49 protein-coding genes and 1 pseudogene (1 of these 50 running past the window's edge) are annotated in these 53,288 nt (G+C 44.8%); 20 read left to right on the forward strand and 30 right to left on the reverse strand.

Annotated elements, in window-relative coordinates; genetic code table 11:
* Positions 1–662 carry the 3' portion of a photosystem II biogenesis protein Psp29 gene (gene psb29, locus QUB08_RS06540; RefSeq protein WP_333223998.1) on the forward strand. 52 nt of this gene lie to the left of the window's left edge, so 662 of the gene's 714 nt are visible here — the last part of the coding sequence; the start codon falls outside the window, past its left edge; its stop codon occupies positions 660–662.
* 4 nt (positions 663–666) lie between these two features.
* Positions 667–822, forward strand: coding sequence for a hypothetical protein (locus QUB08_RS06545; RefSeq protein ID WP_333223999.1), 156 nt, complete (start codon positions 667–669; stop codon positions 820–822).
* Positions 823–970: 148 nt separating this feature from the next.
* Here QUB08_RS06545 and QUB08_RS06550 read toward each other — a convergent pair whose 3' ends face one another.
* From QUB08_RS06550 to QUB08_RS06570, 5 genes are all read right to left on the reverse strand, one after another.
* Positions 971–1,507: a late competence development ComFB family protein gene (locus QUB08_RS06550; protein ID WP_006631395.1), complete on the reverse strand. Its 537-nt coding sequence runs from the start codon at positions 1,505–1,507 to the stop codon at positions 971–973.
* Between the two features lie 207 nt (positions 1,508–1,714).
* The gene (locus tag QUB08_RS06555; protein WP_445300897.1) at positions 1,715–2,656 is read right to left on the reverse strand and encodes a M23 family metallopeptidase; all 942 of its coding nucleotides are present in this window, start codon (positions 2,654–2,656) and stop codon (positions 1,715–1,717) included.
* 735 nt (positions 2,657–3,391) lie between these two features.
* On the reverse strand, positions 3,392–3,619 hold the full coding sequence (locus QUB08_RS06560; RefSeq protein ID WP_333224001.1) for a hypothetical protein: 228 nt from the start codon (positions 3,617–3,619) through the stop codon (positions 3,392–3,394).
* A 52-nt stretch (positions 3,620–3,671) separates the two neighbouring features.
* Positions 3,672–5,198: a phosphomannomutase/phosphoglucomutase gene (locus QUB08_RS06565; RefSeq protein WP_333224002.1), complete on the reverse strand. Its 1,527-nt coding sequence runs from the start codon at positions 5,196–5,198 to the stop codon at positions 3,672–3,674.
* A gap of 450 nt (positions 5,199–5,648) precedes the next feature.
* Positions 5,649–6,554 (reverse strand): D-hexose-6-phosphate mutarotase, encoded by a 906-nt coding sequence (locus QUB08_RS06570; RefSeq protein WP_333224003.1) that lies wholly within the window; start codon positions 6,552–6,554, stop codon positions 5,649–5,651.
* Here QUB08_RS06570 and QUB08_RS06575 point away from each other — a divergent pair.
* Entirely contained in the window at positions 6,553–6,750 is a 198-nt protein-coding gene (locus QUB08_RS06575) for a hypothetical protein (RefSeq protein WP_333224004.1), read from the forward strand. The two genes, QUB08_RS06570 and QUB08_RS06575, sit on opposite strands and share 2 nt — an antisense overlap.
* On the opposite strand, the gene QUB08_RS06580 is transcribed toward QUB08_RS06575, so the two are convergent.
* From QUB08_RS06580 to QUB08_RS32120, 3 genes are read right to left on the reverse strand one after another with little or no spacing between them, the layout of a single operon-like run.
* Entirely contained in the window at positions 6,722–7,459 is a 738-nt protein-coding gene (locus tag QUB08_RS06580; RefSeq protein WP_333224005.1) for an SDR family oxidoreductase, read from the reverse strand. The genes QUB08_RS06575 and QUB08_RS06580 overlap by 29 nt on opposite strands.
* Positions 7,460–7,518: 59 nt before the next feature.
* Positions 7,519–8,580 (reverse strand): NADH:flavin oxidoreductase/NADH oxidase, encoded by a 1,062-nt coding sequence (locus QUB08_RS06585; RefSeq protein ID WP_333224006.1) that lies wholly within the window; start codon positions 8,578–8,580, stop codon positions 7,519–7,521.
* Between the two features lie 35 nt (positions 8,581–8,615).
* On the reverse strand, positions 8,616–8,780 hold the full coding sequence (locus QUB08_RS32120; RefSeq protein WP_445300895.1) for a glutathione S-transferase family protein: 165 nt from the start codon (positions 8,778–8,780) through the stop codon (positions 8,616–8,618).
* A 612-nt stretch (positions 8,781–9,392) separates the two neighbouring features.
* On the opposite strand from QUB08_RS32120, the gene QUB08_RS06590 reads away from it, so the two are divergent.
* Positions 9,393–11,708, forward strand: a complete 2,316-nt coding sequence (locus tag QUB08_RS06590; protein WP_333224007.1) for a cation:proton antiporter domain-containing protein — start codon at positions 9,393–9,395, stop codon at positions 11,706–11,708.
* 265 nt (positions 11,709–11,973) lie between these two features.
* Here the strand turns inward: QUB08_RS06590 and QUB08_RS06595 are convergent, their stop codons facing one another.
* A complete protein-coding gene (locus QUB08_RS06595; protein ID WP_333057289.1) occupies positions 11,974–12,186 on the reverse strand; it encodes an Hfq-related RNA-binding protein in 213 nt (70 codons plus the stop codon).
* Between the two features lie 312 nt (positions 12,187–12,498).
* Here QUB08_RS06595 and dapF point away from each other — a divergent pair, with 312 nt between their 5' ends.
* Positions 12,499–13,356: a diaminopimelate epimerase gene (gene dapF, locus QUB08_RS06600; protein ID WP_333224008.1), complete on the forward strand. Its 858-nt coding sequence runs from the start codon at positions 12,499–12,501 to the stop codon at positions 13,354–13,356.
* 344 nt (positions 13,357–13,700) lie between these two features.
* The gene (locus QUB08_RS06605) at positions 13,701–14,843 is read left to right on the forward strand and encodes a hypothetical protein (protein ID WP_333224009.1); all 1,143 of its coding nucleotides are present in this window, start codon (positions 13,701–13,703) and stop codon (positions 14,841–14,843) included.
* A 119-nt stretch (positions 14,844–14,962) separates the two neighbouring features.
* Here the strand turns inward: QUB08_RS06605 and QUB08_RS06610 are convergent, their stop codons facing one another.
* Positions 14,963–16,147 carry an aspartate aminotransferase gene (locus QUB08_RS06610; RefSeq protein ID WP_190739684.1) on the reverse strand — a complete coding sequence of 395 codons (1,185 nt, stop codon included), beginning with the start codon at positions 16,145–16,147 and terminating at the stop codon, positions 14,963–14,965.
* Between the two features lie 99 nt (positions 16,148–16,246).
* Complete coding sequence (locus tag QUB08_RS06615) at positions 16,247–17,392, reverse strand: iron-containing alcohol dehydrogenase family protein (RefSeq protein WP_333224010.1); 1,146 nt, start codon at positions 17,390–17,392, stop codon at positions 16,247–16,249.
* 201 nt (positions 17,393–17,593) lie between these two features.
* Between QUB08_RS06615 and QUB08_RS06620 the strand changes: the two genes are divergently transcribed.
* Complete coding sequence (locus QUB08_RS06620) at positions 17,594–18,052, forward strand: DUF29 domain-containing protein (protein ID WP_333057277.1); 459 nt, start codon at positions 17,594–17,596, stop codon at positions 18,050–18,052.
* A 97-nt stretch (positions 18,053–18,149) separates the two neighbouring features.
* Positions 18,150–18,593: a DUF29 domain-containing protein gene (locus tag QUB08_RS06625; protein WP_333224011.1), complete on the forward strand. Its 444-nt coding sequence runs from the start codon at positions 18,150–18,152 to the stop codon at positions 18,591–18,593.
* Here QUB08_RS06625 and QUB08_RS06630 read toward each other — a convergent pair.
* Positions 18,530–18,928, reverse strand: a complete 399-nt coding sequence (locus QUB08_RS06630; protein WP_333224012.1) for a DUF2281 domain-containing protein — start codon at positions 18,926–18,928, stop codon at positions 18,530–18,532. The two genes, QUB08_RS06625 and QUB08_RS06630, sit on opposite strands and share 64 nt — an antisense overlap.
* Positions 18,929–19,033: 105 nt before the next feature.
* Entirely contained in the window at positions 19,034–21,157 is a 2,124-nt protein-coding gene (locus QUB08_RS06635; protein ID WP_333224013.1) for a WD40 domain-containing protein, read from the reverse strand.
* Positions 21,158–21,472: 315 nt separating this feature from the next.
* On the opposite strand from QUB08_RS06635, the gene QUB08_RS06640 reads away from it, so the two are divergent.
* The 3 genes from QUB08_RS06640 to QUB08_RS06650 all read left to right on the forward strand — a co-directional run bounded on the left by QUB08_RS06640 (position 21,473) and on the right by QUB08_RS06650 (position 22,942).
* Complete coding sequence (locus QUB08_RS06640) at positions 21,473–21,892, forward strand: GIY-YIG nuclease family protein (RefSeq protein ID WP_333104206.1); 420 nt, start codon at positions 21,473–21,475, stop codon at positions 21,890–21,892.
* 5 nt (positions 21,893–21,897) lie between these two features.
* Positions 21,898–22,104: a hypothetical protein gene (locus tag QUB08_RS06645; protein ID WP_006631417.1), complete on the forward strand. Its 207-nt coding sequence runs from the start codon at positions 21,898–21,900 to the stop codon at positions 22,102–22,104.
* A gap of 190 nt (positions 22,105–22,294) precedes the next feature.
* Positions 22,295–22,942, forward strand: a complete 648-nt coding sequence (locus tag QUB08_RS06650; protein ID WP_333224014.1) for a peptidase M15 — start codon at positions 22,295–22,297, stop codon at positions 22,940–22,942.
* On the opposite strand, the gene QUB08_RS06655 is transcribed toward QUB08_RS06650, so the two are convergent.
* Positions 22,943–24,628, reverse strand: a complete 1,686-nt coding sequence (locus QUB08_RS06655) for a DNA repair helicase XPB (RefSeq protein WP_333224015.1) — start codon at positions 24,626–24,628, stop codon at positions 22,943–22,945.
* Between the two features lie 288 nt (positions 24,629–24,916).
* Positions 24,917–26,782 (reverse strand): hypothetical protein, encoded by a 1,866-nt coding sequence (locus tag QUB08_RS06660; protein ID WP_333224016.1) that lies wholly within the window; start codon positions 26,780–26,782, stop codon positions 24,917–24,919.
* A 375-nt stretch (positions 26,783–27,157) separates the two neighbouring features.
* Here QUB08_RS06660 and QUB08_RS06665 point away from each other — a divergent pair, with 375 nt between their 5' ends.
* The 3 genes from QUB08_RS06665 to QUB08_RS06675 all read left to right on the forward strand — a co-directional run bounded on the left by QUB08_RS06665 (position 27,158) and on the right by QUB08_RS06675 (position 30,167).
* Positions 27,158–28,582 carry an aspartate ammonia-lyase gene (locus QUB08_RS06665; protein ID WP_333224017.1) on the forward strand — a complete coding sequence of 475 codons (1,425 nt, stop codon included), beginning with the start codon at positions 27,158–27,160 and terminating at the stop codon, positions 28,580–28,582.
* A 173-nt stretch (positions 28,583–28,755) separates the two neighbouring features.
* Positions 28,756–29,082 carry a hypothetical protein gene (locus QUB08_RS06670; protein WP_333224018.1) on the forward strand — a complete coding sequence of 109 codons (327 nt, stop codon included), beginning with the start codon at positions 28,756–28,758 and terminating at the stop codon, positions 29,080–29,082.
* 125 nt (positions 29,083–29,207) lie between these two features.
* The gene (locus QUB08_RS06675) at positions 29,208–30,167 is read left to right on the forward strand and encodes a DUF362 domain-containing protein (protein WP_333224019.1); all 960 of its coding nucleotides are present in this window, start codon (positions 29,208–29,210) and stop codon (positions 30,165–30,167) included.
* A 1,323-nt stretch (positions 30,168–31,490) separates the two neighbouring features.
* Here QUB08_RS06675 and QUB08_RS06680 read toward each other — a convergent pair.
* The 6 genes from QUB08_RS06680 to QUB08_RS06705 form a co-directional block, all read right to left on the reverse strand.
* Complete coding sequence (locus QUB08_RS06680; protein WP_333224020.1) at positions 31,491–32,573, reverse strand: glycosyltransferase; 1,083 nt, start codon at positions 32,571–32,573, stop codon at positions 31,491–31,493.
* Between the two features lie 530 nt (positions 32,574–33,103).
* Positions 33,104–33,949: a WecB/TagA/CpsF family glycosyltransferase gene (locus QUB08_RS06685; protein WP_333224021.1), complete on the reverse strand. Its 846-nt coding sequence runs from the start codon at positions 33,947–33,949 to the stop codon at positions 33,104–33,106.
* A 78-nt stretch (positions 33,950–34,027) separates the two neighbouring features.
* The gene (locus tag QUB08_RS06690) at positions 34,028–35,110 is read right to left on the reverse strand and encodes an NAD-dependent epimerase/dehydratase family protein (protein WP_333224022.1); all 1,083 of its coding nucleotides are present in this window, start codon (positions 35,108–35,110) and stop codon (positions 34,028–34,030) included.
* Between the two features lie 59 nt (positions 35,111–35,169).
* A complete protein-coding gene (locus QUB08_RS06695; RefSeq protein ID WP_333224023.1) occupies positions 35,170–36,399 on the reverse strand; it encodes a glycosyltransferase in 1,230 nt (409 codons plus the stop codon).
* The gene (locus tag QUB08_RS06700) at positions 36,399–37,559 is read right to left on the reverse strand and encodes a glycosyltransferase family 4 protein (protein ID WP_333224024.1); all 1,161 of its coding nucleotides are present in this window, start codon (positions 37,557–37,559) and stop codon (positions 36,399–36,401) included. The genes QUB08_RS06695 and QUB08_RS06700 overlap by 1 nt, the downstream gene beginning before the upstream one ends.
* Position 37,560: 1 nt before the next feature.
* Positions 37,561–38,469 (reverse strand): glycosyltransferase family 2 protein, encoded by a 909-nt coding sequence (locus QUB08_RS06705; protein ID WP_333224025.1) that lies wholly within the window; start codon positions 38,467–38,469, stop codon positions 37,561–37,563.
* A gap of 441 nt (positions 38,470–38,910) precedes the next feature.
* Between QUB08_RS06705 and QUB08_RS06710 the strand changes: the two genes are divergently transcribed.
* Positions 38,911–39,804, forward strand: a complete 894-nt coding sequence (locus QUB08_RS06710; RefSeq protein WP_333224026.1) for a glycosyltransferase family 2 protein — start codon at positions 38,911–38,913, stop codon at positions 39,802–39,804.
* Positions 39,805–39,817: 13 nt separating this feature from the next.
* Entirely contained in the window at positions 39,818–40,519 is a 702-nt protein-coding gene (locus QUB08_RS06715; protein WP_333150207.1) for a CatB-related O-acetyltransferase, read from the forward strand.
* A gap of 39 nt (positions 40,520–40,558) precedes the next feature.
* On the opposite strand, the gene QUB08_RS06720 is transcribed toward QUB08_RS06715, so the two are convergent.
* The 6 genes from QUB08_RS06720 to QUB08_RS06745 all read right to left on the reverse strand — a co-directional run bounded on the left by QUB08_RS06720 (position 40,559) and on the right by QUB08_RS06745 (position 45,979).
* Positions 40,559–41,755, reverse strand: a complete 1,197-nt coding sequence (locus tag QUB08_RS06720) for a hypothetical protein (protein ID WP_333224027.1) — start codon at positions 41,753–41,755, stop codon at positions 40,559–40,561.
* Positions 41,752–43,089 (reverse strand): flippase, encoded by a 1,338-nt coding sequence (locus QUB08_RS06725; protein WP_333224028.1) that lies wholly within the window; start codon positions 43,087–43,089, stop codon positions 41,752–41,754. The genes QUB08_RS06720 and QUB08_RS06725 overlap by 4 nt, the downstream gene beginning before the upstream one ends.
* 130 nt (positions 43,090–43,219) lie before the next feature.
* Positions 43,220–44,140, reverse strand: coding sequence for an O-antigen ligase family protein (locus tag QUB08_RS06730; RefSeq protein ID WP_333224029.1), 921 nt, complete (start codon positions 44,138–44,140; stop codon positions 43,220–43,222).
* Entirely contained in the window at positions 44,077–44,640 is a 564-nt protein-coding gene (locus QUB08_RS06735; RefSeq protein ID WP_333224030.1) for a hypothetical protein, read from the reverse strand. Before QUB08_RS06735 ends, QUB08_RS06730 begins: the two co-directional genes overlap by 64 nt.
* Positions 44,641–44,838: 198 nt before the next feature.
* Entirely contained in the window at positions 44,839–45,261 is a 423-nt protein-coding gene (locus QUB08_RS06740; RefSeq protein WP_333224031.1) for a transposase, read from the reverse strand.
* A gap of 256 nt (positions 45,262–45,517) precedes the next feature.
* Positions 45,518–45,979 (reverse strand): hypothetical protein, encoded by a 462-nt coding sequence (locus QUB08_RS06745; RefSeq protein WP_333224032.1) that lies wholly within the window; start codon positions 45,977–45,979, stop codon positions 45,518–45,520.
* 323 nt (positions 45,980–46,302) lie between these two features.
* Here QUB08_RS06745 and QUB08_RS06750 point away from each other — a divergent pair, with 323 nt between their 5' ends.
* The 4 genes from QUB08_RS06750 to QUB08_RS06765 all read left to right on the forward strand — a co-directional run bounded on the left by QUB08_RS06750 (position 46,303) and on the right by QUB08_RS06765 (position 50,934).
* A complete protein-coding gene (locus tag QUB08_RS06750; RefSeq protein ID WP_333224033.1) occupies positions 46,303–47,775 on the forward strand; it encodes a polysaccharide biosynthesis/export family protein in 1,473 nt (490 codons plus the stop codon).
* Between the two features lie 135 nt (positions 47,776–47,910).
* Positions 47,911–48,717 carry a hypothetical protein gene (locus QUB08_RS06755; protein ID WP_333224034.1) on the forward strand — a complete coding sequence of 269 codons (807 nt, stop codon included), beginning with the start codon at positions 47,911–47,913 and terminating at the stop codon, positions 48,715–48,717.
* A gap of 23 nt (positions 48,718–48,740) precedes the next feature.
* Positions 48,741–50,246, forward strand: coding sequence for a polysaccharide biosynthesis tyrosine autokinase (locus QUB08_RS06760; protein WP_333224035.1), 1,506 nt, complete (start codon positions 48,741–48,743; stop codon positions 50,244–50,246).
* A gap of 322 nt (positions 50,247–50,568) precedes the next feature.
* Complete coding sequence (locus QUB08_RS06765) at positions 50,569–50,934, forward strand: response regulator transcription factor (RefSeq protein ID WP_039886668.1); 366 nt, start codon at positions 50,569–50,571, stop codon at positions 50,932–50,934.
* Between the two features lie 66 nt (positions 50,935–51,000).
* On the opposite strand, the gene QUB08_RS06770 is transcribed toward QUB08_RS06765, so the two are convergent.
* The 3 genes and pseudogenes from QUB08_RS06770 to QUB08_RS06780 all read right to left on the reverse strand — a co-directional run.
* Positions 51,001–51,498: a hypothetical protein gene (locus QUB08_RS06770; protein ID WP_333150221.1), complete on the reverse strand. Its 498-nt coding sequence runs from the start codon at positions 51,496–51,498 to the stop codon at positions 51,001–51,003.
* A 427-nt stretch (positions 51,499–51,925) separates the two neighbouring features.
* Positions 51,926–52,732 carry a response regulator gene (locus QUB08_RS06775; RefSeq protein ID WP_333224036.1) on the reverse strand — a complete coding sequence of 269 codons (807 nt, stop codon included), beginning with the start codon at positions 52,730–52,732 and terminating at the stop codon, positions 51,926–51,928.
* A 63-nt stretch (positions 52,733–52,795) separates the two neighbouring features.
* A pseudogene (locus tag QUB08_RS06780) lies at positions 52,796–53,073 on the reverse strand (hypothetical protein); the annotation flags it as partial.
* Positions 53,074–53,288 lie beyond the last annotated feature (215 nt).

Raw genomic sequence — 53,288 nt, forward strand, 5'->3', positions numbered from 1 at the left:
ACACTCGACCGATCAACTCAATTTACCGTCGAGTGGTGGAAGAGTTGATGGTAGAAATGCACTTGCTTTCGGCGAATGCCGATTTTCAATACGACCCGATTTATGCTTTGGGTGTAGTGACCGCTTTTGATCGATTCATGCTTGGGTACGCCCCAGAAGCAGACAGACTTTCGATTTTTAACGCTTTATGCAAGTCCCTAGAAGACGATCCAGAGCGCTACAAGCAAGACGCTCAGCGATTGGAAAGCTTGGCAGATAGACTTTCCGGGCAAGAGTTGCTCTCGTGGCTCGATCGCTCGACTAGCTTTGAAGATACAGCGGATTTGCAAGCGTCTTTAGGGGCGATCGCCAGCAACCCTCAATTTAAGTACAGCCGCTTGTTCGCGATCGGTTTGTTCTCGTTGTTAGAAAAAGCTGACCCTAACTTAGTAAAAGACCAAGAAACGCGAAACAACGCGATCGCCAAAGTCAGTGCGGCCTTGCACCTGCCTGAAGACAAAGTTAGCAAAGATTTAGATTTGTACCGCAGCAATTTGGAAAAAATGGCCCAAGCGCGAATAGTGCTTCAAGATGTCATCCAAGCGGAACGGAAAAAACGCGAAAAACGAGAGACAAAAGTTACCGCTGGCCCTTCGGCTGAGTCTTCTGACAGCAACAATTAATCGTTTGAAAGAAGAAGGAAGTTCGGCAACGGATTCTCTAACGGATGTAACGGATGTAACGGATGTAACGGATGTAACGGATGTAACGGATGTAACGGATGTAACGGATGTAATGGATGTCAGGAACAAGGAAGAAGAAGGAGCCGTTTATTTTTTATAAAAAATAAAAAACTCTTAAATTTTAAATTTTTTTCTTGAATTCTGGCATTGGCCTTGTGACTTCAGAGGTTGGTTGCTCAGAAACTAAAAATCCCGCTTTCTGAATTGAGCGGGATCGACTTAATCAAAATAGAGCTGTTGGGGTGGTGCTAAGGCTGCGGCTCAAAATTAGTGGCGTTAGCTTGCAGCCAAGTGCTTAGCTGTGAAAGAACTTCGTTTCCAGAAGACTTGCCCAAAGCTGTGGGGTTTGGGGTGTCGGGCCTGTCCAAGTTGCGGGCGATCGCTGCATTGACTTCTTTGGAAATCAAATCGTGAAGTTGCTCTTTAGCCCTAGCCCTTTGAAAGTGAGCTCCCTCTTCCGTCGTAGCGTACAGAGGTGGCAGCCTATTTAAAGCATAAGCTGCAATATCTCCCACATCCAGACTCAGGTCGCTCGTCGCCTCAATTTCGGCCACCCTAGCGATCGCATCGCTGAGCACCAACTCTTCCATCACGTTGATGAACTGTTTGCGTGGCAGAACCACCACTTCCCCAGTCAACAAAGAGCCCATCAGACGATCGAGAGCCATGTACTCTTCGATCGACAATTCAGAAGCCGTATTGCAGATCCGTCCCACCTCAGCTTCCATAGACGGCGTTAAATAGCCATCTTGCAAAGCCTGTTCAACAATTTTTTCAATACTCATATATGCGTCCCCGCTCAACGGCATCATCAATAAAGTTTTGTGAAGACGCGATTGTTAGCGTCTTGAGATTCGAGTTTTGAGAGTAGAGTTGAGAATTTTTATACAAATCCTAACTCAATACTGATAACCCATAAAGTTATCTGCACACCCCAGCCACAAACTTACCCCATAATTGACTGATAAATCCGTCAAAACCTGTAAAAACTCCTACTCAACTCCCTGAAGCCGCCAAGGTACAGGATCGACGGCCTGCCCATGCACGTAAAGTCCCCAATGCAGGTGAGGGCCTGTGGAAGCCCCCGTTGACCCCAGAGTACCAATTACTTGACCTGGTTTCACGACATCGCCTTCCTTGACATCAATCCGGGCCAGGTGCATCAAAATACTTGCTACCCCCTGACCGTGGTCAATACCAACGACATTGCCGTGGATTTTGAACCCTTGGGATTCGCGTCCCACTAGAGACACCCGACCTGCTGCTGGTGCGACTACAGGGGAACCGTAAGCACCCGCATAATCAACGCCGCGGTGGTAGTAGTCTTGAGCAAATACCCCATTATAATAACGTCGCACCCCGTAAATAGTGCTAATTTCGCCGGAGTTGGGGCGCAACAATTTGCCGTCCCAAAATTTTTCGGGTGTCACGAGTGCTTTAAATGCGTCTACGCGATCGAATTCAGCATCTGTACCTTCGCTGTCTTTCCCAGGCGGTAGCCAGATGGATTGAGTAGGAAAATTTCGATCGCGCACTTGCACGCTCAACTTCTGCACTTGTCCGTCACCTGCGACTTGAAGAAGGCGGGCACCGGGTTTCTCTAGCGGCGTCGTCGGTAGCAGGGCCCGAAAGCGACCGTTGCCGATCGGAAAAGCGGGGTAGTTTTTTTGCTGTAGAGAAACTTGTGGAGTTTCCCCGCCGTTACCGTCAACCTGAATCATTACTGACAGCGTATCTCCCAGTTGGGGATTTGTCGGCGTCACAACTACCTGCAAAGCTTGCACCGGCAGGGCAAAACTTAGAATACCAGCAACAATTCCCCCGATCGAACTAGCGGTTAGCTGGTTTGCTTTCAACTGCCCCCACCGCAAAATCCGACCTGTAATTATTTCCGTACTTAGCTCGAAGTTGTCTCGATTCAAAGTCATTACCATCACTAGCTGTCCTTAACCTTTGTCTCGCTGATATATTTTTAACTATCTAGACTAACTATAGCAATCCGTAATAAGTCGAGAGAAACACCCGTAGGTAAAAAGCTTGGTCAATCGACTTTAGATTTTAGATTTTAGATTTTAGATTAAAGAATTGAAGCATTGACTTGCGCGAGATAAATACGTTCGGCAAGTTTCATCGGATACAGGTTTTTTATTTCTGGGTCCTGAGTCTGCTTTCGGAATGAATCACGTGGCGGGTATCCTGGATGCTTTCGGTCAAAGATTTGGAGAGGAGAGACTAACTTAAATAAATACTTAACTTGAGGTGATAAGAATAATAAAAATTTCTCTATCTAGTGCGGGGAGGAAAGCCCGCTTGAGCCAGACGCTAACACTACCGTTTCCACTACAAATCTAGGAGAACCCAAGTTTCAACAGAAACACTCTTAATCTCTCAGCGGATGGGATTATATTTTATCAGCCCTCGCTACTGTTGCATAACTTTTAACAATTGGTATTAGTTATAGTTCACGGCGCTACAACAGAATTATTTTTAACTCCTCTGCTGTTAAATCAATTCTTTCTTGGCAGTTTATTTGCCGAGAACGTTCCTCAAACTCTCTAGTTATTGTAGCCTGATTTTTGAGTAAATAGTATTAATTCCCAATTTTTCAATCTCACATCGAAAATGGTATGAGATAAAAATTGAGAATGGGTATAATCTATCACCTAGAATTATAGAGATTCAAAGGCCGCGGTGAAACCATCTAAGGTCAAGCATTCTTCCATAAATTCCTCTACATCGTTGACATTCTCAAGCTGATATTCCATGATGCGTTGACCGTCGCCTTTCATCTTTTTGGAAGAGGAAGGCGTGGCCGGATATTTGGCAGCAATGGCTTTGAAAGCTTTGGAATGGTTCTCCCAGCTTGCTGCAGAACAGTTAATGGTTAAAAGCCACATGATTAAATTCCTCCTTGGATTGGGTTTACTAATAGTCTGACGAGAGTGAAACTTAGCTCGATAGTGCCGAAAAATCAAGGGATTCTGTGGTTTGGAAAAACGCTAAAAGCCGAGCCACTATGTGAGCAACACCACCCTTAACATTAGACTCAACATTCAAAGGCATCACCGGATCATGGAGTGATAAGCGTAACAGAAACCAGCCGGATTCGCTAGCAGACGTGCAGGAAATTCGCAGACCTTCGTAGTTATTGGGAACTATTTTCCAGTCTGCTTGCGTTGAGACAAATTGTTGCAGTTGTTCAATAACCCGATCGCCGTGAGCCTTGAAATCCTCCACACCAATTTTAATCCGAAATTCTGCACTTTCTTCGGGTTCTTTTAAATTCGCAATTAAATCCGGCAAAGATTGATTTGCTAGCTTTGATTTAGCCAATTCAATCAATAATTTGCTGACCAAATAAGCGCCATCATCCAGAAAGTAATTTTCTTTCAAAGCTCCATGTCCAGAGGTTTCAATCGCCAGCCATGATTCCTGTCCGGCTTCATTGAGGCGAATCGACTCGTCAATCACATTTTTGTAGCCGCGTTTAAAGCGATGGTGAATCCCTTTTAAATCTTGTTCGATGAATTGTGTCAAGCCATCGGAGGTGATAGAATCGGTGACAATAGTAGAGCCTGGGTGCTCTTTTAATACGATCGCAGAAATCAAGGCAATTAAGCGATTGCGATTGAGTTCCTTGCCAACTTGATCGACGGCCGCGCTGCGATCGACATCGGTATCAAAAATAATCCCAAAATCAGCTTTGTGTTCAATTACCGCTTGACAAATTGACTGCATTGCCTGTTTATCTTCGGGATTTGGCACATGATTGGGGAAAGTACCATCGGGTTCTAAAAACTGACTGCCCGTAGTGTCAGCACCTAAAGGTTTTAAGACTTTATCAACATAAAAACCGCCAGCACCATTACCCGCATCCACAACAATTTTTAATCCTGTTAGTGGTTGCTCAAAGTTATCGGGGTGATTGACGGCTTCCCTGATTTTTGTGACAAATTGGTTAGCATAAACAGAGATAAAATCATGCTTTACAATTTTACCGGGCGATGGGGCGGGCTGAAAATTATTACTTTGGGCTAGTGCTAAAATATCTGTAATATCTTGTTTTTGTAACCCACCTTTGGCGGTGAAAAACTTTAAGCCATTTCGATTAAAGGGCAAATGGCTAGCAGTGAGCATAATTGCGCCGTCGCAATCAAAACCAGGGGTGATTGTACTCATAAACATGGCGGGGGTTGAGGCCATTTCAAAGTCGTACACGGTTGCACCAACTGAGGCGATTCCCTCCATGACTGCTTGCATTAAGGTTGGCCCAGATAGGCGACTGTCACGCCCGATCGCGATCGTTAATTCTGCGGCAGGTTTGTTGACTTTTTGCACCAGCCAACTGACAAAGGATTTACCTAAGATTGTGGCAATATCGGGGGTGAGGTTGACTTTTTCATTGGGGACGCCTTCGAGGGCGATACCGCGAATGTCTGAGCCATTTTGAAGTTTTGTCCAGTTGAAGTTTTGCATAATAATTGATGGTAAGTAAAAAGCTCGGATTCGGCGGCTGAAACCGATCATACAAAGTTTTGTCTGTGGCTAGACGGTTCGACTCAGCTTAGCCGAACGTCTTTCGCGGACTAAAAAATAAACAGGGGAGAAATTTTGGATTTGGTATTATATCATCTCCGGTCGATTACCCCTAATAAGGGAGGAATTCCCCTCACGAAAAATATCTGCCAATAATTGACAATCTTAAAAACCCGCCCTTTTAATCGCTCGATCGGACATGATATTATTAGTCATTAGGGTGACAGAGTTTTTCAATTCAATCAGCTAATCAGCATTTAAGTTGTATTTAAAGAAACAATCCCAGTCTTGTGGGTGGGATTTGAGCAACGCCCAAAATATCCAATTGAAATGTTGAACAGCTTACTGAGAATTTTGGCCCCATCACCGCTAAGATTAAGTTCTAATTCCTTAGTCGCGTTCAACGCTGTAAATTGCCTGCAAGCGGAACTCACCATGAGGGGGAACTTCCACAATATCTGTAGCTGCATTGGTCGTTTCTACGCAGAGTAAGCGCTGATAATCTGCATCATCAAGGTCGGCCATACTTGCAGAAATTGTCACCCAAGGATTCCACACTACGACGGATTTACTACCCGATGATTTAATGTGAATACGGCGATTGAGGGCGCTATCGTCAATGACTAATTCATTGGTGACATCCAGATAAATACGATCGACTTCACCTGTTACTACCACTGCACCCACTTGAGTTTTTTCGACACCAGCATCAACTTTATCAAGATACTGGCTATTTTCTAAACCTAAAACCTGCACGCGGTTGATATCGCCGACTTGGAAATAGGTATGCAAAGCTTGGGTGAGGGGAAATGCTTTGTCGCCTAGATTGCGGGTGATTAATTCTACAGTGAGGGTGGTGCCGATCGTAATTACGATCGCCAGTTCAAAAGCTTGAGGCCAAAGTGCTCTAGTTTCATCGGTATCCTTGAGTCCTAGAGTGACTTTGGTTGCACCGTCTGGGGTTGTGGCGGTTTCTAGCACATTCCAGAGGCGATTCCGCACCAACCCATGACTCGGACGCCCCAAGGCTTCGGGATCTGGGCCAAACCAGGGCCAACAGATGGGTATACCGCCTTTGATGGCTTTCCCTTCGGCATAGTAGGCTTTTTCGCTGAGGAACATCAAGTCTGTGGCTTCGGTGGCTGGTTGAAAGGAGAGAACTTGACCGGAATACACAGAAATTAAGGCTTTGGCTTGGCCGTTGTCGATGTGAATCATCGGGAAACCACCGTTTCCGGTGGCGAAGGTGAGGTGGCCGGCAATGCCGTAGTCTGTGTTTAAGTGGTCAATACTCATGCTGTTAGCTTGGTTAATTGCTTTACAATTATCCGATATTATGGTGGCTAGATTGATTAGATTGTTGGGTTGGACGGGGAAAGGTGCGATCGACACAACGATGCAGAACGATGCAGTCAGAGAATCCGTATTCAATGGAGAGTCGATCGACTCTCATGCGCCCTACTTCACAACTCCTGACGAGTCGGACGGATGATCATTTCGTTGACATCCACATCACCGGGCTGCTCAATGGCATAGGCAATCGCCCGGGCGATCGCATCCGCATCAATGGCGACTGAATACAACTGATTTACCCCTGATGCCGTATCACCATGAGTGATGGTACTGGTTAACTCAGTCGCAACCGCACCGGGGGAAATGTTGGTAGAACGAATTTCACCGTTTGACTCCAGCCGCAGCCCTTCGGAAATTGCTCGCACGGCATACTTGGTAGCACAATAAACTGCCGCCGCCGGAAATACTTTATGTCCTGCAACAGACGACAAATTGATCACATGGCCAGACTTCTGTTGGCGCATAGTCGGGAGCACCGCAGCGATGCCGTAAAGCACGCCTTTAATGTTGACATCAATCATTTGATCCCACTCATCGACCTTAATCTGGTCAAGGGGAGACAGTGGCATTAAACCCGCATTGTTGACCAGAACATCAATGCGTCCATAGGTTTCCAGCGTTGCGTCTGCCAATGCTTGCATCTGGGCGCGATCGGCAACATCGGTGACTCGATAGGCAACTGTGCCACCTGTTTTTTCGATTGCAGTCACCAAGTCCTTGAGTCTATCTTCGCGGCGCGCAGCAAGCATCAGTTTGGCTCCGCTGGCGGCTAAACGATGAGCGGTGGCTTCACCTAAACCGCTACTTGCTCCTGTAATGATGACAACCTTGTTTTGAATTTCAGACATATTCACTCCTGTTAATTGATTAAATCGGCTGACCTAAACTCGATCGCAAATTCGCTTAATTACCAAGCCCGATCGTATTGAATAGGAGCAGGCACGGATTGACGTAGTTGCTTCGCAGCCCGCATCGGCCAATAAGGATCGCGCAGCATTTCTCTGGCAAGTAATACCATATCTGCTTGACCGGTACGAATGATCTGGTCAGCCTGCGCGGGTGCAGTAATCATACCAACTGCTCCGGTGGCGATGTTGGCTTCGCGTCGAATGCGATCGGCAAAAATAGTTTGATAACCTGCACCCGTCGGAATCTTTTCACCCGGTACAATTGCGCCTGATGAACAATCGATTAAATCAACGCCCAGTGACTTTAATTTATCGCTGAGTGCAATACTTTGTTCAATGTCCCAACCATTTGGAACCCAATCGGTTGCAGAGATGCGAACCCAAAGCGGTGTTTGATCGGGCAAAACATTTCGCACCGCTTGCACGACTTCACATAAAAACCGGATGCGATGCTCAAAACTGCCGCCATAGGAATCAGTCCGTTGATTGCTCAAGGGAGACAGAAATTCATGCAGTAGGTAGCCGTGAGCCGCATGAATCTCTATTACGTCAAATCCGGCTGCGAGAGCGCGTTGGGCTGCGCTGACAAAGAGTGTCGTCTGCTTCTGAATCTCTTCGATACTCAGAGCGATCGGGGCGGGGCTACCGGGTTCAAATGGAATGGCGCTAGGGGCGATCGAAGTCCATCCTCCTTGAGATTCCGAAAGCACGTCGCCGCCTTCCCACGGAGGCGCTGTACTGGCTTTTCGACCTGCATGAGCAAGTTGAATTCCAGCAACTGCACCGTTGCGGTGAATTAACTCGACAATTCGCGCCAACATTTCAATGTGTTTGTCTTGCCAGATTCCTAAATCTTGCGGCGTAATTCGTCCTTCAGGCTCGACTGCCGCTGCTTCAGTCATCACCAGCCCTGCCCCTCCTACGGCTCGACTGACGAGATGAACCAAATGCCAATCATTCGCGAAGCCATCAACGCTTGAATATTGACACATGGGAGAAACTGCAATGCGATTTCGGAAGCTAACGCCACGTTGATCGAATGGCTCAAATAAATGCGGCATGGTTGTAAACCCCTGAGTTATAAAATGCACAGATGTTAAGCACAGACTTTCTTTACACTGGGAAGTTGACTGACCTCATTCCACCAAGTCTGCAGCCTTGAACTTTGCGCGATCGTTGCTTCGTAATCTGGGGTCTGCGATAGGTAAGTGAAGACCCGAATTACGTAGAAATCGCCAATGCTCAGTTCGTCACCGAGCAAATATGGGTGTCAGTTAGGGACTCGATCGCCTCTAGTGCAGTTTTTACAGGTGCGACGGCAGCTTTGTCCCACCTACATCCCGAATGGACTTGTCATTTTGAGGTATCAAGAGCAACGACAAAATTACTGGTCTAAAACCTAAATCTTTATTGTTAGCAAAACCGGGAATTACTATAAAAAAACACAAAAGTGTCTCAGTAATTATCCAGTATATCGGGTAAATCCGCAAGCAGGGCTTGCATAAATAAAAACAATTTTAACTAATCCTTTTTAGCGATCGCCGATCGGTGAACATACACCATGATAAAACCGCTCAATACAAAAAAGTAATCACCACCGCTCCACCCTGCCTGAAATAAATTAAAAAACGTAACTTGATTTTATCTCTCGGCGCTCATCTCGTTCAGGTGAAACATTACCACTAATACAGTCGCAATCCCTCGATAAACTTGCAAGAGGTTAAGCTTTTTGTGAGGAGTTGAACTCTGTGCCATGAGAAAATACCTGGGTCAAGTGTGGCCGTTGTCCTTGCTCCCCAACTACAGTTAACCTACTAAACATAGTCAACACATTAGACACTATAATATAACTTTATACTTTTTTCATAAACTTGTGCAAGAAGACTTCCGACTGATCGTTGACTTAGTTCTAGTTCTCGCTGCTGCCGCAGCAGGAGGACTCTTTGCATCGCTGTTGCGACAGCCGGTAATTCTCGGCTACCTCCTGGGAGGGATCGTAGTTGGGCCGGCAGGTTTGGGGCTGATTAAAGAATTAATTCAGGTAGACACCCTGGCTGAATTCGGGGTTGCCTTTCTGTTATTTGCCTTGGGAGTGGAATTTTCGTTCGCCGAACTCCAGAAAGTAAAAGCCATTAGTTTGGGCGGGGGGGGCTTGCAAATTGTGCTGACGATCGCCATTACTACTGCAATTTCCTTGGCGGTAGGGTGGGTAGAATCGCCCGCTCAAGGCGTGTTTTTAGGAGCGATTCTGTCACTTTCCTCGACAGCAGTCGTACTCAAGTGCTTGATGGAGCGCAATGAAGGCGGTACTTCCCACGGTCAAGTCATGCTGGGAATATTAGTAGTTCAAGATTTGGCCTTGGGGCTAATGCTAGCAGTTTTGCCCGCACTCAACCAGCCAGCAGAAGAGATCGGCATGACGGTAGCGTGGGCCCTGCTGCGGATCGGGTTATTTGCTGCCGGTGCTGTAGTCGCGGGCATTTGGATCGTACCGCAGTTGTTGCGCTACCTCGCGCAAACAGAAAGCAGGGAACTGTTTTTGCTGGGAGTTGTGGTTTTGGCTTTAGGGATTGCGCTACTGACAGAATATTTGGGTTTTTCGATCGAGATGGGCGCCTTTGTGGCGGGTTTAATGATTTCCGAGGTGGAATATGCCGACCAAACTCTAACTTATGTCGAGCCTTTGCGAGATATTTTTGCATCCTTATTTTTTGTCACCATCGGAATGTTAATCGATCCGGTGTTTCTGTGGAACCATCTAGAAGTAATTCTGGGACTGGTATTTATAGTATTTGTCGGCAAATTCTTGATTATAACGCCGATCGTCCGACTATTTGGCTATCCGCTAAAAACAGCATTAATCGCAGGTTTGGGCTTAGCTCAAATAGGAGAATTCTCCTTTGTACTCGCTAGTGCCGGCCAAGCTATGGGGCTGGTTTCGCGGAACGTTTACCTGTTAATTTTAGGAACGACAGCCGTCACCCTCGTGCTGACTCCGTTTGTATTGAGAAGCGTGCCACAGTTATTGAAATGGGCGGAAAATTTCGGGCCTTTGCAGCGCTATTTTGACGAAACATCTCAACCTGTGGCAATAGCTGAAACTTTGCCGGAACAAAATTATGTTGTGGTTTGTGGCTACGGGCGAGTGGGCAGAATTTTAGTCAAAATGCTGCAAAGCCGCAACTGTTCTGTTGTGGTAATCGATGAGTCTGAAAGTAGAATTCAAGAGTGCAGAATGCAAGGAATTCCTTACATTTACGGGAATGCTGCCAGCTTGCACGTATTGGAAGCAGCGCGGGTGGAACGGGCAAAAGCAATGGCGATCGCCCTTCCCGATCCCATGAGCACTCGTTTGTGTCTGAAGCGGGCTTTAGAATTAGTCCCGGATTTGGATATTGTGGTGCGCGCTAACCAAGATAAAGACATCGAACTGCTTTACCAACTGGGGGCCTGGGAAGTTGTGCAGCCGGAGTTTGAGGCCAGTTTAGAACTGTCTTCCCACTTGCTGGCTAGTATGGGCATCTCGGCAATGGCGATCGGGCGCGAAGTGCAGCAAATTCGCAGCAGCCGCTATCTGGAATTGCGGCCACCGCGCGAACCTTTGGCGGTTTCGCGGGATTTGAAAGTGGCGGTTCGAGATATGAACAGCGAGTGGTACAGCTTGCCGTCGGGTTCTCCCATCGCCAGCATGACTCTGGAAGAAACTAACCTGCGACAGTTGACAGGGGTCAGCGTGATGGCGATCGTCCGCGAGAATGGCGAGGAAATTGATTATCCTAACGGCAAGACAGCTTTGCACTCGGGCGATCGACTTTTTGTAGTGGGAGAACCGGAAGAACTCATTAGTTTTGAGTTGCTGGCGAAGGGGGAAGTTGCAGTCCCGCAGGGCGACAGTTCTTGCCAGTGGCTGAGGCTGCCAGCAAAAAGTCCTTGGGCCGGCAAAAAACTGTCAGAGGTAGATGTGCTCGGCCAGTACGGGGTGCAGGTGCGGGCGATCCGCCGGGAAGGGAAATTTACTCGCTGGCCCGACGGAACTAGCAATTTGCAAGAAGGCGATCGTTTGCTGCTGTGCGGCGGCTTCTACGAGCTCGGCTTGATGCAGCGGACGGCCTCACCGCCTGTGCCACAACCTGCTTTAAAGCTGCCTTTGGTCAAGATCCAAGTCAGCGAAAAGCTGTTTAGCGATTAGGGAAGGAAGAGGGAAGAAGGAAGAAGGAAGAGGGAAGAAGGAAGAAGGAAGAGGGAAGAAGGAAGAGGGAAGAAGGAAGAAGGAAGAAGGAAGAGGGAAGAAGGAAGATTTTTTCTACTGTCTCCCTCTCCCAATCTCCCAATCTCCCCATCTCCCTCTCTCCCTCTCCCCCCCTCTCCCTCTCTCCCTCTCCCCCTCTCTCCCTCTCCCTCTCCCCCCCTCTCCCTCTCCCCCCCTCTCCCTCTCTCCCACTTTCCCCCTCTCCTCAGCCGTTGGGTTTGAGATAAGCAATTGCTGGCCGCGAGATCAGAATTTGTGTTTCTGAGGGATCGAGGAGGCAAATGCAGCTATTATCCTGCCAAAAAATTCTGCCCGCTACTAAGTCGCCGGTCAGGAGTTTGATTTCCACCTGTTGTTTGTCTTTGATGTAGCTTTGTATTAAGCGAACGCTGGGCAATCCGGTTTCAAATTCAGACATAGTTCAGAAAAATATAGTCAAATATTACCTTAAACCATATTCTTCTGTTTATACCGTTTAACCCTTACTGCCGCAATTACAACTGCCTGTACCCGATGAGAGAGAAACCCCTTGGCGGTTACTTTTCGACCGATATTCATTCAGCCATTGACATCAGCATTAATTAGATATCCCTGTAGAGTTATAAAAATTATATTTGTTGATATTTTAGTAGAAAGGACTATAAATTGCATAAAGTTTTATAATACGGGGAAATGGGTAATTTGGTCATCAAATTATCTAATCAGTTTTAACCAAAAGAGGTTTGTTTTTATGCCGATCGAGTTTGCGAAGTATCACGGACTGGGAAATGATTTTATTCTGATTGACAACCGCCACTCGTCAGAACCGGTGATCACGCCAGAACAAGCTGTGGATTTGTGCGATCGACATTTCGGGATTGGCGCAGACGGTGTGATATTTGCTCTTCCGGGTCAAAACGACACTGACTATACGATGCGGATTTTTAACTCCGATGGTTCTGAACCGGAAATGTGCGGCAATGGGATTCGCTGTTTGGCTAAGTTTATCGCCGATTTGGAAGGGTCAGAGGCAAAAACTCAGTACCGCATCCACACTCTGGCTGGTGTGATTAGCCCCGAATTGCGATCGGACGGTCAGGTTAAGGTGGATATGGGAGTTCCCCGGCTGCTGGCTGCGGAAATTCCGACAACTTTGGCCGCATCGGATGCCAAAGCTATAGATGTGTCGATCGAAGTTGCTGATAAATCTTGGTCTGTTACCTGCGTCAGCATGGGCAATCCTCACTGCATTACTTTTGTAGAGGATGTTTCGGCTGTTGCTTTAGAAACTGTCGGGCCTCAATTCGAGCACAACAAAGCATTCCCGCAGCGTACCAATACGGAATTTATTGAAGTGATACGTTCAGACTATGTAAAAATGCGGGTGTGGGAAAGAGGCGCGGGTGTTACTCTAGCTTGTGGGACTGGTGCTTGTGCTGCTGTGGTAGCTGGGGTGTTGGTAGGGAAGTGCGATCGGGCAACTGCGGTTGAACTCCCAGGCGGCGTTTTGGAAATCGAATGGGCAGAAGTTTCTGGGCGGATTTACATGACCGGGCCGGCACAGCGAGTATTTACTGGTTGTATTAGTCAGTTGACAGTTGACAGTTGACAGTTGACAGTTGACAGTTGACAGTAGTCATTAGTCCTGCCGTCATTGGTCATCCGTCATCAGTAATCAGTCTTCAGCCAATGAGTTCACAAGGCGCAAGGTATTAGTCCTTGAGCATTCTTCATAATTAAAGAAAAATTTTGAATTCAAGAATTTTTCTTGTTTGTCAATTCCACAAAAAACTCCTTCTGACCGATGACTAATGACTGATGACCCATGACGGCGGGACGGCAGGACTGATGACCAATCACTCATGACGGCAGGACTAATGACTAAGCCTGAAATCTAAAATCTAAAATCTAAAATCTAAAATCTAAAATCTAAAATTAAGTAGGTGGGCTGGCATGGCTGGAGGTATTTATCTGATTCAGGACGACGACAGGCTGGTAGAAATGATGGAACAGCCCTACGACTCGGAAGACCAGTTACAAGAATTGCTAGTAACTTATCCCAATTTGATCGCGGGAGACGAAATCGATCGGGCGACGGCGCGGAGGTGGCTGTTAATTTCGCGGGAAGCTGCACCCAGCGATGAGGAAACAGCGGTGCAGTGGTCGCTGGATCATTTGTTTCTCGACCAAAATGCCGTTCCTACTTTGGTGGATGTCCGCCGAACTCCTAATGCCGAACTGCGGCAAAAAGTTTTGGGTCAGTCGATCGACTATGCTGCTAATGCCTTGGTTTACTGGCCGGTCGATTCAATTATTGCTCTGTTTGAAGCTAATTGTCGCGATCGGGGTCGCGATCCTGAACAGATTTTTGAAGAGTTTCTCGGCGCAAATGCTAATGAAGAAAGATTTTGGCAGAAGGTTAAAACTAATTTGCAAGCGGGTAAAGTTCGCTTAGTGTTTGTAGCTGACGAGATTTCCGCTGAAATGCGCCGAGTTGTCGAATTTCTCAACGAACAAATGGACCCGGTTGAAGTTTTGGCCCTGGAAATTAAGCAGTATGTAAGTGAAGATGGTTTGAAAACGCTGGTTCCCAGAGTGATCGGTCAGACAGCGGAAGCACAGCAGAAAAAATCCAGCGCAACGCGCGAAAGAAGGCGCTGGGATGAATCTTCATTTTTTGCGGAAATCAAAGCTAGACGAGGCGCGGACGAGGCGCAAATGGCAAAAGCAATTTACCTTTGGGCAAAAAGTCAAGAACCCGAAGTTCAAATCCACTGGGGAACGGGGGACGCCTACGGCGGTTTCTCCGCTCAATTGCCTCAAAAGGGAAGAAAACCCTATCAGTTATTCACTGTAGATATTGCTGGCAGAATGGAGATTTCTGCTGACAATTACGGTTCCGGGCCGCCGTTTAATGCGGAAGAAAATTGGCTGGAATTGAGAAGTAAGCTGAGTTCGATCGGTCTGTCGCTGCCTATAGAACCGGGTGAGAGAAGGTCGCCGAGTCTGGCTTTGTTTACTTTGCAAGATGAATCTGCCCTCAAGCAAGTTATGGAAACTTTTGACTGGGTGATTGAGCAAATTAAAACGTTATAGTCAGTTGTCAGTTGTCAGTTGATAATTGGTTATTATCACCAACAAATAAGCAATAACAACTAACAACTAACAACCCACAAATAACCAATAACTACTGACTAATAACCAATAACCAATGACTATTGATAGCGAATGTTTGCTTGTTTTAAGCGCCGCAATGCTTCTCCCAGTCGATCGCAATCTGCAATTAAACTAATTCTCACATATCCTTCGCCGCCCGGCCCAAAAGCATTGCCAGGAGTCACCACAACACCCGTTTGCTGCAAAACATTCAGGGCAAAATCAGTCGAACTCATGCCCGGAGTGCAGGGAACCCAAAGATACATTGCAGCCAGAGGTTTAGGAATATTCCACCCTAATTCTGCCAATCCTTCCACCATGAAATCCCGGCGAGTCCTGTAACGATTCTGCACTTCGTGCAAGTAACTGTCGGGCAATTGCAGTGCTGTTTCTGCTGCTGTTTGCAATGCGGAAAATATACCGTAATCTAGGTTAGTTTTTAATGTCCGCAAACCTTGGATAATTTTGCTGTTTCCTACTACAAAACCGACGCGCCAGCCGGCCATATTGTAAGTTTTGGACATCGTGTGAAATTCGACACCGATTTCTTTACCGCCGGGAATTTCTAATAAACTTGTCGGTTGATAGCCGTCAAAGGCTAATTCCGCATAACACAAGTCGTGAACCAGCAAGATTTGATGCTTGTGTGCGAAAGCCACAATATCTTTGTAAAATTCGCGGGGTGCAGTTGCTCCAGTCGGATTACTGGGATAATTGAAATAGAGTATTTTGGCTTGTTCGGCTACGCTGTCGGGAATGTCGGCTAAGTCAATTACCCAGTCATTTTCTGGTTTGAGGATGATGTTGTGAACTTTTGCACCGGCGATAATCGGGCCGCGAAATAATACGGGATAAGCGGGACTGGGTACTAATATTAAGTCCCCTGGATTGATATAGGCGATCGCAAAATGTGCTAAACCTTCTTTAGAACCCAACAAAGGCAATGCTTCGCTTTCTGGATCGAGTTCAACGTTGTAGCGGCGGCTGTACCATTTAGTAATAGTACGGCGGAAACTGGCAGTTCCTTCAAAGGGTGGATAGCCGTGATTGGCAGAATTTTGGATGGCTGCGACGGCGGCTTCTACTACTGGTTGAGGAGTGGCACCGTCGGGGTTTCCCATTCCTAAGTCTATTAAATCGAGTCCTTGTTCGCGGGCGCGGGCTTTGAGTTCGTCGAGACGGGCAAATACGTAGGGCGGTAGTTTTTGCAACCTGTCAGCAGGGGTAATCCAATCCAAGGTCATTTATTTTTTGTCAGTTGTCAGTTTTCCTGGTTTGTAGTAAGGACTTTCGTCCTTGCTAGCACAGCCTTTTCAGGACTTTAGTCCTTACTACAAACTGTTTTAATTCTTAATCTTTAATTCTCCCACAGGTGCGGTGGTAGAAACCATCGCTGCCATTAATTGTTGGGGAACAACTTTAAAAGGCAGTCGGTGGATGTCGGAATTGGGATTGCAGGCGATATCGGCGGCGCGCTGCAATTCTGCTATGGTAATGTCTCCGAGTCCGAGGTTGTCTAAAGTTTGGGGTAATCCAATCTCGGCGTAGAATTTTAACAGTTGCTGTCTGGCGCTAGCGGCGAGTTGATTGTTTTGCAGCATTTCTTCTAGTCGCAGTTGTACTAAAATGCCGTAGGCGACTTTTTCCCCGTGCAATGTGCCGTGACTTGCTAATAGATGAGTTAGACCATTGTGGACGGCGTGGGCAGCGACGGTGCGACATTGGGCACCGCCAATTCCGCCGATTACTCCTGCTAGCAATACGGCTGCATCTGTGACTTCTTGCCAGGTTTCGCTACCGGGTTCTTTGAGGGCGGCGGCTGATTTTTGGAATAAAATATCGCGCAGTATTCTAGCTTGTTGAACGGCGGAAATTATCAGGGTTTGTTCGGAGTGTCCGCTGCTGACTGATGCTTCGTACCATTTGGCGATCGCATCTCCAATTCCTGCTACTAATGTCCGCTGTGGTGCGGTTTGAATTAAGCCGTAGTCGAGTATTAATAAGTCTGGACATCTGGCTAAGGTGACATCGTATTGGAATGCACCTTGTTCTGAATAAATGTTAGAAAGGGCTGTCCAAGCGGCACAGGTGGCTGCTGATGTGGGTATTGTGACGATCGGGATTTTGCACTGATGGGCGACGAGTTTGGCTGCGTCTAAGGCTTTGCCACCGCCGACACCGATGATGAAGTCGGCTTGATGGGTTTGGGCTGCTGCGCGGAGAGTTTCGAGGCTGGTTTCGCTGCAATCCTTGCCGTAGGCTGTTTCGGCGGATTTTAACTGCTGCTGTTCGAGGATTGGTTGCAGGTACGGTTGGGCGGCGGCGAGGGAGTTGCTGCCGCCGACGATTAACGGCCGCTTTCCGAAACTGGCGATCGCATCTCCGGCTTGTGCGATCGCCGATCGACCCCGCAATACACAGGCTGGAGCAATTGTCAAGGAATAAATTGCAGTTGCGGTGGCGGTTTTGGTGCTTTGGGTTTGAGTCATCGAACCACTGGATAAGTGACGAGAAGGTTGACGCTTTGCAGGATTGCTGGATTTTCTAGGATAACTCTAATCTATGCGGAAATGGTAAGTTTTATAAAGTTTTTATTAAGTATTGTTGGGCTGTTGGGGGATGGGAGGACCCAGTTGAGGGGCGATCGGTATGATAAATTTAGGAATATAAGCAATTTCAAGGATAGGGCAATGCTGACTAAACAAGATTGGGACTGGTTAGCAGTGTGTTCTCATTATCAAACGGCTGTCACAGTCCAGACACTTCTCAAAGAAGGAAAATCTATGGAAGCAACGGCAGGTTTAGAATCTTTAATAGAAGCAATGGGAAGAACCGAAAAACGAGCATTAAAAAGCCAGTTAATTCGTTTAATGCTTCATATTATTAAATGGAAATCTCAACCTCAAAAACAAACTACTAGCTGGGCTATTAGCATTCTATCCGCACGCCGAGAAATAGAAGATATTCAGGAAGAAGTTCCTAGTTTAAATCGTGAATTTATTGCATCTATTTGGGATAAATGTTTTCAAGCAGCAGTGAAAGAGGCTAACACCGAAATGAGGAAAGTTGAATGTCAATTGACTTCCCTTTCTTGGTCTGAAGTTTTTGAGGAAGAATATACTTTATCTGATAACGATGAAGAAAATTAAAGTTTAGATCGATACGAAATCTGGATTTAACCGCCGATTGCCATAACTATTGATTTATGATAAATTTAGCAATATAGGCAATTCCAAGGAAATAAGAATGCTGACTAAACAAGATTGGGACTGGTTAGCAGTGTGTTCTCATTATCAAACGGCTGTCACAGTCCAGACACTTCTCAAAGAAGGAAAATCTATGGAAGCAACGGCAGGTTTAGAATCTTTAATTGAAGCAATGGGGAGAACCGAAAAACGAGCATTAAAAAGCCAGTTAATTCGTTTAATGCTTCATATTATTAAATGGAAAAATCAACCTGAAAAACGAACGGCTAGCTGGGCTATTAGTATTCGTTCGGCGCGGCGAGAGATTGAAGAAAGTCAAGAAGAAATGCCTAGTTTAAATCGTGATTTTATTGAGTCTATCTGGGAGAAATGTTTTCAAGTTGCGGTGAAAGATGCCCAGGATGAAATGGGTAAAAAATGTCAATTAACCTCACTTGCTTGGTCTGAAGTTTTTGAGGATGAATATAGTTTTGAGACTTTTTGAATTCTGTCATCCTCCCAGTCTTCGCCATCGAGTACCGAAAACTCGCTTAATTCAGGATATGTCAAAAAATCTTCGGCTGTAGCAGGTATAAATGGTGCTAGTATTTTATGGCGTTCTGCTAGTGGCAGGCTAGCAATTTCTCTAAGTGATAGCTTGAGAGTAGGTGCGGTTGTTGACGAACTGTTAGACTCAGAACTTTCGCTGGGTAACTGCTTTTTCTGTTCCGCTTTTTGCACCAAGAATTGTACAAAGTCGAGCACTTCTTGTTGTTTATCCGTTGGTAACTGTCGCAGATTCTCTAACACGGCTTGCTCAAAATTAATTGTTTCTGACATTTAAATTACTTTCCTTAAGTGTTTCTCGGTTTATTTCTCACGCAGTCAAGTTTTGTAGTTCCATATTGGCAAATCGCGCCCTAATTTTCATCTTTCCCTGTTAGTTCACCCATCACACCGCCAAATTTTGATACTCCCATCAGAACTGCCACTAACCAGAGTGTTTCCATCCGGGCTAAAACAGACCGAATTAACCTTGGCTGAATGTCCTGTGAGAGTAAAAATTGTGTCTCCATTTTGTAGATTCCACAGTTTGATTGTACTGTCTCCACTACCACTAACAAGAATTTGTCCATCCGGGCTAATTGCCACAGAATTAACATAGTCTGAATGCCCTCTGAGAGTGCGAATTTCCTGACCAGTTTTCAGATTCCAAAGCTTTACAGTATAGTCATAACTGCCACTAGCAAGAGTTGGTCCATTCGAGCTGATTGTAACAGAAGAAACCGACTCTGAATGCCCTCTAAGAGTGCAAAGTGTGTGTCCATTTTTTAGATTCCACAGTTTAATAGTTTTGTCATGACCGCCACTAGCAAGAGTTTGTCCATCCGGGCTGATAGCGACAGAATAAACCGAGGATGAATGCCTAGGGAGAGTGCAAATTTCCTGCCAGTTTTTCGGATACCATAGTTTGATACTATTGTCTTGACTGCCACTAGCAAGAGTTCGTCCGTCTGGACTAAAAACAAGAGATCTAATTAAACTTGAGTGACCCTTCAGAGTGCTAATTTCTTGTCCATTTTCTAGATTCCACAGCTTAATTGTTCTGTCATAACTTCCACTAGCTAAGATTTTTCCATTAGGGTTAATAGCAACGCAATTAACCGCACCTGAATGCCCATAAAAAGTACGAATCAGCTCTCCTGTATGGAGATTCCAAAGTTTGCTGCAATTTCCACTGCTGTTACTAGCCAACGTCTTGCCATCTGGACTAATAACTACGCAATCAACAGAGGGCATAGCTACGCCATTAAGAGTTTTTACACATTTGAAGGAGTGAGCTTTTCTAATGATTTTTTCTTCTATTTGTTGTTGGCGTTGTGCTTCAGCTTTGGCAGACGCTTCTTGTATTTGTTGTTGGCGTTGTGCTTCAGCTTTGGCAGATGCTTGAGATTGACCTTCAGCCTCTATTTGCTGAATCAGCTTTTTCAACTCCTGTTCATACTGTTCTCGCTGTCGCCGCTGAATATCCTGAAGAATATCAAAATAAGGTTTCACCCACTCTTCTGCTAATCCATCTTCAGCCAATTCATCCTTTAAATTAAACAACTGAGGTTCATAGCCGGGGTCAATATTGAGATAATACAAATCTGCTAAAAATCCCGCCAGCAATTTGTGAATGGCTACAATCAACTGCCGAATCATGCGGAGGGCTTTTTTCTCACTTACCCCAGAGGCTAGAAGTGCATCTTTTGCCTCTTCCCAGTCAAAAACTTTGGTAGAAAACAGGGAGACTTCCTGATTATTCAGGAATCCCCAAAAGCCGACGCGAAAAGTTACCGCATAGTCGCTGATATCGCTATATAAAATTGTAGTAGGAACCGGAGATAAAATTCGCTGCAAGCGTTCCACATCAATATCACCAATCGACTCAGTGAAATAGTCGCTATAAAACTTAACTGGGCGTAAGACATCCTGTTGAGGATAATGCTGTCTGAGAAAATCTCCCACACTTCTCATTTCAATGGGCAAATCTTCACAGAAGGTTTCCGGGCATCGCTTGCTAATTTTGGGCGGTGATAGTAAGATTAAGAGGCGATGTTGCTGCTGGAGTAAAATCTGCTTAGTTTCCTCTCGATTCAACTTAGAAAACCAAGTATCTTTATCCCAAATTGTTTGAATTTCAGCCAGCTTGACCTGAATATCCTTTGCTTGCAATTCCCGCATCAAATCCCGCTGCAAGGCTGCCAGCTTCAGTCTGTCTTCCTTTTCCTGTGCCTGCAACTCAAGGCGGCGTGCTGTTTGTGCTAATGTCAGGTTTAACAATTCGTTATCTCTGGCATCTTTCGCTTTGGCGTATTCGAGCAGTTCTTGGGAATAACTCTGTTTTGCTTGCTCTATCTCAGTCGAATCTGAGAATATCTGATTGGGATCGGGAATCAGAAATTCGAGCCACTGTTGAGATTTATTGCCGAGGGTTTCTCCTAGTTTGTGACCGATATTTCTGGCGATGGGTGACAGCACTTCCGAGATTAAGGGACCGAGAGCGAGGATTGCTTTTGCGAACATAAATGTGGGTGAGGATGCGGTTATTAATAGTGTAGCAGGATGTTAGTAGGTATAATTCGGATGGTTGCCAGATATTCTGCACTTGTTGCTTTTTAGATTTAATTTCATCATGAATACTCCTGGACGCAGAAACCGGGTTTTTTACGGAAATAACGTTACATTTTTTACCGGCAGGTAAAACCCGATCGCTCGCCCCTTTCCCATATCCTAGAAAAACACAGGCACGGCAAAGGCTCAAATCAGCTCGGAATCGATCGCCTTATCTGTGCGATCGCGCAGGAAACCATCCCTAGTTGATGATGGTTGTAACAGAATTTGTGGGATTATGATTTCTGTGCAATTAGCCTTCTTGCCTTCATGCCAACGAATGATTCTGACCTACAAATCCAAGCGCGAAGAATTCTAGACGCGATTGCTTTCATTCCTTTTGAGCAATGTCAACCCTTGACCCGTGGGTTTGAGAGCATTCCTGCGCGTCCTGGCATTTATGCAATCAGGCACAGAACTGATGGATTGCTCTACATCGGTAAAACCAAGAGCTTACGAGGTCGCTTCAGTGGTGGGCACAAAGCTTTTTTGTGGGCATGGCTCGATAAATATAGCGATGAAGACATACGCATTGCAGTACAGACAATTTCTCACTGGCAGAACCCTGCGTTACTATTGGAGCTAGAAGCCATCATTCTAAGAGCTACTGAACCCCCTTACAACGTCCAAATTCCAACTGAGATGTAAATGCCATGCAAGCCAAACTTCAAGAGCAACTTTCCCTCGCTGATGCCGAAGTTATTTTAGGACGTTTTCCTGAGCGAATTCGTGCTGCCCTAATTGCTCGTGCTGCTGAAATTGAATATCCAATCGAAGCAGTCATTGAGATGGCGATCGCTAGTTTCCTTGACACAGAGGCATTAGGTTTTGCAGATTGCAAACCGGGACGCGGACAATAACAGCGTCAACTGGCGATCGCCGCGGCCTAACAACCCGGTTGGAGCGGACTACCGAAAGATATTGGTGGTGATGCAAAAGTTATTTCTAGCCACTCAACCGGAACGTTGCTTTTGGCTGCAACAATGCTTCTAAATTATCTGCCAGTGTTTAACATTAAGCTATTCACCTCTAATTGCTGTAGTTCATTTTATGAGAAAGCCACAAACTGTTAAAGCTTTGGAAGATCTAGGACGGGTTCAACTCTCTAAGAGTTTTTTCATGCGTGAGTTTCTTTATTCAGAAATCTCTCAAATTGAAGGTATCCCTAACCTTCCTAGCGATCCTGACTTGGCGATCGCAGCAGGAAAGAATTTGTGTGAGAGGGTGCTTGAACCAATTCAAGATGCGCTTGGTCGGATTAGTATCCGCTCAGCCTATCGTTCTTGTGCGGTGAACGCCAAAGGAGCAGAGAATAAAAATCAGTACGGCTGTGCCAGTAATGAGTCCAACTATGCAGAACATATCTGGGACGTAAAAGATTCAAAGGGGTATATGGGAGCAACAGTATGTATTGTTGTTACATCATTCATCCCTTACTATGAACGCACTCAAGATTGGACAGCATTGGCATGGTGGATACATGACCACATTGATGCTTATGCAGGAATGACCTTTTTCCCAAACTATGCAGCGTTCAACATTAGGTGGAGCGAGAATCCTAATGTTTCAAAAGAAATTTATAGCTACGTAAAAAATCCGCACACTGGTAAGAAGAGCGGGTATCTGACAAAGAAGAGGATGGATAATTTCTTAGGTTTGCATGAGCAGTTTTACCAAGAATTTATCGACGATCGCTGACTAACCATCGCCTTTAACCTCAATGCTATAATTGTAGCCCTGTTCAGTCAGAAACAGTTGGCGGTGTCGCGCAAAATCCTCTTCGCAAGTTTGTAGCGAGACTAATGTATAAAAACTCGCAGTATGTCCGTCAGATTTCGGGCGGAGAATTCGTCCCAGGCGCTGCGCTTCTTCTTGGCGAGAACCATACTTTCCCGATACCTGAATCAACACATCGGCATCGGGTAAATCGACGGCAAAATTGCCCACGCGAGATAGAATTAATCCGGGAATCTCTTTGTGACGGAATGCTTCGTATAACCGATCGCGCTCAACCTGTTTTGTCTTCCCCGTAATCAGTGGTAATGCGGTAATGCGGGCGATCGCATCCAACTGTTCCAGAAACTCACCAATAATTAAAATACGGTGTCCGGCTTCCTTTTGCAACAAACTTTGCACCACATCCAACTTACCCGGATTTTCAGCAGCAATCCGAAACTGATTGCGGCGGGGCGCTAGGGCATATTCCATTTTTTCCGCCTCATTTTGGGCGACGCGGATTTCGGTACAATTAGCAGTAGCAATAAATCCCTGTCCTTCCAATTCCCGCCAAGGTACGTCATAGCGCTTGGGGCCAATTAGCGTGAAAACATCGCCTTCCTTCCCGTCTTCGCGAATCAATGTCGCAGTTAAACCTAACCTGCGTCGTGCTTGTAATTCAGCAGTAATCCGAAATATCGGTGCAGGTAATAGATGGACTTCATCATAAATAATCAGTCCCCATGATTGGGCGTTAAACAACTCGAAATGCGGGAATTCATCATCTTTATTTGATCGATAACTGAGCATTTGGTAAGTCGATAGGGTGACAGCAGCCGTCTGTTTACTGACACTGCTGTACTCGGCGATCGCATCCTCAGTTAAACTTGTTTTGTCTAATATTTCCCTGCGCCACTGGTGCACTGAAGTCAAACTGCTGGTGAGGATGAGTGTCTTTTGCTTTACCAAACTCATGGCTAACATCCCTACTATGGTTTTACCAGCCCCGCAGGGTAGGACGATCGTACCACTGCCACCTCTTACCTCTCCGCCTTGATAGAATGCCTCTACAGCTTCTTTTTGATAGGTACGCAAATTAAAGGGTAAGTCGCCCAAAGTTCGATCGCGCAAAGAAATCCCTAATTCCGCACCCTCGACATATCCAGCCAAATCTTCCGCCGGATAACCCACTGCTAGCAAAGCTTGCTTGAGTACGCCGCGATTCCCCGCATCGACTTGAAAACAAAGATCCGAAATCCGCTTACCTAACAGCGGTTTTACGCGCTCGTCCCGCACTAACAACTCCGTCAGCGGGCGATCGGTAATCCGCAGTTGTAAATCGGGATTTTCCGCATCAATCCTTTCAATTACCGTCAATCCGTAGCGCGTACCAAGCAGTTCGATTTCCTGCGCTACCGACTCAGGAATGTCATATTTAGCATACTTTCGCAAAGCGGAGATCGCCTCTTCAACTGGCATTCCCGCCGCCCGCGCATTCCACACGCTGAGGGGCGTGATGCGATAGGTGTGGATGTGTTCGGGACTTTTGATTAATTCGGCAAAGGGGGCGATCGCTTCTCGCGCCTGTTGTGCTGTAGGGGCGTGAACTTCTAGTAAGATCGATCGATCGCTTTGCACGATCAAAGCATTTTCGGGAACATAATTCATAAGAAGAAGGAAGAAGGAAGAGGGAAGAAGGAAGAAGGAAGAAGGAAGAGGGAAGAGGGAATAAGTTTGTTAGAACAGAAAAGTTTGGTTGATTTGCTCCTGTCCATGTTATAAGGTGCGTCGCCATTGAGATTGTCGATCTTTTTTTAGGATTTCTCGCCAGCGACGCACCCTACAAATACTCAAAGTCCCCCTTTTTAAGGGGGATTTAGGGGGATCTGGACTCAGCTATAAACGAAAGATAAAAAGGTTTTCGGCTGATTTTTGACACTAATAGTATCAGGTGTACTATTTATCCCGCTGGGGTAAGACGTAGCCGATCTGCCGCAGGGCGTTGCGAAACTTAGCTTCCTGGAATAATGGAACTGCTAAACTGCGATCGCCCGCTAGCTGACAGAATTTTTTGGTACGGGAATCATTGGCAATCAACACTGCTAAATGGGCGTTTTTACATTCGATTAACTTGACAGTTCCTGCATCTTGCAAACTATTCGATCGTTCTGTAACATCCGTCAGAAATTGCTGTACGGTTTCGGGTAGCGGTTCGATACTTCTTGTCTCTAAAACTTCTTGAAAATCTGCTAGCGGGTATCCGGCTTCAATGGCGGTAAATAACTTTTGTCGATCGAGTTGCCAGACGACATCTGAAACTTTTTTAGCATAGAGATCGAGGACGATCGCATCTGATGCCGCGATGCCTTCTCCTGCTACAACAATATCTAAATTCGGCAGTACGCGGAGTGTTTGACGGAACTCAATTGCTGGCGGGGTGTAATTTTGAGTCAATCCCAAACAGTAAGCCCCCAAAGCTGTCAGGCGAAAAGATATTAAGCCGTCGTAGCGACTGAGAAATCTCAAATCGTCCGTACCCCAAAGATCGTCAAAATCGCTGGGTACGAGGGACGGATCGGCATAGGCAACATCAATTATTCCCAGGGTAGCAACATATTCAAACAACAAGCAGCGCATATATCTTTCCTGTAGGATATGCCAATCATGACTGCCGGAATATCCTAAGTTACCATACCCAAATTCAGAAATATAGAGATTGTCTGGATCGCGCGTTACTTCAAACCGATTGCCCGTTGCCAACATATACTTGCTAAATTCGCTAAACAGAATCCATTTACCGACAGAACATTCTGTTAGCATGGAGGCGATCGCCTCTCTCCGCCCCGCCACCGCTGTCATGCCGCGCGCGCCCTTGCCTGTTTGTCCTTTAATCGCATCAATGCGGCGAAATTCATCAAAAGAGTTTGTTTTTAACCAGCGCTTCCATGCTGTCTGTAATCCTTTGGCAGGTGATTCTTGTAAGGCTTTCTGTCCCGCTTTGGTCAAAACTAGCTTTTTGCCAGATTGTTCGGCGAATTTGCTCGCTTGGGCGATCGCGGCCCAAGCAAAGGATTTGATGTTACCAACCTCGTAGAATATATCGCCCTTTTCCAAGGTAGCTTGGCGCTGTTCGTCGTTATAAAAATCACCCCCTTGCAATACGGCGGCGATCGCTTTCAGAGTTGCGGCACCAGGTAATGCAGTTTTGTCACTAACGGCAACTTTGCCCGACTGAATCAGACGCAAAACTGCTTCCAAATCCTTTGGGGCTACCCGTTCCATTTCAAAAATTGTCAAGGGAAGTTCGTACTCGGATACCTCTATTTGAGATGTACGAAAGTTACGTTTTTCTACACGAAAAATAAAATTATCTGGCAGTACATCGCCAACCAGATTTAAGGAAGTTGCTTGAGGTTTTGGCACAAACTTCAGCAATTTTTCTTCAAGATCGTAGGGTATCGCAGTGCCGTAGAAGAACAAGCATAGTAGGGAGGGTTCTCGGTTGTATCCATAGCGATCGCTCTTTCCCCAGTTTGGTTGTTGTCCGTATTTCGCCACAAATACATCGGCATCATAGCCACCACCTGACCCATGTATAACTTCCGCTACGGCGGCTTTTTGCAAATCGTCTAATTGCGCCCAAACTTGCTTAAGTTTTTGTCCCTGCATTTGCTCTTTAATCCCAGCAACCAGGTCAGCTTTGCGGGTTAATTTGCGATCGGCCGACAACAGTGCATTCAACTTTTTTAAATCTTCAACAATTATTCCTTCGAGTGCCTCTTGGAGGTTAGGAACATTATCTAGGGTTTGGTAACGCGGCATAATTTTTGGCAATTCGCCTGCTGCAAAATTGTTTATGCTATCAACTATAACAACTTTCCCCAATTGGTAATTTGAATTTTTGTTACAAAAATCAGAAGCATGGTTTAATATTTATTTTTAAAGTGGTCTATCTTATCTAATAAAGTACAAAATTATGCCATCTAAAAAACTCGTAATTACACAACTACTTTTTTTCACAAGTTTTGGGAAAAATATTAATTTGAAATTTGAGTTTTGAGATTTAACTCGGAGTGTGAGATAATTATTTACAATCGTGAGTTGTATGTTACTGAGTCCGCCGGCGCGGTAAAACAGCAGTGACAGTCAGCAGCGTTAAAAAAAATCCCAATTCCCAATCATCACAAACAAAGCGATATGAGCGAACACCCAACCATCAGCTACCGCACCGAAAGCGACTCTATGGGAGACAAACAAATCCCATCTAACGTCTATTATGGCATCCAAACTCTAAGGGCTATTGAAAATTTCCCGATTAGCGGCATTAAGCCTTTATCAACATACATTGATGCTTGTGTTTTAATTAAAAAAGCAACGGCGATCGCCAATGGCGAACTCGGCTGCATTCCCCAAGATATCAGTCAAGCAATTGTCCAAGCAGCAGATGAAATCCTAGCTGGAAAATTGCGCGATCAATTTGTAGTTGATGTCTACCAAGCCGGCGCCGGAACTTCTCACCACATGAACGTTAATGAAGTTCTTTCAAATCGCGCTTTGGAAATTATGGGGGACGAAAAAGGTAACTACAAGCGCGTCAGTCCTAACGATCATGTAAACTACGGTCAATCGACAAATGATGTGATTCCGACTGCAATTCGGATCGGCGGATTGTTGGCGTTAGAAAAAACTCTGTTTCCGGCTTTGTCCGATGCCGTAGTCGCCCTAGAAAACAAAGCAGAAGAATTCAAAGATATTGTTAAATCTGGCCGCACTCACCTACAAGATGCTGTGCCAGTTCGACTCGGCGATACCTTCGGCGCTTGGGCGCAAATTCTCAGAGAACATACCTTGAGAATTGACAGGGCATCCGATGATTTGACATCGCTGGGATTGGGGGGAAGTGCGGCAGGAACAGGGTTAAATACTCACCCTGAATACTCTCAAAAAGTTGCTGAAATTCTCTCAGAATTAATCGACCACCCCCTAAAACCAGCAAGGCATTTAATGGCTGCTATGCAGAGTATGGCACCGTTTGTAAATGTGTCCGGTGCACTGCGAAATGTCGCTCAGGATTGCGTTAAAATCTCCCACGACTTGCGTTTGATGGACTCCGGGCCGAAAACGGGTTTGAAAGAAATTCAACTGCCTCCTGTGCAACCTGGTTCGTCAATTATGCCGGGAAAATACAATCCTGTGATGGCAGAAATGACATCGATGGTTTGTTTTCAAGTTATGGGTTATGATAGCGCGATCGCCCTTGCCGCCCAAGCAGGACAATTAGAATTGAACGTGATGATGCCCCTGATTGCCTACAATCTCATTCACAGCATCGAAATTTTGGGCAATACCATCAGCGCTTTGACTACACAATGCCTCGCCAAAATTGAAGCTAAGGGCGATCGGTGTCTCGCTTATGCTGAAGGTAGTCTCGCCCTCGTTACCGCCCTCAACACTCACATCGGCTATCTCAACGCCGCCGCTGTCGCCAAAGCATCCCTAGAAACTGGCAAATCTCTGCGGCAAATTGTGTTAGAACAGGGTTTAATGAGTGCAGAAGAGTTGGCAAAAGTTCTAGATTTAGAGAAAATGAGTGCGATGCCGACATCTTCTGCTAACGTTTAGGATCTCGCAGGTATCAGCTAGAAACTATAAGGCTGAACTCGATTTAATTCTGCCTTCTGCCTTCTGAGTTCTGCCTAACGGCTGTCACAGGTTAAAGTTAAACAATTCAGAATTCAATTTTTTTAGATTTAATTCTGGATTTTTTTATAGTCTAAAGTTTGGGAGCAAGATTTATGCGCGCAGGTTCTTTTGGCAAATTAACTCAGGATAAAGAGAACACAACTCAAGTGACATTTCATTATGTGGAAGGTCACTCAGAAACGTTTACTATTCCGATGCCCGCACAAGAATTCCAAGAGGAAGTGCTGACTTTGTTAAGTCAACCTTGGTTGACTTTCCATTTAGCCGATCAAACGGTTTTTATCTGCACTGCCAGGGTGGTAAAAGTAGAAGTAAAACCTGCTATACCTGAACTGCAAGGCCAAGGAATATTCTCTAACTCCCTGCGAGTTAGTACCATGCAGCGGGCTGCTGTTGGTAGATTGCCGATGAATACTTAGGATTCATTTGTATTGAGATTATTCTTGCTAACGCACGCGCGGAACACCCTGCTTAGGGTGTTCCGCGCGTGCGTTACATTGAGATTATTCCCGATCGAGCACCAATTACCAATTAATTCATAATTATGTCTGCTGTTAGTTTAATTCAGGCAAATTCATACGATCGCCAAATCTTGCAAACCTCTTTAGAAAGTTTGCTCGCACCCTTGGGCGGAATCTCGGCTTTTGTCAAATCGGGCGATCGGGTTTTACTCAAACCCAATCTCCTTACCAGTTCTCGCCCTACAAAAGAATGTGTCACCCGCCCGGAATTGGTTTACTGCGTGGCTAAAATGGTCATTGAAGCGGGAGGAAAACCATTTTTAGGTGATAGTCCAGCTTTTGGTAGCGCCATGGGTGTAGCCAAAGCCAACGGTTATTTGCCGCTGTTGGAAGAACTGAATGTGCCAGTAGTTGAGTTTCAAGGGAAACGCTACGAAACAGTCAGCGAAGATTTCAATCATCTGCGAATTTGCAAAGAAGCAATGGAAGCGGATGTAGTGATTAATTTGCCCAAACTAAAATCTCACGTTCAATTAACCGTGACAATGGGCGTGAAAAATTTGTTCGGCTGCGTCCCAGGCAAAATGAAAGCTTGGTGGCACATGGAAGCTGGCAAAGATAGCGCCAGATTCGGTGAAATGCTGGTAGAAACTGCCCGGGCAATTAACCCAAATTTGACGATTTTGGATGGCATTATCGGTCACGAAGGTAACGGGCCAAGCGGCGGCGAACCTAAATTTTTGGGAATTTTGGCCGCGTCTGATGATGTGTTTGCTTTGGACAGAACTTTAGTTGAAATTATTAATGTCGATCCGGCGGCGGTTCCCACTGTAGCTGCGGCGATGAGATTGGGACTTTGCTCGAATTTAGAGGAAATTGATTTTCCGCTTTTGCAGCCGGAAAGTCTCAAGGTTTTGGATTGGAAGTTGCCGGAAAATATGATGCCGATCGACTTTGGTATGCCGCGGGTGGTGAAGTCGGCTTTCAAGCACCTTTATATCCGGTTTATCAAAGAAAAGTTCAGCATCAAGGCTTCGCATTAGCGAAGAAAGAAGGGGTAAAACTTCTTTTTTTATTCCTTCTCCTTTGCCTTGTTAATTGTAAAAAAATATAATTTGTATCTTACCAAATATGTATTTATGTAAACTTTCAATAACTTTGTTATAACTCTATGGTTTAAAGCATTGGTTTCGCCGTATTCGGAACTCACGCTCATTCTTGCTACCTAAAAACAGTTGCATAATTCTAGTTAAGTAAAAATACTTAAAAAAGCCGTTATTTTAACCAAATTCACGCTAAAAGTTGTCTCGTCTTTATAATTGACGATAATTTCTTGAAGCTGCATTGGGACGGTAATTGCTCGTTTCAACTCGCGGGAAGCGGGATTAGATTGAATAAATTCCGTTAACTCTTCTAACAGAGAGAAATTATGTAGGGATTCTGGCTATTATCTCATAAATCATTTAGGATTGCTATAGTTTAACGCTGACAAATTCAGGCGTCGCCTAAGAGGATTATTTCGTAATCTTTTAATAACGCTAAAATTGGTGTGATTAGAGATTTCGGCTCACCCGATATTACTGCTTCCCTTCTTATCTAAGAGTTGCCAGTATAAGGGGATAGCTCCCTTGTCCCAAATCAAACTAATAACAAAAACATTTTTGTCTCGCCACGCTCGTGCGATCAATAGTTAGTTTAAGTGACCGAGAAGAGGAGAATTTTGCCTTGAAAATTTCTTGAATGAGAGGAAACCAGAGGCTTTCAATGTCGAGACCAGATAATTTAAGGAACCTTTGCAAGCTGCGACGACGGCTCTCAAACAAAATTGGATAAGGCATCAAGGAAGCCAGTAACTCAATGCTACGCAAGTTTGTGACATTGCAAGAGATATACCAAAATTTTTAGCATCAGGTATTCGGTAGTTTTTAGTTGCTGTTGCAGGTGGAGAAGGTAGAATTGAGGAAATATTTTCAATAGATGGGGCTTGTGGACAAAAACTACCCCATCTTTTTTTACCCCAACTTGCCTCAATCCGCTACCGGTAGGACTTCCGACGAGGTTGTTACCCGGTCAGGTTTGAGAGTCTTATGTGAACAAACCTGACGGTCAACTGAGTACAGTTAGACCGCAGGCTTCTTTTTCCTTTTTTTCAAAGGCTTTTTATAGTGAGGTAGTTCCACCCCCACTTGCTAATATAGTATCAGAGTATTTCCCGAGCATCTTGGGGTATAAAAGAATAATTGTCGGTTTCCGTACCGAAACCCGACGAGCCTTTCATCACGCGGGCGTAATTCCCAACGGGGTACGGGGCCCAGCGCTCTGATTAATCCGCTCTAAATATACGCCCGGGACTTCCCGGCTGGTAGTTAAACACCTTGACCGAGCTGGGGAGAAAGCGCCTCGGCGATCGTTTGGACGAACCTGTTATTGGTAAAATAATCTTGATAGGCGCGACGGGCATTGCCGATAATTCGATCGGCTTCTTCTGGATGGGCTAGATAGTAGCTGCACGTTTCTGCTAAATCAGCCAAATCCCATCGCACCGGCACGTAGGTTTCTCCTGCCACAAAAATATTCGGCTCAACATTGAGATGTTCCATCGACGGCTTCACCAGCAAGCTGTTGTAGCATACGGCTTCGTAGTCGCGCCAGCAGGTTTCACCCCAGCCAAACGGACTAAAAACGATGCGACTTTGTTTGATTTCGCGGAAATACTGGCGGCGAGGTACTAGTCGATTGTTAAACTCGCCACTGACGGCGAGGCGATAGTCAGATTCTAGGCTTTGAACCGCTTTGACTGCACCCATTCGATACTCGAAATACCATTCTTTTTGATGTTCGTCTCCCAATGCCAAACGGCAGAAGATATCGATGGTTTTGGCAGGGGGAAAGAGGGAAAAGAGGGGGTTGTATAAGGTTTTTTTCATGAGTTTTGCCGTTCCCAAACTCCAACCTGTCGCAATCCGATTTTCATATCCCGCAGGTACTTTAGAACCGACGTACCACTCGTCGAAGTTCAACCTGCCTTTGGTTGCCAGAAAATCTGTCATCATCGAACCGCCGATGTAGGAGTTCTTGTAGTCTTGCACATCTCGATAGCGCTGTCGCTTGAAAAATCTATCGACGTAAGGCAGCAGGTTAAAAAACCTGGAACTGGCTTGGGCAAATGGATCGATAAAGATCAGTTGACGAGAGGGATGCTGTTGGCGAACTTTTTCTAAGACTCGTTCGGCTTCATCCGGTTGTTCGTTCCAAGGGGGAACGAGAAATAGAATGTCTGCATCGCTGCGGATACAGGCTTCGCCAATATCTGCAAAGGTTTCGGCATTGACAGACACAACATTCAGTGCCAGTTGGCGGCGTAACTGTTTCTGGTGGTAGAGAAATGGTTCAAGTTGGGCAGAGCGAATGGAATCGTTGAAATTTCCGACAACCAATGCTTTTTGCATGAGATACTGGGTGATGATTTTCTTTCGGTGTTCTGGGCGAGCGGGTAGATCGAGTGATAATTTAATACTTCAGTGAAAGCCAATCGGGTAATTGCACTGAGGCACCCTAAAATTTCAGGTCACCCTGGACTTAGCTGATAATTATTCCGCAAATTTACACAAGCATGACGTAAAATTTGCATCATCCTATCTATAATCTACAGATTAACTCCGAAATTAACAACAAAAAATCGGTATAAACCGACAGGTTTTTATGTAAATTTTAGTAAAGTTGCGTAGTTTTTCATTCCTGGGTTCCCTAATATCGTTTCCGGTTGCATCGGAATAATATATTTGGCTCATGTCAGTGGGAGCTTAAGAGAGCGCTACCCAAATAGCGAGGTCTTAAGCTCCCACTATAATTATGATGCCACCGGATTTGATATAAATTTTCTTGAATATGCGATCGCAGTTGCACCTCAAAACGATTAGTTACGATATGCTGACTTTTTACTGGTGATCACCCATAATTCACCAGAAACTTTTAAATTTCAACCATATAATACTTCTTCTACAGGCTGCGTGGCGTCTGTGGGGTCGAACTGTTTGATTTTCAAAGCTTGTAGCAAAAACAACCAGATATAAAGCGGATTCAAAAAAACATACCGCTGCCAAAGGCGCCGAGGTTCCTTCATCATCCGAAACAGCCATTCCAAACCTATTTTAGATAAAAAGTCAGGAGATTTAGCCAAATTACCCGCATGAAAATCGTAAGCAGCACCTACAGCAATCAACGGCATTGATAAGTCATCCCGGTATTCGTAAGCCCAGACTTCTTGCCGGGGACACCCCAAACCGACAAACGTAATTGCTGCACCGCTGTTGCGAATTTGCTGTGCAATTTCTTGTTTCTCTTGGGGCGAAACGTGCCTAAATTTAGAAGGCTGAGTTCCCGCAATAATTAACTTGGGAAAACGCTGGCAGAGATTGCGAGATAAAGCTTTCAGTACAGAAGCTTGAGAGCCGTACAAATAAATAGGTAATCCTTCTTCTGCCGCACGTTCGCAGATTTGTAACATCGCATTCGGCCCGCAAACTCGATCAGGCAATTCCGTATGGTAGAGCCAATTTAACGCCCACCTGACCGGCTGTCCGTCTGGCAATACTAAGTCCATGTGATTAATCCGATAACGATGAGTGCTGTCGAGAACCCCAGTCATTACCCCGTGAACCGCGAGAGCTGAAACTGACATTGGTTTTCCGGCGCTGGCTGCCGCAATAATTTTGCTCACAGCCGCTTCATAATTAATGGCATTTACTAATATGCCCAGTACATTCTTTTTCCCTTTATCAATCATGGAGCACCTCTTTAAGTCAACGCTCGCGGTTACACTCATAAATCTCCCCTAAGATTTGTTTAACCTTGTATTCTTCAATCGTTTACCGAAATTCCCAGCACATTCTTTTTGCCCCGCTCACTCATTGGCATCCTCTTTCAGCCATCGCTCGCGGTTACATTCATAAATCTCCTGTAGGATTTGTTTAACGTTATATTTCATTTTCCAGTTGGGATAGTGACTGGAAAATTTGGAATTGTCGCTAATCCACCAAATGTGATCGCCAATGCGATTCCCTTCAGCATAAGTCCAATTAAACTTGCGTTCTGAAATTGCCTCGCACATCTGGATAGCTTCTAACATCGAACAATTGCTGTACCTGCCTCCTCCTGTATTATAAACTTGGGCGCTTTTGGGATCTTTATAAAATTCATAAAATGCCGAAATTAAATCAGCGCTATGAATGTTATCGCGAACTTGCTTGCCTTTGTAGCCAAACACGGTGTAAGGAGTTCCCGTGACAGCACACTTCATCAAGTAGGCGAGGAAGCCGTGCAATTGAGCTCCAGAGTGATTTGGCCCCGTCAAACAGCCACCGCGAAAACAAGCGGTGTTCATATTAAAATATCGACCGTATTCTTGAACTAAAACGTCAGCAGCTACCTTAGAAGCACCAAACAAACTGTGCAGGCAGTGATCGATTGACATATCTTCCCGAATGCCACTTTCGTAAGTATGGCCTGGTGCAATTTCCCACCTGTGTTCTAATTCAATTAAAGGCAAACTGTTAGGCGTATCGCCGTATACTTTATTGGTAGAAGTGAAAATGAAAACCGCTTTAGGACAGTACAAGCGAGTTACTTCTAGAAGATTGAGAGTGCCGTTGGCATTGACGGTAAAGTCTATTTTCGGAGCACGGGAAGCCCAATCATGGCTGGGCTGGGCTGCTGTGTGAATTACTAATTCGATCGACTCGCCGTACCGCTGAAAGATATTGGTAATCGCTTCATAGTCGCGAATGTCCACATCTAAGTGATAATACTTAGTACCCAAAGACTTTTCGAGCAGTTGGCGGTTCCAGTTTGTAGAACCATCAGCACCAAAAAAGAATTGGCGCATATTATTGTCGATGCCAACTATATCTAAGCCTTGTTTGGCAAAGAACTTACACGCCTCAGAGCCAATTAATCCCGCCGAGCCAGTAATGATTGCAACGCCCACGTTTCACCGCCTGAAAAAATATAGTTTTTTGTGTTTTGCCCGATCGAACCCATCCGAAGTTATCCTGATTTTCCATCGAATACATCTTCGCACAATTGGGCAAAGAATAGACCCTTAACATCCCAATCATAGATTTCCCTGACGCGCGTTTGACCCGCTCGACCCAAGCGATATCGCAATTCACGATCTTGCGCTAAACACACTATAGCTTCTGCTAGACCTTGCACAGCGCGATCGGGGTCAGTAGCAGCCACTTTAATCCCCGTTTGAGCCGTCACTTGAGTAGCAGGGCCCCCCAAATCCAAACAAATCGTCGGACGACCAACCCCCATCATTTCCGTGCACACAAAACCACCAGAGTCATGCAAACTCGGATGGAGGAGAACGTGAGACTCCCCCATCTTAAAAAGAGTTTCAGTGCGAGATAAAGTTCCCCAAAAAAATACTTTATTTGCCAGTCCCAATTCTGTGGCCAAAGCTTCCAAGCGCTGCCTTTCCGGGCCGTCTCCCACAATCCAGTATTCCGATTGTTCCAGCTTCGCCTCCGCAAATGCACGGAGTCCCAAGTGCACCCCTTTCCAGTGTAAGAGACGACCGACACTGATGAATATAATTGGTTGCTCCGGCGGGGTAGGAAATTGCTCTAGTTCTTGAATTTCCTGCTGGGACAAACCGACTTGCGAAAAAATCTTCACGTTTTTTGCTTTGAGAAATCGCAGTCTGGCTGCGGTTTCTTCCGTAGTTGCCAGCGCCACGGCACTGCGGCGCGCCGTCAGCCCCACAAACGGATCGCGTTCTCCTACGCTTTGAGCCAATGCTCGCAGCGTTTCGTAAATTTTGCCCCGGCGGCTAAAATCTTGCCAAAAAGGCTTTGGTGCTGCTTCTGCACCCCCCACAGGCCCCCAAATAAAAGGATGCGGCAACAGCGCCAGGAAGCTTGGAGACCAATGTTTGACATAAGTTACGTGATGTAATATGTCAAAACCAATTTCGCGATCGAGCTTCCGAGCGATAAAATAAGCCCAGATTTGCCACAGATAGTAGTGAAGTTGCAGCAATCCTTGTTTCCCCTTCCAATCTTCGCTCCACCCAAACGGATCAAAATAAACAAAGTGCAGGTTTGGCACTGGGTTCCGCTCTAGTTCTGCTTCAATGTACGATCGACAAAACGTGCGAGTAAATACCCAACTTTCGTGATGTTTAGCAGATTGGATAACAGTATTCCATCCTACTCCCTCTTCGGAGCCGAGATTCGGTTCGCAAGCAAACGCAGATAAAAGAATTTTCATCAACTTTTCTCCCATACTAGCGACGTCACATCTGCTATTAATTTGGCAGCCTTTTCTGGTGTATGTTCAGCGATCAGTTGCTGCGATTTTTGCCCCATCATCACTAACTTTTCTGGGCAATCAATCAAGTCCCGCATCGCGTTTGCAATACCTTCCGACTGATAAGGATCAAAAATATAACCATTTTCACCTTCAACGATCATTTCGCAAGCCCCAGCCCATTTTGAACACAAAACCGGCTTACCAAATGCCATCGCTTCTAGCACCACCATTCCCCAAGTATCTTCTAACGTAGGAAAAACAAACACATCAGCTTCTAGAAAATAATATCCCAAGTATCCGTATTCTATCCACCCTGTCCAAACAATTTGTTTTTCTAAACCCCATTCTTTTGTAAGAGCTTCTAGTTCCGGTCGCTGTTCTCCGTCTCCAACGATAATGACTGTGTAATTCGAGTATCCCTGGCTTTGCAAAATTGTGCAAGCTTCTAACAGATTCTTAATCCCTTTGCGAGAAATTACTTGACCCACGCACAGAAAAATTGGGTGGGGAAATGACAAGGATACAGACTTATTATTTTCTAACTTTTGTACCAAAGCTTTAGCATCAGGAACCATGTAAGGTTTAGCAAAAATATTACTTTCGGCTGCCCCAATCACTTCTACCAAATATTCTTTACCTCGGCGACTATTAGAAACAAACGTATCAGCAAATTTACCCATCCAACGTCGAATAGTCGATCGCACCTTAGAATCTCGAAAGTCTACATTCGGGGAACTACTTTCATAAACTAAAACCAGTCGCCATTTCCCTATAGGCTTAAAGATTATAGCTACCAATGTCCAGATCGAAAATCCACTAGCAAAAATGACCTGGGGCTTGAATTTCAAAAGAGGAAAAATAATCCCAGGAGTAGCCTTAATATAACCACGACTGTACCCCGTTTCTATCTTTTGGGTGGTGATGAATTTAGTATCTCCCACAACTTCGACTACTTCTGTACCAGGAGCTTCCGGATCATAGCGAGGCCAGAGGCGACCTGTATAAAAAATCGTGTTCGGAATTAGTTTTTTGAGTTCATGTAAAACCGGCGGCCAATAGGCCCCAAATTCTGCAGAAGGAACGAGCCAAGCGATGCGAAATTCATTTTTGTCAACCATCCTATTCACCTTGAGTTGTGTTTTTAGTCAATCCTAGTTTACTCAACACTGAAAACCAAACTAACCTTCGATAAGGTAGCAGCCAATATATTGGCCACAACCAACCACCATGCTGCTGAGTAAATACTTTCCATTCTCCAGCAGGTTGCAGGGTCGCATCTTTAAAGGATAAACCTTTCGGCGTGCTCATTTTCTCTAACCCTTCGCTCAAATTTTTGGCGGCGGTTTTTGTCACCTGTGGGTTGAGGGAACAAGTTCCTAAATGACCGGGAGCGATCCAAACTGTACATCCTTTCTGCCTCGCTCGTAAACCATAATCCCAATCGCCAATATAATGGACAAAAGCAGGATTTAGGTTGCCCACAAGCTGGACGACATTGCGAGGAAGTAGAACGCAGTTGCCATGTATTGTGCTACAAAGTAGAGCTTCTTGAGTGGGTTCTAGGAGGCGGTATCGAAAGGGAAGAATGGGGTGGTCTCGCACCACGCCACCGTAAGTAGTTTTACCAGTTTGGGGATCGCAGGTAGAACCGGAGACGATGGCTTTTGTTTCTCCTTTTTGAGCGAGTTTGTTGCTGGTTGTTAATAAGGTTTTAAGGGCTTCTGGATACATAATTGTATCGTCGTTCAGCCAAAGGTAGTAGTCGGGATCGTCCTTCATGGCTTCGGTGAAAGCAAAGCGCATTCCGCCGTTCCAGAATAAATTGCCATCCCCATGAAAAATCTTGACTTGAGGGTAGGCTTGGTGAACTGCTTCGCTGGTACCGTCGGTACTGGCATCATCGACTATATAGGTGGAAATATCTACATTGGCTGGAAGTGCCTGGTTAAAAAGAGCCTCTAAGCAAGCTAATGTTTTCTGTTTGCGGTTGAAGCAAGTTAAAATGACGGCGATATTAGTACGGTTCATTCTTCCCTGTATTGCGGTTTTTAACGATAGGTAAGGCTAAAAGTAACAGTGTTTTATTTACCCACTCGCTCGGCGGTTGCAACCGTCGCTACAAAAATGAAATTAGGGCTTACGCAGTCGCTCCCCCCCTTGCACAAGGGGGCTTTAAGAGTTCCCCACTTGGGCAACGGGGTGGGGTATCAAGGTTTTAGAGTTTAAGAGCGTCAGTCCTAGAAGTCTGTCTGGGTAAACTATTGCTGTATTATAGTTGACCCGCGAACTTTTTGGTGATAAATTGGAATTTAGAACTTAAGTTAACAAGCGAAGCCTGCAAGCTTCCTAGCACATTCACAATATTGATGAGTTCTACTAAGCAAAAATATTTATACTCGTAGGAGTTGAACAGTTTAAATGCCACATTATCATACAAAAACTCCCATTGTTTTTGTGGTTTTCAATCGAGTGGATACTACTGAAAAAGTCTTCGAGGCGATTCGAAAAGTTAAACCCCCTAAGCTGTTAGTAATTGCTGACGGCCCTCGTGCCAACAAACCTGGGGAAGCTGAAAAGTGCGCCGCTGTACGTGCAATTATCGATCGGGTCGATTGGGACTGTGAAGTTATGAAAAATTATTCAGAGATTAATTTAGGTTGCAGGGATCGCATTTCTAGCGGTTTCGACTGGGTATTTAATACCGTAGAGGAAGCAATTATTCTCGAAGATGACTGTTTGCCACACCCGAACTTCTTCCCTTTTTGTGAACAGTTATTAGAGCATTATCGAGATGACAAACGGATTATGTCAATCGCTGGTGTAAATTTACAATTTGGGAGAAAAAGAACAGAAGACAGTTACTATTTTTCCCGTTTTAGTAACTGTTGGGGATGGGCGACTTGGCGCCGAGCATGGCAATACTATGATGTTGACATGAAGTTATGGCCTCAACTTCGGGAAGCAGGTTTTCTCGAAAATTTATTAGCTAATCCTCAATCTGTAAAAGTTTGGGATAGTGCTTTTCAAGTTTCCTATGATGGAACCCTCAACAATTGGTTTTTTAGATGGCTTTTTACTTGTTGGGTTCAAAATGGACTTGCTATTATTCCCGAAAACAATTTAATTTCTAATATTGGATTTGGCAGTCAAGCCACCCATACTTCAGGAGAAGATAGTATATACAGTAATATGCCAACGGAAGCAATGACCTTTCCTTTAAGGCATCCCAACCACGCGATCCGAAATTTTGTAGCCGATCAATTCACTCAAGATACATTTTATGATTATCATCCCCCATTAATCAGGCGCATTAAGAAAAAATTAAATAAGCTATGTGGGAACACAATATTTAACCTTCACTAAGTAATTAGTAACCATGTCTAAAATCTCAACATTTCTCAGATCTCTACTCAAAAATCCGATCACTGAATATCTGCGATTTTTAGTCAATTGGTGGAAAAACAAGTTTAAATATAATAATTTTTATCAAGACTATATGGCTTTGGTTACCAATTCAACTATCAGTCACAATGTTAGTGTGTCTAGTCGCGTAGCCATAGAAGATTCTACCATTGGTTCTTACACTTATGTACGCGATAATACGCGAATTTTCAATGGTGTTGTCGGCAATTTTTGTTCGATTGGGCCAAACTGCATCATTCGCTTAGGCGTACATCCTGTGGGAGATTTTGTTTCAAGCCATCCGATATTTTATTCGCCCAACATACTAGTAGGGACAACCTTTGTAGACAAAAAATATTTTGAAGAAGAGGAAAAAACAGTCCATATCGGCAATGATGTTTGGATTGGCTCAAATGTTATTGTTGTAGATGGTGTAACTATTGGTGATGGAGCCATTATCGCAGCCGGAGCCGTTGTCACCAAAGATGTGCCACCTTATGCTATCTGTGGAGGAATTCCCGCCAAACTTATTCGCTATAGGTTTGATGAACAAAAGATTGATTTTCTGCTGAAGTTTAAGTGGTGGGACAAGGATGAACAATGGTTAAGAAAAAATGTCAAAGACTTTCACAACATTGACAAGTTCATCCATATTTATAACACGGAAAATAGTTGAATTCTAGCGGGTTCGGTAGTATGTCTAATTAGCCGGACGTTATATAACATCAGCAGTCATCTGGGATTTAAACTTAGACCACTTCAGAACCATCACAGCCGCTATGAATGCCAGTGTATCATTGCTAGTCTGATACGGCAAAAATCTATAGCGAAAAGTAGCCATTCTAGGGTCGCTTTCTTGGTATAAAATATCTTGGGCAAAGTTTCCCCACCGCTCATCTATCAAATCAATTGTCATACCAGCATGACCAGACGGTAGCAGCATATTGGAGCCGTGAAGACCAATTATTAAGCGGCTCTCTGAATAAAGGTGGCAAATCTCCTTTTCAATTTTTTCATTAAAACTCTCCACCCTGTAATCTTCAATCCATTCTGGAAACTTAGTTTTTGTTCCCAGGCCAGCCACTGCAAATTTTGCTTCGGGTACTTGCAACCTGATCTTCTCAAATAACTGCTGAATTTTTAAATTTTGCAATCGCAGTGACATTGCTTGTTGATCGATTTTTTTAAGCACTCGAAACAGCAAACGGTTAACTAATAAACGATCTTCGCGCCAAATAAAAGTAATTTTTATTTCTTTGTTCTCAAAGTTATGTTTGGGAACTCTAGTAAAGCGCGTGATATCGAACTGACTGGGATGAGAATGAGCTTCGCTGACATAAATTTTATCAAAGCGTTTAGTTTCTTCTTCAACAAACTCGGCGAAACTGGGATAGTAATTCTGACCATTTTTTAAAGAAATAGGTACTGTCCAGATTTCTGCAACTTCATCGGGAACCATCCACCTTAAGAACTTAGGAACTATCACAACTAACCCGTAGTCAGAGTTGCATTCTAAGTGCCTTTGTGCATTGAGCAACTTGAGCAGGGAGTGACCATAAAGATGATCTATACAGTTTAAGATAATTACCCGATTGCAGTGTTTAAAAATTTCTTTTACAATCTCAAGTTTTTCCGGTTGAGGATTTTGGAGTGAATTAAGTAATGGTTTGCCTAACCATTCCTTCTTGTAAGCATCGGCTGCAAAAAATTCTTCTTTTATTAAATTAACTTGGATGTAGTTTTTAACTCCATGACCTACTCTCAAATCGTCGATTATCTCGCTGCCGCATCTCTCGCACTTAGAGTCTAGAACAATGTGGATACCGTGCCACAGAACATTTTTGGGATTAAGTTCAGTTCCACAATAGGGGCAATTCGAGCGCTGTTCGATTTTAGGTTTAATTTGAATCACTTTACTAATCCTCTGATTCTACAAGCGGCATTGTATAAGTTAAGGGATCGCCAGATGAAATTTCCGAAGGGCCGCAATTCCTTAATCAAGAAATTGACTAATATAATCACGTAAAAATAAGTTATCAGAGTAGCTGCAGTTGCTCCAAAAGCTCCATATTTAGGAATCAGCCAAAAGTTCAACGCTACATTAAAAATAGATCCGACTACAGTCAAGTAAAGACCGTAGCGTAACTGACCTTCTATGTTCAAATATGTACTCCGTGCTACTCCAAAGTTACTGCCAAATTGCGCCCAAACATAGAGAGCCAGTACCGCTGCTGACTTCGCATATTTTTCCCCGTAAAGCAGATGCACTATCCAGGGAGAAAGTAATGATATCGGTATGGCCACTCCCAACCATAAAAATATCATAATATCCGAGTAAATTTGAAATTTATTTAGATATTCTTCATAATTTGTCTTTCTCAAATTCGCTAATTTGGGAAAAATAGAGCTGGATATGATCATCGGCAAGAAATCGCAGATTTCAGAAATTTTAACAGCGGCCGCATAATAGCCCAGTTCTGCATTTTTATTCATCAAACCGAGCATTATCTGATCGGTTTTTGAGTACAGATAAACTGCCAATCCCGACAAAATTATCGGCCAACTCTCAGATAGCAGTTCCTTACACCGTTCCCAACTAAAATGCCAATCCTTAATTTTATTCCCCGTAAGCTTATAAAAATATACATAAGCGATTCCTACCAATGCCACCTCTCCCAATCGAACCCAGGCGAAGGCAAGCAGGGGGGCTTTAATTGTCACTAACCCAATTCTGACAGCAGCAACTAAAAAACATACTGAATTTTTAGCCAACACTGTATATTTTGACTGGATTTGGGACTGAAACCAAAAATTGATTGCTTCAAAAGCATTAAAGATAGTTCCTGCTGCGATGATACCTACCAGCCACCGAGTTAGAGTGTCGTTGGGCTTGAGTAGCGCAATCACCGTGACACTTAACAATAAAGTGATGCAGCCACCAGTAAATTGCAATCCGAAGGCAGTTCCCAGGGTCTCATTTTTGCATTCTGGGTCGCGAGCGATATTCCTCACTACCAGAGTACCCAACCCCATCGTTGCCACCGAACTAAACAGCGACACAAAGGCGATCGCGTAATTGAGCAATCCAAATTGTGTCGGACCAAGATAGCGAGCCACCCAAAGACCTACAAACAGACCTAGACCCATCTGCAAGATTTGGTCAGTGAACAGCCAAGCTATGTTGCTGAGTACCTGGCGCAGATTAGGGCCGAGCCTTTTACTGACCGCAGTTAACTTATCTAGCATCAGAATATTTTAAATCTTTACAAAACACAAACGCGGTTCTGGGAGGGTCGGCAATCTTGCAAAATTAGACTGGTTGATCCTATAACAACATACCACAACTTGACCCACCCTCCGCCCAATAAAGGTTACTTCAATGGACAGTGCGAGCTAAAGAACGCCTTTGAGCGTTACTGGTGCTACTGTTAGAACTATTGTTAGCATTATCTATCGCAAGTCGAACCGTCAACATTGCGTAACTCAGCCAAGGATTTGCTATCTCTATAATATAACTTTCTGTGATGTTGCTTATAATAATAGAGACTAGAAAACAAATAGGTATTCCCGCTTCTTCCAGAGTGCTACGACTCAAATACCGAACTGCGTAAGCTAAATTGAGCAGCAAGGAAGTCATCATTAAAATTAATCCCGGCCAACCGAAGGCTAACAAGATCCCGATCCCCCCATTGTGAGGATTTTTCGGTTGAAATCCACTAGGAGTATAAATAAAATAAGCAGGAGTACCCGCTCCTAACTTATCTTGTTGAAAAAATCCATCGTATCCGTAGCCAAACCAGGGGCGCTGATTGACCGCAGCCATTAACTGCGGCCAGAATTCTGTCCGCCCCGTTAGAGTCAAGTCCTTGCCTAACCCACCTACAATAATATCCTCTAGGTTGTCTACTATAAAAACAATCATAATTATGCTGACCACCAGGAAACATATAATCGCAGTAAAGGCCCACTGAAAACTTAATTTTTTTAGAAGATTTAGTGACGACACTGCAATTATTAATATGATAGTAATCACTAGAGCCGAGCCCGATTTATTAGCCCTTACTAGGTAGAATGAAAAGAACATCATTCCCAAAGCAATCCAGCGCTCTTTCTGAGTTTTAGCTCCTTGAGAATAATGCAAATACCAAAATGCCGTACAGAGAGCTAAGACTCCCCCCAAAGAATTTTTAGATTGGGTTAAGCCAACAAAATTGCCTGCTCCCGGGGGTTTCATTACAAAACTTGCCAAACCGATTGCCGTGTATCCCACCGCCAGAAACGAGATAAATCCTCCCATTTATATTGCGATGCAATGTAAAACCCAAAAGCAGTAAATCCTGAAAAAGCTAGTCCTGCTCTTAGTGTTTCTTCAGGAACTATAGACCATAATGTAGACAGTAATGGAACTAATGTATAAAGTAAAAAAAAAGGATTTATTATCAATATTTCGGAAAAATTTTCTATAAAATTGCTACTAAAAATTTTAACTATTGAAATTAAGATGAAGACTACCCAGGGGTAAAAAAAATAAGGTATTAGTTTTAATATACCACCTTCTGGATCTTTCAAGTTAACAAAATGCAAGTAATTAAAAGGAGGTTGTGTCAGAAAGGGAGAGATAAAAATATAAAGACCAGCAAAGCTTTTTTCTAAAGCCAAACCTATTTTTTTATAGCTAGCGAATTGAAATAATAGTATAGTTGCGATCGCGACTATAGCAACTAGCATCCATGTCAATGAACAGCTACCTAAAATCAGCTCTCTCAGCATATTGGGTAGAGACACTGGTTCAGTCATAATTGCTTTCCTTTATCACCAACAATATCAAATTATATAGATATAAAATATAGCCGTCAACCCGCAACCACGCTAACAGAGAAATTAGGCATAAAGCAAAAATACAGCATCCTTTTTTCGGCGATAGCTTAAAATAATGAGCTTTTTGCCCAGCACTAAAAAGGCTACACTTATATAAATCAATACTCCGGACAGTTTTTAAGCAGCTAAAGTACCATAAGACAAGACTGAAGGAAGGTTAGGGTGATTTAAAATCAAATCCGGGTCTAAATCTAACTTATCAATAAAGGTAGAAAGTAGATGCTTGTTGAATTCCAGACGTTTATAAGAGGCCATTGAAAACACAAACGACTTGGCAGATGAATGACAACTAGAGAGTTGATGTTTGGCTAAATTTAAGGCAATAAGACTGGCATTAAAATGAAAATCAAGCCGCGGTAAATGACGAGCTTGACAATCAGACAATCCCGTAAATTGTTTAGCATCACGAAAAATAAATTCAATCTGGAAACGAGCCTGATAATATTCAACAATTTGCTCAGGCCGTAGGTGAATATCAGTGCTAAACAATAACGCATTTTTGATTTTACCGTTAGCTTGAACCTCAGAAATACAAGCCAAACTAATCTGGCAATTTAAACAACAACTCCAGAGTACCAATGTATATAATGAAACTCCGGGTTTTAGATTTTTGACAAATTTAAGACGACTCAAATCATTAGAGTCAAATTTACCATCATATTTTCGAGGGGCTCCCAGTTTATTTTGTTAACCTGTATAGAGATAGCGTAGGTTAGCATCAACTCTTAACTTGCCAATAAAGTCTAAATTTAACTCTCGCACAGCCTCCCAGAATTTAGAGCGATAGTAATAGCCATCAGCGACCATTTGGACGTACAGAAGTGGGGAAGAAATAACGAGTATTCTTTAAATGTTGTGCATAGTCATCAACTCTTGTGATGTCAGGCTTTGAGCTTTGAGAGTCCAGGTTTTTGCGAGATTTTTTTGAGCGGTTATTATTCTGGTTTTTGGGCTTTTTTTTCACGGGCTTTATTTGAGGGCGTGACGGAGTTTGCTGTACGCTTAAGCTATAAGATAAACGAGTCTCAATTTCGACAATAGAAATCACAGAAATTTCCAACCCCTGTTCCGATTTACCAGCTACACCATTATAAAAATAAGCTTTACCGTCAGTTTTTTTGCCACTTTTTCTTAAAAACGAACAATCAATAACAGCAATAATTGTGTGTTCAGAATTTAAGGCAACACGCGAGAAAATATTGATTAAATTGTGGAAAGTTAAAGCTTTTGAGAAAGTGACGACGATAAGTTTTTTCACTTAAACAGCTATAACGACTGAGATTCGTGAAGTTGACCTTGCCATAGACTAGCAAAATAGTTGAAAATAAAGTGATTAAAAACTTTTTTTGGGGTTGACTAATCCCTGGTATTTGTTGTAAGATTGATTCCATAATGTTCCTAATGCAATCTGTTGAGCTTGTGTGTTTTTATAGCTTAACCTAAAAGAGGGCCTTTTTTTCTGTTTATTTTGGGTTCAGATTGCACTCACTTTTTTCACTTCTCTATTTTATTGCGCTCGCATTCCTCTTTAAAAACTGTCCGGAGTATTGATAAATCATAGTCAATAAAATTAGGTGGTGTATGGTTAACACCCATTTTCCAAGACAGATAGCCCCGTCGGTTGTGGGTGTTGTCTTGTTTGCTTCTACTGTCATCGCTGACGCCAGAAGCACCCCGGCACAACTTCCCATCCCCCTAGGCACAGACCAAGCCCAGAATGTTGCGCCCATTAGGAGATCGCCGGAAAGCTATAAACTCGGCGGCGGCGATCGCATCCAAGTAGAAATACTCGAAGTACCCGAACTCAGCCGCGGCTACGAAGTCCTTTCCGACGGTTCAGTCAACCTGCCCCTGATCGGCTTGGTCTCCATCCGCGGCCGCACCTTAGTAGAAGCCACCAACATCATCCGCAACGCCTACCGCCGCGTCCTCAAAGACCCCATAGTCACAGTCAGCCTCGTCGCCGCCCGCCCCCTCAACGTCGGCGTCATCGGAGAAGTCACCAGGCCCGGAAACTTCATCATCACCCTAACTCCTGGCCCGGGAGCCTCGCCAAGTGTCCAGTACCCCACCGTCACCCAAGCGATTAGACTCGCAGAAGGCGTCACGGGTGTCGCCGATATCCGCAACATCCGCGTCCGCCGTCCCCAACGAGACGGCCCCGATCAAGTGCTCAACGTCAACCTGTGGAAATTCTTGCAAGAAGGAGACATCTCTCAAGACATCATTTTGCAAGACAGAGACACAATCGTGATTCCCACAGTCGCCAACTTCAACCAACCAGAAGCTCGTCAATTTGCGAGCGCCAACTTTTCGCCGCCCCCAGAAAAACCTCGATCAGTCTCTATCGTTGGTCAAGTAACCCGTCCAGGGGCTTACGTCGTGATCGGTGGCAACACCACAAACGACCTCAGCCGCGAAGGTTTCCCCACCGTCATCCGGGCGATTCAGCTAGCCGGCGGCATCACCTCGGATGCCGACATCCGGCAAATCCAAGTGCGGCGCGTCACCAGAAGAGGCGAACAAATTATCCCAGTCAACCTGTGGCAGTTCCTAGAGTCCGGCGACGGCGCCCAAGATACCATCCTCCAGGAGGGAGACACGATCATCGTACCCAAAGCCACGATCGTCAACCCTGCAGAAGCTGGTGTGCTCGCTAGCACTAACTTTGCCCCCGTCGGCATTAACGTTTTTGTAGTAGGAGAACTCAGAACATCCCTCGATCCCTTGAGGCTCCCAGCTAATGCCACGCTGAATCAAGCTTTAATTTCCAGAGGATTTTTTGGCTACGAGAATACCAGAGCTAGAAGGGATAAAGTTGAGCTAGTCCGCCTCAATACCGACGGTACAGCTACTAAACGGACGATCGAAGTCAATTTAACTCAAGGAATTAACGAAGAAACCAATCCTCAACTTCGCAACAACGACATGATTATCGTATCTCGCAGGGGTCTCGTCAATTTTGTCGATCGCATGAACGCTGTAATCGGACCTGTCGGGCCAGCTACGGGAGTGTTAAATTTTATAAACGTTCTCAGATTTTTATTCAGGTAAGAACGCGGCGGGTGAGGTGGATAATTCCTGGCAAAGGCTACAATAAACTAAACAATAAGATTACCCCGCTGGGATCTGGCCGCTTCAAAAATATCAACCTCAAAAATACCAACCTCAAAAATACCCTGGCTGAATATGGATAGCAGACAAGATTACCAACCCTTCACACCTAAATCGAATGGCAAACTGCCGGAGTTATCTGCTCAGAACTACAGAGATCACTTCGTAGAGGAGAGAGAAGAAGAAAAGCTAGACTTGTCCTGGCTGTTAGGCGTCGTGCGCCGTCGCTTCCTGGTCATGGCAGCAGCCACCATTGCTTTGAGCGCCCTGGCAGGAACAGCGATCGTCCTCACGTCTAAACAGATTACGATCGAGTATGAAGGCTCCTTTTCCTTGTTGGTAGAACCAGCCACGGCTGAAGGTTTGCAATCCAAACAATTAAACAACACCCAAGCTGCAGACTTAGCAAGAATTAATATAGAAGGAATTAGCCTACTAGACTACGAAACCCAAATTAGGATTTTGCGAAGTCCCAAAATGATGCAGCCAATAATTGAGGAATTGCGGGCTTCGTATCCCAAAATGAACTATAGCGAACTGCTCTCAAAAATGTCGATTCAGCGCATAAGCTACACGAAAGATGGCAAACAGCAAGGCACAAAAATTTTACAAGTTCGCTACAAAGATTCAAACAGAAAAAAAATTTACCGCTTATTGGACAAAATTTCTAAAGCTTATCTAGATTACAGCTTGCAGCAACGGCTGATGGGCATTAATCAAGGTATTAAATTTATAGATACGGAGCTGCCCAAGCTCCGAGAAAGAGTGGAAGTTCTGCAACTGCAAGTCCAAAGATTGCGGCAGCAGAGCAACTTGTTTGAACCCCAGATAGAGGGAAAATCTCTGCTGAACAAGTTCAAAGCCTTCGGGGCAAGCAAGTAGAAATTAGAGTTAAGCTAAAAGGGATGCGAAACCTCTACCAAAGCTATGAAAAACTACTCAACGAAAATAATCCCCAGGGGGTGCTGATGACCCAAGGGCAAGCTTACGGCGGACTCTTAGGTCAAATTCAGAGAATAGACTCGGAATTGTCATTAAAATTAGCTCAGTACAGAGAAGACAGTTTGCCAGTTTTAGCGCTGCGAAAAAGTCGGGAAGAACTGATTTTAACCGCCACTCAACAAGCAAGAGAAGTGGTGATGGGAAATTTAGACAGCCAAATTAAAGAAGTTGAAGCGCGCGATCGCGAAATGACAGCTTTGCAAAATGCTCTCAACCAAAAAATTATAAACTTTTCAGTCACAACCCGACAATACGACAATTTACAGCGGGAACTGCAAGTAGTTACTAAGAGTTTTTCGGACTTCTTGGCAAAACGAGAAGCCTTGCGGATCGATGCAGCTCAGCAGCAAATCCCCTGGGTGCTGATCAATCCTCCGGAAATTCCGCTAGACAAATTCGGCAACTCTCTAAGAGCTACCGTCAAACAAACCAGAAAACAGTTAGCGCTGGCAGTAATTTTAAGCAGTCTGCTGGGCATAGCAGTCGGCTTGCTGGTAGAGGTACTAAATACTGTGTTCCACACTCCTGAATCACTGAGAATCGCCACAAGATTGCCAATACTCGGGGTGATTCCGTTTACCAAAAAAGTCAAGCGCCGACCGCCAGCCAGACAGAGGAAACTAACATCGGCTCGATCAAACTCGAAAGTCGAAGTAGTCGAACCGGGCGAAGCTAGACATACTGGTTCGATGAGCGGGGGCCCAAGTATTTTGAGCGACTTGGACTATCAATTTTTAGAAGCATTTCGATCGCTCTACACGAACATTCACTTGCTGAGTGCAGGCACGGCGATTCGATCGCTCTTAGTCGGCTCAGCCGTAGCCGGAGACGGCAAATCTACAGTAGCTTTGCACCTGGCAGCCACAGCCGCAGCAGTCGGACAGCGAGTATTGTTAGTAGATGCAGATTTGCGTTGCCCGCAACTGCACGCTAAGTTAGGACTGCCAAACGTGCGTGGCCTGGGCGATGCCATCTCCACAGATCTCAGCCTCAACGACGCGATTCAACGAGCCCCTAACCAAGAAAATTTGTTCGTACTCACCGCCGGCCAAATTCCCCCCGATCCGATCAAGCTTCTTTCTTCCAAAAAAATGCAGTATCTGATGGAGCAATTTCAAGCATTTTTTGACTTAGTAATTTATGACAGCCCGCCAGTAGCAGGCTTGGCAGACACCCACTTGATCGCAGCTCAAACAGACGCTACGATTATGGTCGTCCAAATTGGGCAAACAGACCGATCGCAAGTTCGCAAAGTTTTAGAAGAATTAAAAATTTCTGGAGCTTCCGTCTTGGGAATCGTTGCTAACGGCTCCAAAAACACCGGTCACAGCTACCGCCAGCGCCCGGTCGTTTTAGACACGCTCTACGACCAAAAACTATCGGCTTTAGGTACGAAAAATCCTAATTAGACAAATGTTGATGCAGGCGGCCGAGCGCCGCCGTCCTCAACGGGAAACGCACAACCAAGCTATACCCTGATTTTTTGATAATAGTACCATTTGAGAAAGAAAATGATAGACTAACGGACATAGCCTCCTGTGTCAACCGAGATTGCGCGGATCTTTAAATTTTGCCATAATTACTCAGAAAATGATTGAGAAATCAGCAAAAGTGGGTAAACTACATTTAGCAGAGCGCAATCTCAATCAGGAAAAGACACCTTTGAAGGTGAACGTTAGTGTAAACGTTAATGTGAACGTTTCAACCCAGAAACTTGGTAGGGATTATTCTATGAGTACAGTTATGGTTGTTGATGATAGCGTCACTCTGCGGGAGATGATCGCCGACTTGCTCAAAGGTAGAGGACTCAACGTCACCGTAGCGAGTGATGGCGTAGAAGCTCTAGAGCAAATCAAGGCTAACCGCCCAGATTTAGTGGTTCTGGATATCGTGATGCCCCGGATGAACGGCTACGAAGTCTGTCGCCGGCTCAAAAGCGACCCTAAAACCCAAAATTTGCCGGTGGTAATGTGTTCGAGCAAAAGCGAAGAGTTCGATCGCTATTGGGGAATGAAACAAGGAGCCGACGCTTACATCGCCAAGCCATTTCACCCTCAAGAATTGGTCGGCACTATTAAGCAATTGCTGCGAGGTTGAGGTAGAGGAATAGGGACAGGAAAAAAATTGTCTTGAGCGCTGATTATTTCTGCTCCCGCAGCCTCTCTAAACTACTCGATTGACAATAGTCCAAACATCCCCGTCCGATCGCACGTAGGGAACAGAAATACTCTTAAAACCAGTAATAAAAGGCTTGTAATAAACCTGCCAGTAGCTGGGACTAATTTGGTCGGCGATAGCTTTGAGTCCCTTCACTTCCGCCGCCAGTTCCGCCGCCAGTTCATTAATCCGTTCCGCGTGTCCCTGAGCTAGTAATCTTCCTTCTTCAACTTGCTCCTCCATCGGAGTGATTCTTTGCAACTTTACCGACTGCTGCTGTTTCTGACTCAGTTGAGCAGACAGAGCCGCGATCGCGTCATCTATACCCTTGACTTCTGCCGACACTTGTGCTGTTTCCCTCGCGTGACGACGATAAGCATCGGCGATCGCTTGGGGCGAATCACCTGCTGGGACAACATCGGCAATACTAAGCTGCTGGCGTTCCAGGCGCAATTCCTCAATTTGAGAGTAAATTGCCTCTATATCTGTCTGAAGTTTGTCCACCTAATTATTACCGCGTGGTTGTTTAATATTTTAGCATATTAACACAAACCAATCACCTAATCGGCATAGAAATTGCATATTTTAGGCGAGCTAGAAGCAAAGCCCCACAAGCAGAAGTTGAATAGTTTGAAAAATACAAATTTTTATATTTCTCAGTTGAGCGATTTCCGTCGATATCCAGTCGGGTTAATCAGGTCGTGTTCGGTAAAATCAGCATTATAGATTGGTAGTGAGGAAGGCAAGTGCCAGCGAGTTTTACGAGGATTAAAGTCGCCACTACAAACACAATTCCCATTTACCACCATTTACCATTTACCACCATTTACCATTTACCATTTACCACCATTTACCATTTACCACCATTTACCACCATTTACCATTTACCATTTACCACCATTTACCATTTACCATTTATTAAGAGAAATTTTTAAGTGGTTCGCCCTTGCTGCCTCAACTTGACTATAGTCTCTACCAAGACATCGGGTTGCACAGGTTTAGACAGATGCCGATCAAAACCCGCAGCAAAAGCACGATCGCAGTCTTCATCCCTAGCATAAGCCGTCAGAGCGATCGCCCAAAATTTCCCTGTCTGCGTGTTCAAAGAACGCAGCCTTCGTAGGAGCGAATAGCCGTCTTCCTCCGGCATTCCGATATCGCTGACCACAACATCCGGCCCAAACTGCGAAGCCACCTCAAACGCCTCAGCAGCAGACGATGCAGCCCTGACAGCGGCCCCGGAATCCGCCAAGACAAACCTCATAAATTCCCGCGAATCAACCTCGTCATCAACCAGCAAAACCTTAACTCCCAGTAAATTACCAGCGCCAGCCAACACCTGCGCTTCCTCGCCGGCGATCGAATTTACCTGCATCGCAGGGAGACGGAAAGTAAAAGTCGATCCCATATCCAGTCCCGGACTGCTCGCCCAAACCGTGCCGCCGTGGAGTTCCACCAACTGCCGGACGATCGCCAGACCCAGCCCCAAACCGCTATAATTCCGAGTAATCGTAGCATCCGCTTGGCGGAAAGAGGTTAACTTTTGCAGGCGGCGCAAATACGACCGCTGGCGGGCAAACGCGCGCGAGCGGTCGTATTCTAACTGTTTGCGATCCGTAATGTTGATCGCCACGCCGAACAGCCGAAGGGGTTTACCCGATGCGTCAAAAACCACCCGCCCTTTGTCGTGAAGCCCAATCACTGAGCCGTCGGGGAGCAGTTTGCGGTCATTACTCACAAGTTAAGGTAAAAACACTATTGTCAATGAGTAATCTTACTCATTTTTCACCTGTTTAACCAATTAAAATATGACTCCATTTGTTCCTTTATTATTGAAAAAAAATTGTTCGGGACTTCTTTGAGTTCCAGGGAAAGGAGAAATAATTAGCCTGATATGAGGTTTTCATGCCTAGCTTAACAATCCCTAAATCTTGATTCTTCTCGGCGGCAAAATACTTAACTTTCGTTAGAAGCTAATCCTTTTTGATAGGCCACCGAAAAATGATACATCCCCCGATAAATCATTTCTCATGAAATCCGTTCAATTGGTACTCCTAATTCATCCGCGACAGCATCTCCCCAGGGGGAACGCATCTTATTGAACACTGTTCACCAGTGGTGAGTATATTTTAATATAAATTCACCATTATTAGAAGCTATGAATACACTTTATAATGAGTTTTGGTAGTGCTTTTATGTAAAGGATGGATAAAATTTAGGCGGTTGAGTCTTCAGCATTGCTAATCGGATTTGGTGATTGTAGTCATGAATAAAATTCCAAATAGCACCAGCCA

The sequence above is a fragment of the Microcoleus sp. BR0-C5 genome (assembly GCF_036705045.1).
Classification (GTDB): Bacteria; Cyanobacteriota; Cyanobacteriia; order Cyanobacteriales; family Microcoleaceae; genus Microcoleus.

What these genes read in the sequence shown, in the direction of transcription:
- QUB08_RS06550 (WP_006631395.1), bottom strand. Translation starts at nt 1,507, where the DNA reads ATGAGTATTGAAAAAATTGTTGAACAGGCTTTGCAAGATGGCTATTTA.
- QUB08_RS06555 (WP_445300897.1), bottom strand. Translation starts at nt 2,656, where the DNA reads ATGGTAATGACTTTGAATCGAGACAACTTCGAGCTAAGTACGGAAATA.
- QUB08_RS06560 (WP_333224001.1), bottom strand. Translation starts at nt 3,619, where the DNA reads ATGTGGCTTTTAACCATTAACTGTTCTGCAGCAAGCTGGGAGAACCAT.
- QUB08_RS06565 (WP_333224002.1), bottom strand. Translation starts at nt 5,198, where the DNA reads ATGCAAAACTTCAACTGGACAAAACTTCAAAATGGCTCAGACATTCGC.
- QUB08_RS06575 (WP_333224004.1), top strand. Translation starts at nt 6,553, where the DNA reads ATGCTGTTAGCTTGGTTAATTGCTTTACAATTATCCGATATTATGGTG.
- QUB08_RS06570 (WP_333224003.1), bottom strand. Translation starts at nt 6,554, where the DNA reads ATGAGTATTGACCACTTAAACACAGACTACGGCATTGCCGGCCACCTC.
- QUB08_RS06580 (WP_333224005.1), bottom strand. Translation starts at nt 7,459, where the DNA reads ATGTCTGAAATTCAAAACAAGGTTGTCATCATTACAGGAGCAAGTAGC.
- QUB08_RS06585 (WP_333224006.1), bottom strand. Translation starts at nt 8,580, where the DNA reads ATGCCGCATTTATTTGAGCCATTCGATCAACGTGGCGTTAGCTTCCGA.
- QUB08_RS06595 (WP_333057289.1), bottom strand. Translation starts at nt 12,186, where the DNA reads ATGTCTGAATTTGAAACCGGATTGCCCAGCGTTCGCTTAATACAAAGC.
- dapF (WP_333224008.1), top strand. Translation starts at nt 12,499, where the DNA reads ATGCCGATCGAGTTTGCGAAGTATCACGGACTGGGAAATGATTTTATT.
- QUB08_RS06605 (WP_333224009.1), top strand. Translation starts at nt 13,701, where the DNA reads ATGGCTGGAGGTATTTATCTGATTCAGGACGACGACAGGCTGGTAGAA.
- QUB08_RS06610 (WP_190739684.1), bottom strand. Translation starts at nt 16,147, where the DNA reads ATGACCTTGGATTGGATTACCCCTGCTGACAGGTTGCAAAAACTACCG.
- QUB08_RS06615 (WP_333224010.1), bottom strand. Translation starts at nt 17,392, where the DNA reads ATGACTCAAACCCAAAGCACCAAAACCGCCACCGCAACTGCAATTTAT.
- QUB08_RS06620 (WP_333057277.1), top strand. Translation starts at nt 17,594, where the DNA reads ATGCTGACTAAACAAGATTGGGACTGGTTAGCAGTGTGTTCTCATTAT.
- QUB08_RS06625 (WP_333224011.1), top strand. Translation starts at nt 18,150, where the DNA reads ATGCTGACTAAACAAGATTGGGACTGGTTAGCAGTGTGTTCTCATTAT.
- QUB08_RS06630 (WP_333224012.1), bottom strand. Translation starts at nt 18,928, where the DNA reads ATGTCAGAAACAATTAATTTTGAGCAAGCCGTGTTAGAGAATCTGCGA.
- QUB08_RS06635 (WP_333224013.1), bottom strand. Translation starts at nt 21,157, where the DNA reads ATGTTCGCAAAAGCAATCCTCGCTCTCGGTCCCTTAATCTCGGAAGTG.
- QUB08_RS06645 (WP_006631417.1), top strand. Translation starts at nt 21,898, where the DNA reads ATGCAAGCCAAACTTCAAGAGCAACTTTCCCTCGCTGATGCCGAAGTT.
- QUB08_RS06650 (WP_333224014.1), top strand. Translation starts at nt 22,295, where the DNA reads ATGAGAAAGCCACAAACTGTTAAAGCTTTGGAAGATCTAGGACGGGTT.
- QUB08_RS06655 (WP_333224015.1), bottom strand. Translation starts at nt 24,628, where the DNA reads ATGAATTATGTTCCCGAAAATGCTTTGATCGTGCAAAGCGATCGATCG.
- QUB08_RS06660 (WP_333224016.1), bottom strand. Translation starts at nt 26,782, where the DNA reads ATGCCGCGTTACCAAACCCTAGATAATGTTCCTAACCTCCAAGAGGCA.
- QUB08_RS06665 (WP_333224017.1), top strand. Translation starts at nt 27,158, where the DNA reads ATGAGCGAACACCCAACCATCAGCTACCGCACCGAAAGCGACTCTATG.
- QUB08_RS06670 (WP_333224018.1), top strand. Translation starts at nt 28,756, where the DNA reads ATGCGCGCAGGTTCTTTTGGCAAATTAACTCAGGATAAAGAGAACACA.
- QUB08_RS06675 (WP_333224019.1), top strand. Translation starts at nt 29,208, where the DNA reads ATGTCTGCTGTTAGTTTAATTCAGGCAAATTCATACGATCGCCAAATC.
- QUB08_RS06680 (WP_333224020.1), bottom strand. Translation starts at nt 32,573, where the DNA reads ATGCAAAAAGCATTGGTTGTCGGAAATTTCAACGATTCCATTCGCTCT.
- QUB08_RS06685 (WP_333224021.1), bottom strand. Translation starts at nt 33,949, where the DNA reads ATGAGTGTAACCGCGAGCGTTGACTTAAAGAGGTGCTCCATGATTGAT.
- QUB08_RS06695 (WP_333224023.1), bottom strand. Translation starts at nt 36,399, where the DNA reads ATGAAAATTCTTTTATCTGCGTTTGCTTGCGAACCGAATCTCGGCTCC.
- QUB08_RS06700 (WP_333224024.1), bottom strand. Translation starts at nt 37,559, where the DNA reads ATGGTTGACAAAAATGAATTTCGCATCGCTTGGCTCGTTCCTTCTGCA.
- QUB08_RS06705 (WP_333224025.1), bottom strand. Translation starts at nt 38,469, where the DNA reads ATGAACCGTACTAATATCGCCGTCATTTTAACTTGCTTCAACCGCAAA.
- QUB08_RS06715 (WP_333150207.1), top strand. Translation starts at nt 39,818, where the DNA reads ATGTCTAAAATCTCAACATTTCTCAGATCTCTACTCAAAAATCCGATC.
- QUB08_RS06725 (WP_333224028.1), bottom strand. Translation starts at nt 43,089, where the DNA reads ATGCTAGATAAGTTAACTGCGGTCAGTAAAAGGCTCGGCCCTAATCTG.
- QUB08_RS06730 (WP_333224029.1), bottom strand. Translation starts at nt 44,140, where the DNA reads ATGGGAGGATTTATCTCGTTTCTGGCGGTGGGATACACGGCAATCGGT.
- QUB08_RS06735 (WP_333224030.1), bottom strand. Translation starts at nt 44,640, where the DNA reads ATGACTGAACCAGTGTCTCTACCCAATATGCTGAGAGAGCTGATTTTA.
- QUB08_RS06750 (WP_333224033.1), top strand. Translation starts at nt 46,303, where the DNA reads ATGGTTAACACCCATTTTCCAAGACAGATAGCCCCGTCGGTTGTGGGT.
- QUB08_RS06755 (WP_333224034.1), top strand. Translation starts at nt 47,911, where the DNA reads ATGGATAGCAGACAAGATTACCAACCCTTCACACCTAAATCGAATGGC.
- QUB08_RS06760 (WP_333224035.1), top strand. Translation starts at nt 48,741, where the DNA reads ATGCGAAACCTCTACCAAAGCTATGAAAAACTACTCAACGAAAATAAT.
- QUB08_RS06765 (WP_039886668.1), top strand. Translation starts at nt 50,569, where the DNA reads ATGAGTACAGTTATGGTTGTTGATGATAGCGTCACTCTGCGGGAGATG.